This is a genomic window from Weizmannia sp. WK01, from assembly GCF_025905465.1.
Lineage (GTDB): Bacteria > Bacillota > Bacilli > Bacillales > Bacillaceae_C > Weizmannia > Weizmannia faecalis.
The window spans coordinates 2,416,124-2,473,794 of record NZ_CP109616.1; the positions used below are offsets into that span (position 1 = coordinate 2,416,124).

At 48.0% G+C, this 57,671-nt stretch carries 54 protein-coding genes and 2 other annotated features (1 of these 56 cut by a window edge); of the genes, 12 read left to right on the top strand and 42 right to left on the bottom strand.

What is annotated here, in order from left to right:
* Positions 1-645: the 5' portion of a tyrosine--tRNA ligase gene (tyrS, locus tag OF158_RS11560; protein WP_035184333.1), read on the bottom strand. Its footprint begins 615 nt before the window's first position; only the first 645 of its 1,260 coding nucleotides appear in the window; it begins with the start codon at positions 643-645; its stop codon lies off the left edge, out of view.
* 143 nt (positions 646-788) lie between these two features.
* Positions 789-987, bottom strand: a binding site (T-box leader).
* A gap of 212 nt (positions 988-1,199) precedes the next feature.
* On the bottom strand, positions 1,200-2,009 hold the full coding sequence (fdhD, locus tag OF158_RS11565) for a formate dehydrogenase accessory sulfurtransferase FdhD (RefSeq protein WP_014097714.1): 810 nt from the start codon (positions 2,007-2,009) through the stop codon (positions 1,200-1,202).
* A gap of 242 nt (positions 2,010-2,251) precedes the next feature.
* Between fdhD and fdhF the strand changes: the two genes are divergently transcribed.
* Both fdhF and OF158_RS11575 read left to right on the top strand, forming a co-directional pair.
* Positions 2,252-5,194, top strand: a complete 2,943-nt coding sequence (gene fdhF, locus OF158_RS11570; protein WP_043052488.1) for a formate dehydrogenase subunit alpha — start codon at positions 2,252-2,254, stop codon at positions 5,192-5,194.
* A 16-nt stretch (positions 5,195-5,210) separates the two neighbouring features.
* Positions 5,211-5,738, top strand: a complete 528-nt coding sequence (locus OF158_RS11575; protein ID WP_017550278.1) for a helical membrane plugin domain-containing protein — start codon at positions 5,211-5,213, stop codon at positions 5,736-5,738.
* Between the two features lie 41 nt (positions 5,739-5,779).
* Here OF158_RS11575 and OF158_RS11580 read toward each other — a convergent pair whose 3' ends face one another.
* From OF158_RS11580 to acsA, 13 genes are all read right to left on the bottom strand, one after another.
* Positions 5,780-6,781, bottom strand: coding sequence for a ThiF family adenylyltransferase (locus OF158_RS11580; RefSeq protein WP_035184323.1), 1,002 nt, complete (start codon positions 6,779-6,781; stop codon positions 5,780-5,782).
* Between the two features lie 2 nt (positions 6,782-6,783).
* The gene (gene moaC / locus OF158_RS11585) at positions 6,784-7,272 is read right to left on the bottom strand and encodes a cyclic pyranopterin monophosphate synthase MoaC (protein ID WP_035184321.1); all 489 of its coding nucleotides are present in this window, start codon (positions 7,270-7,272) and stop codon (positions 6,784-6,786) included.
* Positions 7,273-7,275: 3 nt separating this feature from the next.
* Positions 7,276-7,506 (bottom strand): molybdopterin converting factor subunit 1, encoded by a 231-nt coding sequence (moaD, locus tag OF158_RS11590; RefSeq protein WP_026104495.1) that lies wholly within the window; start codon positions 7,504-7,506, stop codon positions 7,276-7,278.
* On the bottom strand, positions 7,506-7,958 hold the full coding sequence (locus OF158_RS11595) for a molybdenum cofactor biosynthesis protein MoaE (RefSeq protein ID WP_017550277.1): 453 nt from the start codon (positions 7,956-7,958) through the stop codon (positions 7,506-7,508). Before OF158_RS11595 ends, moaD begins: the two co-directional genes overlap by 1 nt.
* A 4-nt stretch (positions 7,959-7,962) precedes the next feature.
* Entirely contained in the window at positions 7,963-8,445 is a 483-nt protein-coding gene (mobB, locus tag OF158_RS11600; protein WP_014097707.1) for a molybdopterin-guanine dinucleotide biosynthesis protein B, read from the bottom strand.
* Positions 8,405-9,703: a molybdopterin molybdotransferase MoeA gene (glp, locus tag OF158_RS11605; protein WP_164931353.1), complete on the bottom strand. Its 1,299-nt coding sequence runs from the start codon at positions 9,701-9,703 to the stop codon at positions 8,405-8,407. Before glp ends, mobB begins: the two co-directional genes overlap by 41 nt.
* Entirely contained in the window at positions 9,606-10,280 is a 675-nt protein-coding gene (locus tag OF158_RS11610; protein ID WP_014097705.1) for a molybdenum cofactor guanylyltransferase, read from the bottom strand. Before OF158_RS11610 ends, glp begins: the two co-directional genes overlap by 98 nt.
* Complete coding sequence (locus OF158_RS11615) at positions 10,277-10,777, bottom strand: MogA/MoaB family molybdenum cofactor biosynthesis protein (RefSeq protein ID WP_014097704.1); 501 nt, start codon at positions 10,775-10,777, stop codon at positions 10,277-10,279. The genes OF158_RS11610 and OF158_RS11615 overlap by 4 nt, the downstream gene beginning before the upstream one ends.
* Positions 10,778-10,781: 4 nt before the next feature.
* Positions 10,782-11,783, bottom strand: coding sequence for a GTP 3',8-cyclase MoaA (gene moaA, locus OF158_RS11620; protein WP_014097703.1), 1,002 nt, complete (start codon positions 11,781-11,783; stop codon positions 10,782-10,784).
* A 200-nt stretch (positions 11,784-11,983) separates the two neighbouring features.
* On the bottom strand, positions 11,984-12,700 hold the full coding sequence (locus tag OF158_RS11625; RefSeq protein ID WP_035184313.1) for a sulfate/molybdate ABC transporter ATP-binding protein: 717 nt from the start codon (positions 12,698-12,700) through the stop codon (positions 11,984-11,986).
* A complete protein-coding gene (modB, locus tag OF158_RS11630; protein ID WP_017550272.1) occupies positions 12,660-13,379 on the bottom strand; it encodes a molybdate ABC transporter permease subunit in 720 nt (239 codons plus the stop codon). Before modB ends, OF158_RS11625 begins: the two co-directional genes overlap by 41 nt.
* 3 nt (positions 13,380-13,382) lie before the next feature.
* Complete coding sequence (gene modA / locus OF158_RS11635; protein WP_035184310.1) at positions 13,383-14,171, bottom strand: molybdate ABC transporter substrate-binding protein; 789 nt, start codon at positions 14,169-14,171, stop codon at positions 13,383-13,385.
* 166 nt (positions 14,172-14,337) lie between these two features.
* Positions 14,338-16,056 (bottom strand): acetate--CoA ligase, encoded by a 1,719-nt coding sequence (gene acsA, locus OF158_RS11640; protein WP_035184307.1) that lies wholly within the window; start codon positions 16,054-16,056, stop codon positions 14,338-14,340.
* Between the two features lie 222 nt (positions 16,057-16,278).
* On the opposite strand from acsA, the gene OF158_RS11645 reads away from it, so the two are divergent.
* The 3 genes from OF158_RS11645 to OF158_RS11655 are packed head-to-tail and all read left to right on the top strand — an operon-like array spanning position 16,279 to position 18,738.
* Complete coding sequence (locus OF158_RS11645) at positions 16,279-16,911, top strand: GNAT family N-acetyltransferase (RefSeq protein WP_017550269.1); 633 nt, start codon at positions 16,279-16,281, stop codon at positions 16,909-16,911.
* Positions 16,912-16,939: 28 nt separating this feature from the next.
* Entirely contained in the window at positions 16,940-17,587 is a 648-nt protein-coding gene (locus OF158_RS11650; RefSeq protein ID WP_017550268.1) for an acetoin utilization AcuB family protein, read from the top strand.
* Positions 17,584-18,738: an acetoin utilization protein AcuC gene (locus OF158_RS11655; protein ID WP_014097697.1), complete on the top strand. Its 1,155-nt coding sequence runs from the start codon at positions 17,584-17,586 to the stop codon at positions 18,736-18,738. The genes OF158_RS11650 and OF158_RS11655 overlap by 4 nt, the downstream gene beginning before the upstream one ends.
* 95 nt (positions 18,739-18,833) lie before the next feature.
* Here OF158_RS11655 and ccpA read toward each other — a convergent pair whose 3' ends face one another.
* The 6 genes from ccpA to OF158_RS11685 all read right to left on the bottom strand — a co-directional run bounded on the left by ccpA (position 18,834) and on the right by OF158_RS11685 (position 27,836).
* A complete protein-coding gene (gene ccpA, locus OF158_RS11660) occupies positions 18,834-19,832 on the bottom strand; it encodes a catabolite control protein A (protein WP_035184303.1) in 999 nt (332 codons plus the stop codon).
* A gap of 658 nt (positions 19,833-20,490) precedes the next feature.
* Positions 20,491-21,567, bottom strand: a complete 1,077-nt coding sequence (locus OF158_RS11665) for a bifunctional 3-deoxy-7-phosphoheptulonate synthase/chorismate mutase (protein ID WP_014097695.1) — start codon at positions 21,565-21,567, stop codon at positions 20,491-20,493.
* Positions 21,568-21,976: 409 nt separating this feature from the next.
* Positions 21,977-22,354 carry a YtxH domain-containing protein gene (locus tag OF158_RS11670; protein WP_014097694.1) on the bottom strand — a complete coding sequence of 126 codons (378 nt, stop codon included), beginning with the start codon at positions 22,352-22,354 and terminating at the stop codon, positions 21,977-21,979.
* Positions 22,355-22,372: 18 nt separating this feature from the next.
* Complete coding sequence (locus OF158_RS11675; RefSeq protein WP_035184300.1) at positions 22,373-22,903, bottom strand: DUF948 domain-containing protein; 531 nt, start codon at positions 22,901-22,903, stop codon at positions 22,373-22,375.
* A 200-nt stretch (positions 22,904-23,103) separates the two neighbouring features.
* Positions 23,104-24,417: a UDP-N-acetylmuramate--L-alanine ligase gene (gene murC, locus OF158_RS11680; protein WP_035184298.1), complete on the bottom strand. Its 1,314-nt coding sequence runs from the start codon at positions 24,415-24,417 to the stop codon at positions 23,104-23,106.
* A 290-nt stretch (positions 24,418-24,707) separates the two neighbouring features.
* Positions 24,708-27,836 carry a DNA translocase FtsK gene (locus OF158_RS11685; RefSeq protein ID WP_035184295.1) on the bottom strand — a complete coding sequence of 1,043 codons (3,129 nt, stop codon included), beginning with the start codon at positions 27,834-27,836 and terminating at the stop codon, positions 24,708-24,710.
* A gap of 174 nt (positions 27,837-28,010) precedes the next feature.
* Here OF158_RS11685 and OF158_RS11690 point away from each other — a divergent pair, with 174 nt between their 5' ends.
* Positions 28,011-28,649, top strand: a complete 639-nt coding sequence (locus tag OF158_RS11690; RefSeq protein WP_014097690.1) for a YhcN/YlaJ family sporulation lipoprotein — start codon at positions 28,011-28,013, stop codon at positions 28,647-28,649.
* Between the two features lie 54 nt (positions 28,650-28,703).
* On the opposite strand, the gene ytpR is transcribed toward OF158_RS11690, so the two are convergent.
* The 3 genes from ytpR to OF158_RS11705 all read right to left on the bottom strand — a co-directional run bounded on the left by ytpR (position 28,704) and on the right by OF158_RS11705 (position 30,585).
* Positions 28,704-29,309: a YtpR family tRNA-binding protein gene (gene ytpR / locus OF158_RS11695; RefSeq protein WP_014097689.1), complete on the bottom strand. Its 606-nt coding sequence runs from the start codon at positions 29,307-29,309 to the stop codon at positions 28,704-28,706.
* Positions 29,310-29,327: 18 nt separating this feature from the next.
* Entirely contained in the window at positions 29,328-30,122 is a 795-nt protein-coding gene (locus OF158_RS11700; RefSeq protein ID WP_017550264.1) for a DUF1444 domain-containing protein, read from the bottom strand.
* A gap of 148 nt (positions 30,123-30,270) precedes the next feature.
* Positions 30,271-30,585, bottom strand: a complete 315-nt coding sequence (locus tag OF158_RS11705) for a thioredoxin family protein (RefSeq protein WP_014097687.1) — start codon at positions 30,583-30,585, stop codon at positions 30,271-30,273.
* Positions 30,586-30,728: 143 nt separating this feature from the next.
* On the opposite strand from OF158_RS11705, the gene OF158_RS11710 reads away from it, so the two are divergent.
* Positions 30,729-31,868, top strand: a complete 1,140-nt coding sequence (locus tag OF158_RS11710) for a SpoIIE family protein phosphatase (protein ID WP_035184275.1) — start codon at positions 30,729-30,731, stop codon at positions 31,866-31,868.
* A gap of 93 nt (positions 31,869-31,961) precedes the next feature.
* On the opposite strand, the gene OF158_RS11715 is transcribed toward OF158_RS11710, so the two are convergent.
* Positions 31,962-32,801 (bottom strand): CheR family methyltransferase, encoded by an 840-nt coding sequence (locus OF158_RS11715; RefSeq protein WP_080738174.1) that lies wholly within the window; start codon positions 32,799-32,801, stop codon positions 31,962-31,964.
* Positions 32,802-33,089: 288 nt separating this feature from the next.
* Positions 33,090-35,855, bottom strand: a complete 2,766-nt coding sequence (locus OF158_RS11720; protein WP_035184270.1) for a hybrid sensor histidine kinase/response regulator — start codon at positions 35,853-35,855, stop codon at positions 33,090-33,092.
* A gap of 183 nt (positions 35,856-36,038) precedes the next feature.
* Between OF158_RS11720 and OF158_RS11725 the strand changes: the two genes are divergently transcribed.
* The gene (locus OF158_RS11725) at positions 36,039-36,215 is read left to right on the top strand and encodes a hypothetical protein (protein WP_155375937.1); all 177 of its coding nucleotides are present in this window, start codon (positions 36,039-36,041) and stop codon (positions 36,213-36,215) included.
* Positions 36,216-36,311: 96 nt separating this feature from the next.
* On the opposite strand, the gene OF158_RS11730 is transcribed toward OF158_RS11725, so the two are convergent.
* The 4 genes from OF158_RS11730 to OF158_RS11745 all read right to left on the bottom strand — a co-directional run bounded on the left by OF158_RS11730 (position 36,312) and on the right by OF158_RS11745 (position 40,286).
* Positions 36,312-36,965 carry an MFS transporter gene (locus OF158_RS11730; protein ID WP_326244242.1) on the bottom strand — a complete coding sequence of 218 codons (654 nt, stop codon included), beginning with the start codon at positions 36,963-36,965 and terminating at the stop codon, positions 36,312-36,314.
* A gap of 68 nt (positions 36,966-37,033) precedes the next feature.
* On the bottom strand, positions 37,034-38,371 hold the full coding sequence (locus OF158_RS11735) for an IS1380 family transposase (protein ID WP_080966412.1): 1,338 nt from the start codon (positions 38,369-38,371) through the stop codon (positions 37,034-37,036).
* 255 nt (positions 38,372-38,626) lie between these two features.
* Positions 38,627-39,154, bottom strand: a complete 528-nt coding sequence (locus OF158_RS11740) for a DUF84 family protein (RefSeq protein ID WP_026683712.1) — start codon at positions 39,152-39,154, stop codon at positions 38,627-38,629.
* Between the two features lie 58 nt (positions 39,155-39,212).
* Positions 39,213-40,286, bottom strand: a complete 1,074-nt coding sequence (locus OF158_RS11745; RefSeq protein WP_035183936.1) for a M42 family metallopeptidase — start codon at positions 40,284-40,286, stop codon at positions 39,213-39,215.
* A 204-nt stretch (positions 40,287-40,490) separates the two neighbouring features.
* Between OF158_RS11745 and OF158_RS11750 the strand changes: the two genes are divergently transcribed.
* Positions 40,491-40,802, top strand: coding sequence for a PepSY domain-containing protein (locus OF158_RS11750; protein ID WP_014097678.1), 312 nt, complete (start codon positions 40,491-40,493; stop codon positions 40,800-40,802).
* 1,346 nt (positions 40,803-42,148) lie between these two features.
* On the opposite strand, the gene OF158_RS11755 is transcribed toward OF158_RS11750, so the two are convergent.
* Together OF158_RS11755 and trmB are read right to left on the bottom strand one after the other, a co-directional pair.
* A complete protein-coding gene (locus tag OF158_RS11755) occupies positions 42,149-43,003 on the bottom strand; it encodes a YtnP family quorum-quenching lactonase (RefSeq protein ID WP_035183939.1) in 855 nt (284 codons plus the stop codon).
* Between the two features lie 502 nt (positions 43,004-43,505).
* On the bottom strand, positions 43,506-44,168 hold the full coding sequence (trmB, locus tag OF158_RS11760) for a tRNA (guanosine(46)-N7)-methyltransferase TrmB (RefSeq protein ID WP_035183942.1): 663 nt from the start codon (positions 44,166-44,168) through the stop codon (positions 43,506-43,508).
* A 154-nt stretch (positions 44,169-44,322) separates the two neighbouring features.
* On the opposite strand from trmB, the gene OF158_RS11765 reads away from it, so the two are divergent.
* A complete protein-coding gene (locus OF158_RS11765; RefSeq protein WP_035183945.1) occupies positions 44,323-44,601 on the top strand; it encodes a YtzH-like family protein in 279 nt (92 codons plus the stop codon).
* A 148-nt stretch (positions 44,602-44,749) separates the two neighbouring features.
* Here OF158_RS11765 and OF158_RS11770 read toward each other — a convergent pair whose 3' ends face one another.
* The 3 genes from OF158_RS11770 to thpR form a co-directional block, all read right to left on the bottom strand.
* Positions 44,750-45,541 carry a phosphotransferase family protein gene (locus OF158_RS11770; RefSeq protein WP_014097674.1) on the bottom strand — a complete coding sequence of 264 codons (792 nt, stop codon included), beginning with the start codon at positions 45,539-45,541 and terminating at the stop codon, positions 44,750-44,752.
* A gap of 390 nt (positions 45,542-45,931) precedes the next feature.
* Positions 45,932-46,879, bottom strand: coding sequence for an NERD domain-containing protein (locus OF158_RS11775; RefSeq protein ID WP_035183948.1), 948 nt, complete (start codon positions 46,877-46,879; stop codon positions 45,932-45,934).
* Positions 46,880-46,891: 12 nt separating this feature from the next.
* Positions 46,892-47,461: an RNA 2',3'-cyclic phosphodiesterase gene (thpR, locus tag OF158_RS11780; RefSeq protein WP_014097672.1), complete on the bottom strand. Its 570-nt coding sequence runs from the start codon at positions 47,459-47,461 to the stop codon at positions 46,892-46,894.
* Positions 47,462-47,612: 151 nt separating this feature from the next.
* On the opposite strand from thpR, the gene OF158_RS11785 reads away from it, so the two are divergent.
* Complete coding sequence (locus OF158_RS11785; RefSeq protein WP_014097671.1) at positions 47,613-47,780, top strand: hypothetical protein; 168 nt, start codon at positions 47,613-47,615, stop codon at positions 47,778-47,780.
* A 50-nt stretch (positions 47,781-47,830) separates the two neighbouring features.
* Here the strand turns inward: OF158_RS11785 and dat are convergent, their stop codons facing one another.
* Both dat and pepV read right to left on the bottom strand, forming a co-directional pair.
* Entirely contained in the window at positions 47,831-48,697 is an 867-nt protein-coding gene (gene dat, locus OF158_RS11790; RefSeq protein ID WP_017550253.1) for a D-amino-acid transaminase, read from the bottom strand.
* Positions 48,698-48,789: 92 nt separating this feature from the next.
* Positions 48,790-50,214 carry a dipeptidase PepV gene (gene pepV / locus OF158_RS11795; protein WP_035183951.1) on the bottom strand — a complete coding sequence of 475 codons (1,425 nt, stop codon included), beginning with the start codon at positions 50,212-50,214 and terminating at the stop codon, positions 48,790-48,792.
* Between the two features lie 682 nt (positions 50,215-50,896).
* Between pepV and OF158_RS11800 the strand changes: the two genes are divergently transcribed.
* Positions 50,897-51,118: a DeoR family transcriptional regulator gene (locus tag OF158_RS11800; protein WP_014097668.1), complete on the top strand. Its 222-nt coding sequence runs from the start codon at positions 50,897-50,899 to the stop codon at positions 51,116-51,118.
* 632 nt (positions 51,119-51,750) lie between these two features.
* Here OF158_RS11800 and OF158_RS11805 read toward each other — a convergent pair.
* The 5 genes from OF158_RS11805 to leuS all read right to left on the bottom strand — a co-directional run bounded on the left by OF158_RS11805 (position 51,751) and on the right by leuS (position 57,352).
* Positions 51,751-53,376: a putative polysaccharide biosynthesis protein gene (locus OF158_RS11805; RefSeq protein WP_014097667.1), complete on the bottom strand. Its 1,626-nt coding sequence runs from the start codon at positions 53,374-53,376 to the stop codon at positions 51,751-51,753.
* A gap of 228 nt (positions 53,377-53,604) precedes the next feature.
* Positions 53,605-53,790 carry a sporulation protein Cse60 gene (locus OF158_RS11810; protein ID WP_017550251.1) on the bottom strand — a complete coding sequence of 62 codons (186 nt, stop codon included), beginning with the start codon at positions 53,788-53,790 and terminating at the stop codon, positions 53,605-53,607.
* A 52-nt stretch (positions 53,791-53,842) separates the two neighbouring features.
* A complete protein-coding gene (locus OF158_RS11815) occupies positions 53,843-54,346 on the bottom strand; it encodes a hypothetical protein (protein WP_017550250.1) in 504 nt (167 codons plus the stop codon).
* The gene (locus OF158_RS11820) at positions 54,327-54,812 is read right to left on the bottom strand and encodes a hypothetical protein (protein ID WP_017550249.1); all 486 of its coding nucleotides are present in this window, start codon (positions 54,810-54,812) and stop codon (positions 54,327-54,329) included. The genes OF158_RS11815 and OF158_RS11820 overlap by 20 nt, the downstream gene beginning before the upstream one ends.
* 125 nt (positions 54,813-54,937) lie before the next feature.
* A complete protein-coding gene (gene leuS, locus OF158_RS11825; protein ID WP_026683705.1) occupies positions 54,938-57,352 on the bottom strand; it encodes a leucine--tRNA ligase in 2,415 nt (804 codons plus the stop codon).
* 68 nt (positions 57,353-57,420) lie between these two features.
* Positions 57,421-57,626 (bottom strand) — a binding site (T-box leader).
* Between the last annotated feature and the right edge of the window lie 45 nt (positions 57,627-57,671).

Below are 57,671 nucleotides of genomic sequence, written 5' to 3' on the forward strand. Positions count from 1 at the left end.
AGCTTTTTCGCCTTCCGGTTCAAGCTTGCGGATCAGCTCAAGGCCGCTTGTAATATTGCCCCACTGGTCACTTCCGCCGATTTGCAGGCGGCAGTTGTATTGTTTATACAAGTTAAAGTAGTCGACGGCCTGGAGGATCGTATATGTAAATTCCGTAAACGAAATACCAGTTTCAAGCCGGGATGCGATCGTATCTTTTGCAAGCATGTAGTTGATGCCGATATGCTTTCCGTAATCACGCAGGAAAGTAACAAGGTCCATCGAGCCGTGCCAGTCATAGTTATTGACCATGATGGCGGCTGACTCGCCGTCAAAATCGAAAAATCGTTCCAGCTGTTTTCTCAATGCTTCGCCGTTTTGCTTGACCTTTTCAACCGTTAACAGCTTTCTTTCTTCCTTCTTGCCGCTCGGGTCGCCGATCATGCCGGTTGCCCCGCCGAGCACGACAATCGGCCGGTGTCCCGCCTGCTGGAAGCGACGCAGCGTGAGGTACGGGAGAAGATGCCCGATATGCATGCTGTCGCCTGTCGGGTCAATCCCGCAATACAGGGTCACTTTCCGGTTTTGAAGCAACTCCGCGAGCCCTTCTTCGTCTGTTTGCTGGTAAATGATCCCCCGCCATTTTAAATCTTCAAGTAAATCCATTTAAAATCCCACTCCTTTTTTATGTAGCCTCTGGTGCCGGCATCTTTCAGGTTCCAAGTGCCCTACTTAACGATGATGGGATCATGAAACCTGTATGCTGCCTTCTTTTTCCTGTAAACAATAAAAACGCCCCTCCGTCAAAACGAAGGGACGATTGTATCGCGTTACCACCCAACTTGAGAATTGCTTCTCCACTCATTTGGATAACGGCTGGGGGCCGTCTGCCGTATCCGGCAAAAGCTCCGGGGTGTAATTCGCCGCCTGCCTGTACCGGTTCGCACCAACCACCGGCTCTCTTGTATGCAGCAACAGGAAGCTACTTGATCCTTTCGACGCTTCATTCATCAAATTGTAAGTTATTTTACCATATACATTTTGAAATGTCAACCTTGCCAAGCAGGCTGCACCAGCGCTTTCTTCAAATCCGGTAATGCCCATTTTAACCTTTCCTCATCCGGCAAAGGCCCTGTTCCGTCCCGAAGCACGCCTTCCAGCGTGTCTTCCCGTTTTCTTCCAACCCAAACCGTGCCTTTCCGATCGTATACACCCGGCAATCACCGGGCATGGGCGGCAACACCGGCAATCCGTTCCGGGCAGGTGTAAATATTCATCGACCCGCCGCGGATAAAGCCGATCGTGGTAATGCCGAGTTCTTCGGCGGATTCCAGGGCGAGTGTGGTGGGTGCCGATTTCGATAAAATCACCTCGCAGCCGATTTTGGCTGTCTTCAATAAAATTTCCGAGGAAATGCGCCCGCTGAATGCAAGGATTTTCCCTTTTGTGGAAACCTGATTTTTCAAACAATATCCGTAAATTTTATCAAGCGCGTTATGGCGGCCGATATCCATCCGGCTGACAAGGATCCCGCCGGCATCGCACAGCGCAGCATTATGGACGCCCCCTGTTTTTTTAAACACTTCGGCATTCTCCTGCAATGCTTCCATCAGCCGGAAACAATCATCAACTGTAATCCGGACGTGCACACCGTCCATTTTTTTCGCCGCCAGAGCATCATTGACAAAAACAAACGCCTGCCTGCTCATTCCACAGCAGGAGGTGATATAACGTTTATTTTGCAGCTGTTCGTAATAAGGATTAAGATGATCGGTCCGGACATGGACGAATCCTCCTTTTTCATCCGTCCAGATGTCGCGGATATCTTCATAGCGCCGGACAACCCTTTCCGACACAAGATAACCGACCGCCATGTCCTCGATATATTCAGGTGTGCACACCATCGTCACCCATTCCTGCCCATTCACTTTTAATGTCACCGGGAATTCCGTTGCGACTGTATCCAGCGCCCGTTCGAGCCTCCCGTTCTTGAAACGGAGAATTTCCCTCTGCGTGTCCACATTTTTCATGGGTTCAACAGCCCCCTGTCTATAATGTTTTATTTTAAAGGAATCAGATTAAAAACAAAAGCCGCCCGCTCAAATAGGCAAAACACTCTGATGGTTTGTTCATTTTTGCATCAGATGCTAGAATAAAAAAAGAGAATGATAGTTTTATTTTTGCAAAGGTTTGGTATAAGTAACAGAGTTGCCGGTTTTTTGTATTCTTTTCTGAAGGCCTGCCTTCACTGTTTGCAAAAGGAGGAAAAGAAATGGAAACCAAATCGATTCACATCACGATTGATGGCCGGGATTATGAAGCCCGCCCCGGCGAGAAAATCATCGATGTGATCAACCGGAATGATATTTTTCATCCACAAATTTGCTATTACCCGGAAGTAGATCCGATCCAAACTTGCGACACGTGTATTGCGGAAGTGAACGGGGAACTGATGCGCACCTGTTCGACGGCGGCGGAGGACGGCATGGTGGTCCGCCTCAGCGATGACCAGTCGGAAGCGGCCCGGCATGACGCGATGGACAGGATTCTCGCCAACCACCTTTTATACTGTACGGTGTGCGACAATAACAACGGCAACTGCATCGTCCACAATACAACGGAAAAAATGGGCATCGAACACCAGAAATATCCGTTTACGCCAAAAACGGACGCAAGCGGGGTCGACTATTCGCACCCGTTTTACCGGTACGACCCGAACCAGTGCATCGCATGCGGGAGATGCGTGGAAGCCTGCCAAAATCTGCAGGTGAACGAAACGCTTTCCATTGACTGGGAAGCAGAACGCCCGCGCGTCATTTGGGATAACGGCGTTCCGATCAATGAATCGTCATGCGTTTCCTGCGGGCATTGCGTCACCGTCTGCCCTTGCAATGCACTGATGGAAAAATCGATGCTCGGCGAGGCAGGCTATTTAACCGGGCTTGAAGAGGATCTGCTCGACCCGATGATTGATCTTGTGAAAAAAGTCGAACCGGGTTACGGCAGCATTTTTGCCATATCCGAAATCGAAGCTTCGATGCGCGAACAGCGCACGAAAAAAACGAAAACCGTTTGCACCTTCTGCGGTGTCGGCTGCACATTTGAAGTATGGACAAAGGGCCGGAAAATTTTAAAAATCGAACCGAAGCATGAAGGCCCGGTAAACGCCATCTCCACTTGCATCAAAGGAAAATTCGGCTGGGATTTTGTCAATTCCGATAAACGGCTGACAAAACCGCTTGTCCGCAAAGACGGTAAATTTGTAGAAACATCATGGGATGAAGCGCTCAGCGTGGTGGCAAGCCGGCTGAAAGAAATCCATTCGCAATACGGAAAAGATGCGGTCGGTTTTATTTCTTCTTCAAAAGTCACCAATGAAGAAAACTATTTAATGCAAAAGCTGGCGCGCCAGGTATTTGAAACCAACAATGTCGACAACTGTTCGCGCTATTGCCAGTCGCCGGCAACGGACGGCCTGCTCAGAACCGTTGGCATGGGCGGCGACAGCGGCACGATTAAAGATATTGCCTCAGCCGGTCTTGTCATAATTGTCGGCGCGAACCCGGCGGAAGCCCACCCGGTCCTTGCAACTCGCATCAAACGGGCCCATAAACTGCACGGCCAGAAACTGATTGTTGCCGATATGCGCAAAAACGAAATGGCAGAGCGCGCTGATCTTTTTATCCATCCGAACCAGGGCACAGACCAGGTATGGCTGATGGCGGTGACGAAATATATCATCGACCAAGGCTGGCATGATGAAAACTTCATTGCGGAAAAAGTGAACTTTTTTGATGAATTTAAAGAAACGCTTGAAAAATACACGCTCGACTACGCTGAAAAGATGACCGGTATCCCGAAGGAAACGCTGATCCAAATCGCCGAAATGATCCATCAGGCAGACGGAACATGTATCCTCTGGGGCATGGGCGTCACGCAAAATACAGGTGGTTCCGATACGTCCGCTGCTATTTCCAATCTGCTTCTTGCAACCGGAAACTATACACGTCCGGGTACAGGCGCTTATCCACTGCGCGGGCATAACAACGTGCAAGGCGCATGCGATATGGGCACGCTGCCGGGATGGCTGCCGGGCTACCAGCATGTGGAGGATGATGCGGCACGCGAAAAATTTGAAAAAGCGTACGGCGTCAAAATCAGCAACAAACCGGGACTGAACAATATTGAAATGCTGCATGCGATTGCAGCCGGGCAGTTAAAAGCGATGTATATCATCGGCGAAGACATGGCGCTTGTCGACTCCGACGCCAACCATGTAAGCGAGGAACTTTCCAATCTTGACTTTCTTGTCGTCCAGGATGTCTTTTTCTCAAAAACGGCCCAATATGCGGATGTTATTTTGCCTGCAGCTCCGTCGCTTGAAAAAGAAGGCACCTTTACAAACACGGAACGCCGTGTGCAACGGCTATACCAGGCGCTCCCGGCTTTGGGCGAATCCAAACCGGACTGGTGGATTATCCAGGAAGTGGCAAAACGACTCGGCGCAGACTGGAATTACAGCCACCCGGGCGAAATATTTGCCGAAATGGCCAGCCTGACCCCGCTGTTTGCACAGGCAGACTACGACAAATTGGAAGGCTGGAACAGTTTCCTTTGGGGAAGCCTCGATGGTGCCAATACCCCGCTTCTTTACAAGGACGGCTTCCCGTTCCCGGACGGCAAAGCGCGGTTTGCCCTGACAGACTGGGTAAAACCGGCCGAATTTCCGGAACAATACGATTTGCATATTAATAACGGCCGGATGCTGGAACAGTTCCACGAAGGCAATCTGACCAATAAATCGGAAGGCATCGAATCAAAAGTCCCGGGCGTATTCGTTGAAGTGTCGCCGGAGCTTGCAAAAGAACGCAATCTCGACACCGGAGACCTTGTCCGCGTCACTTCCCCGTTCGGCTCGCTGCAACTGCATGTGCTGGTCACAGATCGCGTGCAGGGCAAAGAACTATACTTACCGATGCACTCGACGGAAAAAGAATCGGCGATCAACTTCTTAACCGGGCCGATTTACGATAAACGGCAAAGCACACCGGCGTTTAAACAAACGAAAGTGAAGATGGAACTGATCCGAAAAGGTGGGGAGTCACCACTGCCGAAATCAAACCACCGCGATAAGAAACGAAATCCTACACGCGGCGTGGAAGTCGAACGCAAATGGCAGCGCGAAGGCTATCAACCATTAACAGACGTACACTAAGAGAGGGGGAAAAAGGATGGCCGCTCCGATCACAGAGATTGCAAGACAGCAGCCGACGGAAGAAGAAGTCACCCGGCAAAAGCTCGAGGAATTGGAAAAACTGGTTGCCGATCATAAAGATGCGTTTGAAAATTTGATCCGGCTGATCGATGATTTCAATGATACTGGCGCACTGGAAGCCGCAAATGCAATGATTCTCGCAAAAAATGATATTTTAAAAATCGTCCTTGAGCAATTATCCCGGGAACAGGTCGTCAACCTGATCAACATGCTGCTCGGCACGGCCGGCGTCTTTATGAAAGCCGACCACGACCTTATTATCCACTTGATGAACGGTGTAGCATCAGGCTTTGATGAAGGCAAACAATTCATTGGCTCGGAAGAAAAAGTGACATTGTTCGGGCTGCTGAAATCGTTGAGCGACCCGGACGTCAACCGGGCAGTCGGTTTCGCCATTTCCTTTTTGAAGGGCATGGGAAAAGCGCTCCAGGAACCGGTGCCGAAAAAAGAAGACGTGGATAATGAAACATTGGCAAATATTTAACGCCATTCGAAAAGGAAGCACGGAAATGCGTGCTTCCTTTTTCATTGAAAATATTTTTGGTAGAGCGAACGGGCCTCTCTCTTATCTTTCGTACCGTGAATGAGCATCCTGCCGTCCGGAAATAAAACCGTCCGGTGACCTTCAAGCGCGGTGATCATTAAGTAGCCGTTATACTCTACGGCAGCACCGCCCGCTTTCATCTCCCGCGCCATGTTTTCAAGCTCGAACGCGCCCGGATGACGGATTTGTACTGTATCCCGCCCGCATAGCACATCAGCCGATGATTGGGATTGTAGGGCCGGATAGACCGGATGCCCCCCGCATGACGGACAGTCCTTATTTTTCATTTTTCCTGCTTTGATGAAATGATGTTCACCTTGCCAAATATCAAAAACGGCAACGGAATCGCGCGGCTTTTCCCCGGAAAGCAGTTTTAAAGCTTCCGTTGTCTCGTAAGCCGCAGTCATTTGCACAGCCGGCGCGATAATGCCTGCTGTATCGCACGTCGCGTGGTAAGCGGGGAGATGGCCAATCAGGCAGCGGAGGCAAGGCGTTTCTCCGGGAATGATCGGAAACGAAACACCACAGCTGCCGACGCAGGAGCCGTAAATCCACGGGATCCGGTATTTTTGCGCCAGGTCATTCACATAAAAGCGCGTCTCAAAATTATCGGTCCCGTCAATGATCACATCAACGCCTTCTCCCAAAATAGAAAGCAATTTCGGATCAAATGCATCGATCACATGCGCCTCGATACGGATGGTGCTGTTGATGGCTTTAAGCCGGTTTTTTGCAGCGATCGCTTTTGGCAAATGGTTGCGCGCATCTTCTTCGCAGTACAAATTTTGCCGCTGCAAATTCGTTTCATCGACATAGTCGCGGTCCACCATCGTGATTTTTCCGACCCCCGCCCGCGCCAAGCTTTCCGCAACAGCGGAGCCGAGCGCGCCGGCGCCAATTATGAGCACATGGCCTTTTGAAATGTTTTGCTGTCCGTTTTCACCGATCGGGGCAAACAGTATTTGCCGGGAATACCGTTCCATGCTCATTCCTCCTGCCTGATAAAATGCCCGCTTTTTCCGCCTGTTTTTTCGATCAGATAGGTCGGCCCGATGACCATGCCTTTGTCCAGTGCCTTGCACATATCATAGACGGTCAGCGCACATACGGACGCCGCTGTCAAAGCTTCCATTTCCACGCCCGTTTGCCCTTTCGTTTTGGCCGTTGTTTCGATGTCAAGGCGATACCCGTCTTCCCGTTTTTGCCAGCTGAACGAAATGTCAACGCCTGTCAGAGGCAACGGGTGGCACATCGGAATGACATCCGCCGTTTTTTTCGCGCCCATAATGCCGGCCACCTGCGCGACGGCAAGCACGTCCCCTTTTTTGATTTTAAAGTTTGTAATCTGTTCATAGACTTCCTTTGAAACGAGCACACTGCTTTTTGCACGCGCCGTCCTGGAGGTTTCCGGTTTTGCCGTTACATCGACCATTTTGACGCGGCCCTGTTCGTTCATATGCGTCAAGTTTCCCATTTTTCAACCTCCGCTGACCGGCGGAATGAGGGCAACGGTATCGCCGCTATGGACCATTTCCTCATCGCGGGCAAATTCTTCGTTCACGGCCACCATCACCGCGTCCTGCTGCAAAATCCCTTTTTCCGCAAGCGTCTCGCGCAGTTCGCCGACCGTCATATTTTCGCCATTGATTTCCATTTCAGAACGGCCAGCCTGTTCTTTTAAATGAGCAAATAACAATACTTTAATCATCATTCAAACGCCTCCGGTGCCCCTGATTCGTAAAAAACCGTTTCCTTTTGGTTGCCAACCCACATTTCGCCGTTTTCCCAATGTTCTTTTTTCCAGATCGGCACCATTTCTTTGATTCTTTCAATTGCGTACCGGTTTGCCCGGTAGGCCTCATCTCGGTGCGGGGCGGAAACCGCAATCGCAACCGCAATGTCGGAGATGTCGAGGCGTCCGATCCGGTGCACGATGGCCGTTTTGGCTGCCGGGAACTGCTGCCGGATTTCGGCACCGATTTGTTCCAATTTTTTCCGGGCCATTGGTTCGTATGCTTCATATTCCAGATACAATGTTTTCTTTCCTTTTGTCATTTCCCGGACAGTGCCGATAAAAGTGACAATAGCGCCCGCATTCCGGTCGGCAACCGCCTCGATCAGTTTGGAAACGTCCACCGGTTCTTTTACAATTTCAAACATACTTTCACTCCTTTAAAAACGCTTCAACCCATTCAATGCAGCTTTTCCGGTCAAAAAGTTTTATGCAGCCGGATAACGCCGGATTCAGGCTGAAGGCGGCCCGCACATTCGGCAGGCTGAGCAAATCCCTGTCTTGTTCATCACGGAGGCAGACCACTTTCGGATAGGGCGCGTATTTGTAGCCTTCAATCAGCAGCAAATCAAGCGGCAATGTCTCGTACCAGCCGATGAGCTGCTCCAGTGCGAGTCCTTGATCGACATGCACAGCGAGAACAAACAAGCCGTCCCCTTCCACCCCGGCTGCCTGGGCGCCCGCTTCAAAGTGCCGCGTGGAATCTTTGCCGGGGGCGAGCAACGGCTTCCCGCCATGGCCGTGGTGTTTTAGTGTGCCGACCCGGTATCCGTTATCCGCCAACACCCGTGTCCAAAGTTCGGCAAGGGCGGTTTTACCGCTGTCTTTGCGGCCTGCGATCTGTAATATTTTCATCCCACAGCGGCGCCCCTTCCCCGTCTTCCAGCATCAGCACATCGACCATCGTCCCTTTTGTAAAGCCGCGGGACCCGCCCGGCAGCACAATCAAAGCATCCGCCTCTATTAAAGAGGAAACAATATTCGATTTATCCCTTCTTACCGGAAGCGCGTGCAGCAGGCCTTCCTGATAAGAAAGTTTGGCGCGGACAAACCGGGTAAACGGGTTTGGTTTCGGGAAATCCTCCCCAAGTAAGGCCTGCGTTTTTTTCAAATAAACATTTCGTTCGCCAAGCATCGTTTTTAAGTACGGGCGGACAAACAGTTCAAAACCGACATAGCAGGCGGACGGATTGCCGGAGAGGCCGAAAAGAATTTTCCCGTCCAGTTCGGCTGCCGATGTCACGCTGCCGGGGCGCATCGCCACTTTATTGAATAAAAGCGTTGCCCCCAGCTTTTCGTAGACTTTCGGAATATAGTCAAAATCGCCGACTGAAACACCGCCCGTTGTCATGACGATATCCGCTTCCTTCACCGCCTGCCTGACCGCTTCATATGTTTCCTCGAAATCATCTTTCACAAGCCGGTAAAAAACCGGTTCGCCCCCGGCGCGGATGATTTGCCCCCAGAGCATATAGGCATTGCTGTTACGGATTTTCCCTTTTTCGAGCGGTTCACCGACTTCAAGCAGTTCGGATCCCGTCGCAATCACAGCAGCTTTCGGTTTTTTTGTGACCGGTACTTCTGTCATCCCGAAAGTTGCAAGGGTCGCCATTACGCCCGGATTAACGATCGTGCCTTTCGGGACAAGCACTTCGCCTTTTTTCATATCTTCGCCAATGCCGACAATGTTCTCACCGGGCCGGACTTTCCGTTTTATCTGCACAAATGTTTTCCCATTTTGCACTACTTCTTTTGTGAGTTCCACCATAATCACGGCATCCGCCCCGTCCGGGATAGCGGCGCCAGTCATGATTTTCACGGCTTGATTCGGCTTTATCCCTTCATCCCATGTAAAACCTGCCCCGATTGTGGCGACCACTTCAAGGAGAACAGGGTGATCCGCGCCCGCTTCAAGCGTAGATCCGGAAAAAATCGCATACCCGTCATATGGCGACCGTTTAAACCACGGCACGTCATGGGTTGCAGCCAAATCTTCGGAAAGCACTCGGTTAAAACTAGTCTGAATCGGCACAAGCTCCTTTTCGCCTGTAAGCGGATGGGCCATCACTTTGCGGATGGCCTCCGCCACTTTGATTGGTTTTCTCATCAACATCACCGGCTTCTTTTTGTTGTAAAATATAATCTTCTTTTGTATTGATATTGGCAAACACCATTTCCTGCGCAAAATCGATACATTTCAGGCGGCAGCGTGCAAAAAGTGCCCGCATGCTGAGGCGGTCTGTTTCCAGCTGCTCCCTTATTTTTTCTTTCACGCTGTTGTGAAAAACGGCAACGAGTGGCTGAATTCTCCCCTCTGTCCGGGCCACGATGGCGTCATATGCCGGATCGCGTTCTTGAAGCAGCCGGGCAACCGTTCTTTTTCCGATCCACGGCGTATCGCACGGCAACACAGCGTACCACCGGGCGTCCACTGCCATCATCGCCGAATAAATGCCGGCGAGCGGACCTTTTCCCCGGTATCGGGGGAGATCACAAATCACCGCAATCGGCCGGTTGCGCGGGATTTTTTCCGCAAGCTCGGGCCGCGCCACCACAACGATCGCGTCAGTTCCGGCGAGCGCATCCACGCTGCGTGCGACCATGGCTTTGCCACCGATTTTCGCAAGCGATTTTTCGCCGCCGAACCGGCTCGACTTCCCGCCGGCCAGCACAATTCCGGCTGTATTCATTGCCGGTTGAGCTCCCAGACGATATGCTTTAATTCCGGCAAAATGAGTTTTTTCATGGCGAGGGACACGGCGTTGCTGGAGCCCGGCATCGAAAATACGGCTTTTTTCCCGATTGTGCCGGCAAGCGCTTTGCTGAGCATCGAGGCGCTTCCGATTTCTTCATAACTTAAATAGCGGAACAGCTCGCCAAAACCTGGCATTTCTTTATCGAGGAGCGGCCGGACCGTTTCAACCGTCACATCCCGTTTCGTAAAGCCGGTGCCGCCGTTCAGCAAAATGGCATTGATGGTTCCTTTCGTCTGTAAAACCGCCTGTCTGATTTGTTCCGCTTCGTCTTTTACGATGCTGTATTCCGCCGCTTCCGTCCCTTCCTGTTTTAACAAATCTATGATTAGCCTGCCGCTTTTATCTGTTTCTTCCGTCCGGGTATCGGAAACGGTGATCACTTTGCACAGCACCGGAATATCGGCCAGTTGTTTATGTTCTTTCGTGCTCAACCCTTTACCCTCCAATATACGACATTTCGATTCGTTTTCCTTTCATCGTCGGGTTTTTCCCCCGTTCTTGTGAATAGCGGTCCACCCGGTTTTGCCATACGCCTGCAATGCGGGCAGCCAGCATTTCATCGCTTGCGCCTTCTCTTATTGCCCCAAGCAGGTCCGTGCCTTGTGCGGCAAACAGACAGGTGTATATTTTCCCGTCTGCCGACAGCCGCAAGCGTGTACAGTCGCCGCAAAAAGGCTGGGATACGGATGAAATGAAGCCGACTTCCGTATCTGTCCCTTTGTAACGGTACCGTTTGGCAACTTCCCCGTAATAATTTTCTTTCAACGGTTCAAGCGGCATTTCTTTTGAAATCATGTTGAGAATTTCTTTGCTGGTCACGACTTCATCCAGCTTCCATCCGTTCAGGGAGCCGACATCCATAAATTCGATAAAACGGAGGGAAATCCCTTTTTCCTTGAAATAGGCGGCCATCGGTAAAATTTGCGAATCGTTCATCCCTTTTTTGACCACCATATTCACTTTGACTTTGATGCCCTGGCGGATGGCTTCCTCTATCCCTTCCAAAATTCTTGCCGGTTTTGCCCCAACGCCGTTGATGGCTGGAAAGATTTCCGGATCGAGGGCATCCAGGCTGACATTGATGCGCGAAAGGCCGGCCTTTTTTAACGGTGCGGCATATCTTTTCAACAGAAAGCCGTTCGTTGTCACCGATAAATCTTCAAGGCCGTCGATTTGATGGAGCATGGCCACAAGCTGATCGATGTCTTTCCGCAGCAAAGGCTCCCCGCCCGTCAGCCGGATTTTCCGGACGCCAAGGGATACAAAAAGTCTCGCAAGGCGCGTGATTTCTTCAAATGTCATGAGTTCGGACCGGTTCATAAAACAATATTTCTGGCCGTTATCGGCAGGCATGCAGTACGTGCAACGGAAATTGCAGCGGTCCGTTACCGAAATTCGCAAATCCAAAAGCGGCCGGTTCAGCATATCGGTCAGCATGTTCTCCATCATCTCCGTTTTAAATTCTGTTTTCCTGTTAGAAATGGACATTTACCAAATGTTTGCAGGCGCCCGGCTGCCATTCTTAACGCCAAAGTTCCACTACCAATTGTGAGGCACACGCACTGTTCATGGTTTGTCATACATCGTGAACCCGGGCATCTGCCGGGTGGCACACCTCTTTCTTCGATCCCCGGCTTTCATATTCTGATAGCTGCAGGGTTCCGGGCATCTTGCCGGGCGACGGCGTGTTTCAGCACCTCTTTTTTCGGGTCCTGCTGTAATACTTTCCCATTTCTGTACAAAATGACATTGTCACAAAGCAGATCAGCCTCTGCCATATTGTGGGTAACCAGTAAAACGACCCCGTGAAAATGATCGTGAAGAAACGATAAAAATTCTTCCATCACAAGTTCCTTCGTGTCCGGGTCCAATGCGGAAAAAGGTTCATCCAAAAGCAGGCAGGAAGGCTCGGTGATAAGCGTCCTCGCAAGTGCCACCCGCTGCTTTTGCCCACCGGACAGTTCAGCAGGGTAGCGGTTTTCAAAACCTTCCATTTTGATTTTTTTCAGAAAAGCAGCCGTCTTCTCTTCTATTTCCTTTTTTGGCCGCCCTTTTAAACCAAATGCAAGATTTTGTTTTACCGTTAAATGCGGAAAAAGGGCGTAATGCTGGAACATATACCCCGTATGGCGGTGCCGCGTCTTGATATCCATATGCTTTTCTTTATCAAATAATATCCGGCCGTTTAGTTCAATCTTTCCTTCATCGGGCTTGTCGATCCCGGCAATGCACTCCAGCGTCAGGCTTTTGCCGCTTCCGGACGGTCCTAAAATGCCGGTGATGCCGGGACCCGCCTCAAACGCGATATCCAGCTCAAATTCCGGAAATGTTTTTTTGATGTTTACGCGAAGCATGCCTACTGCCACCCCTCCCCATCTTTTTTTCCATCCGCTTAATGCCGTACAGGACGGCCAGCGATAAAAACGTCATGATCGCAACGAGGAGCCCTGCCGTCCGTTCGTCCCCGTTCATCAGGCAATTGTAAATGGCAATGGACATCGTTTCTGTTTTTCCCGGAATACTGCCGGCCACCATTAATGTTGCCCCGAAATCGCCAAGGGCGCGCGCAAATGCGAGCATGACGCCACTTGTGAGCCCCCGCCACGACAAAGGGATCATGACGGAAAAAAAGATATTCCATTCCGTTCGCCCCAAAAGGCGTGCAGCATGAAGGAGCGATTCATCAATACCGGCAAAAGCCGTGCGCGCCGACTGGATGAAAAATGGAATGGAGACGCACATTGCCGCAATGACCGCTCCTGTCTGCGTAAACACAATCGTCACGCCGAATTGTTGTTCAAGAAACCGGCCGAGCACACTTTGCCTTCCGAGAATGACGAGTAGATAGTAGCCGAGCACGGTCGGCGGCAGTACAATCGGAAGCGTCAGCAAAGCGTCTGCTACATCCACCGCTTTTCCCTCCGACCGGCTTAATAGATAGGCTGCCAACAGTCCGGGGATAAGGGAAAAAACGGTTGAAAGCAATGCTACTTTAAAAGACAGATAAATGGGAAATAAATCGATCTGTCCCACTTGTTACTGCCCCGCAGACACTGCATAGCCGTATTTTTTCATCGTATTTTGTGCTTCTTTGCTGGCTAAGTATTGCACAAATTTCTTTGCGGCTGCCTGCTTTTTCGAGCTTTTCACAACCGCTGCCATCTGTTTTAGCGGATTGTACAGGCTGCTTGAAATGTTGGCAACATCCAGCTTTTCACCTTGCGCAAGCGAGAGGGAAACGATGCCAGCTTCTGTATTCCCCGATTTCACGTACGTCAGGGTATCTGCAATATTTTTGGCGTAAACCAATTTTGGTTTCACTTTATCCCAAATCCCCGCTTTTTGAAGCGCCTGTTTTGCCGCCAATCCGTATGGCGCAGTTTCCGGGTTGGCAATGGCGATTTTCTTCACCTCAGGGCGGGTTAAATCTTTAAGGCTGTGGATGGAAAGATGGCTGCTTTGTTTAGCAGCAATCCCGATTTTCCCGTATGCGTAGACGGTTTTCGTGCCGGGAACAAGCATGTTTTTATCCGCCAACTGGTTGACATAATCCGCGTTCGCCGCCGCAAACACATCATACGGCGCACCATTTTCAATTTGCTGCTCCAGTTCGCCCGATGCGGCAAAAACAAGTTTCACCTTGATACCGGTCTTTTTTTCAAACTGTTTGCTAATTTGCTGGAAAGATTTTGTCAAATCTGAAGCTGCCGCTACACTGATTTCTGTTTGTTTGGATTGCTTTTTGGCGGAGCCGGATGCACTCCCTTGTGCAGAACAGCCCGCAAGCAGGAAAAGGCAAAGCAATACCATACCGAACCTTTTCATATTGAACACCAACCTTACACTTTTATAAAAGGATATGTTTTTATGATAGCCGAATATTTTTTCTTTCTCAATTTTTTCACTTACCTGGGGACTTTTCCACTGTTTTCTATCACTGAAACCTTTAGACAGAAAAACCGGGCAGCACTAAAGCTGTCCGGTTGCTTACTCAATCTTCCATTGTCGAAAGGTCGCCGGTTGGCAGATCCAGTTCCCAGGCTTTCAGGACGCGGCGCATGATTTTCCCGCTCCGGGTTTTCGGCAGTTTTTCGCAAAACTCGATTTCCCGTGGCGCGGCATGGGCGGCCAGCCCTTTTTTCACAAATTGACGGATCTCTTCCTTCAGCTCATCTGACGGTTCGTATCCGTCCCTTAAAGCGATAAAGGCTTTAATGATTTCACCGCGGACCGGATCCGGCTTGCCGATGACACCGGCTTCCGCAACGGCCGGATGTTCGATCAGTTTGCTTTCCACTTCAAACGGCCCGACCCGCTCACCGGACGTCATGATAACATCGTCCACGCGGCCCTGGAACCAGAAATAGCCATCTTCATCCATATAAGCCGAGTCACCGGAAACGTACCAGCCGTTCGGGAAAAAGTAAGATTCATATTTTTGCGGGTTGTTCCAGATGGCGCGCATCATGGAAGGCCAGCCTTTTTTAATGGCGAGATTGCCCATCCGGTTCGGCGGAAGCGGGTTTCCCTGGTCATCAACAATGGCCGCTTCAATGCCAGGAAGCGGTTTTCCCATCGATCCCGGTTTGATATCCATGCAAGGATAGTTGCAGATCAGTTGTGCGCCGGTTTCCGTCATCCACCATGTATCATGGATGCGGAGTCCGAATACTTCATTGCCCCAGCGGATAACTTCCGGATTCAGCGGTTCACCGACACTTAAAATATGGCGCAAAGTCGAGAGGTCATATTGGTTAATGATTTCATTGCCGGCCCCCATCAGCATCCGGAACGAAGTCGGGGCGCTGTACCAAACAGTGACGCCGAACCGTTCAATCGTATTGTACCACGCTGCCGGGCTGAAGCGGCCGCCGACAACGACGTTTGTTGCGCCGTTTAACCATGGCGCAAACACGCCGTAAGAGGTCCCCGTTACCCATCCCGGGTCTGCTGTGCACCAGTAAATATCGTCTTCTTTTAAATCAAGCACCCATTTTCCCGTCTGGTAATGCTGGATCATGGCATTGTGGACATGGAGGACGCCTTTTGGCTTTCCGGTCGAACCGGACGTATAGTGGAGGATCAGCCCGTCTTCCCGGTCAACCCATTCGATTTCCAGTTTATCGGAAGCTGCGTTAAAATATTTCAGATAGTCTGCGTACTTTCCTTCTTCTTTGACATTTCCCCCGACAACAAAAATGGTTTCCAATGCCGGAAGTTGATCGGCCGGGACGCGTCCGACAAGGTCAGGGGTTGTCACAAGCACTTTCGCTTCACTGTCTTCAAGGCGGTCTTTTACGGCCCCTTCCATAAACGCTTCAAACAGCGGGCCGACAATGGCACCGAGCTTGATGGCGCCAAGCATGGCAAAATACAGTTCCGGCGAGCGCGGCATAAAGATGAAAACGCGGTCACCTTTTTTGACGCCTGCTTTTTCTTTTAAAACATTTGCCGCCTTATTTGTCAGCCTTTTCATTTCATAGTAAGTATATTTCTCGTTGCGTGAATCACTTAAATACATGAGCGCTACTTTATTTTTGCGGGAGCTTTCCGCGTGTTTGTCAATGGCTTCATACGCCAGGTTGACACGCCCGGTTTCATACCACGAAAAATTTTTCTCGGCGTCTTTCCAGCTGAACGTTTTACGGGCTTCTTCATAGTTTTTCAGATTGAAATCCCCTTGTACGGTTGGTAACGCTTCCAGTTGCATGTAATGTCCCCCTTTGTTTAGATTCACATATTTATTATATATGAAAACTGTTTTATTCACAATTTAAAACTTCTTTCCGCAAATGCCACCATTGTGAACAATTCTGGAATTTCCCTCTTTCCATATTGTTTTTGTTCTGTAAACATGAGATGATGAAATTGTGAAATGAACGGTCATTCATCTTACGTTTTTCTTTTGATTTGTTCAAGGGATGGTGGAAAAATGGAACATAAGAAAACATACTACTCTATCGAATTGCCCACAAAAGCAGGGCCACTTGTGATTGAAGGGCCGGTTCCCGGGAAAAGGCTTGCGGAAATGGCATTCCATGAAGACTTAAAAGCTTTCCGCCCCGCGCCGAAACAGCATGCTGCCCTGATTGAAATTGCCGACCTGCCGGAGGGAAGGATCATTCTGGCACGCAGCGGCAATACAGTCGTCGGCTATGTCACGTTTCTTTTCCCGGACCCGCTCGAACGCTGGTCAGAGGGTCATATGGATAATCTTCTCGAACTTGGCGCGATCGAAGTCATTCCGAAATACCGGGGATGCGCTGTCGGCAAGCATTTGCTGAAAGTCTCCATGATGGACGACGCGATGGAAGATTACATTATTATTACAACCGAATATTACTGGCACTGGGATATGAAAGGGACCGGCCTGAACGTGTGGGAATACCGGAAGATGATGGAAAAAATGATGGCAGCAGGTGGCTTGAAATGGTTCGCAACGGATGATCCCGAAATTTGTTCACATCCGGCAAACTGCCTAATGGTGCGGATCGGAAAAAGAGTCGATCAGGAATCGATTGAAAAATTTGACCGGATCCGCTTTAAAAACCGGTATATGTACTAAAACTTCGGCAAAAAGGGGATGGGTAAAGATGATTGTGGAAGAAATCATGCAAAAAGACGTCAAGACGCTGTCACCCCGGCATACCGTACAAGACGCGCTAAAATTGATGCAGAAGGAGCAGATCCGCCATATCCCGCTACTCGATCAAAACGGCAAACTGTGCGGCGTCGTCACCGAACGGGACATCAAGGAAGTGGCGCCCAATCCGTTTTTCCCAGGCGAGCAGCTGGAAAAACTTTCGCTGCCGCTTGAAAAAATTATGAAAACGGACCTTTTGACAGGGCATCCGCTCGATTTTATCGAAGACATTGCCGCGCTCATGAATGACAACCGGATCGGCTGCCTGCCGATTCTTGAAAACGGGCAGCTGGTCGGAATTGTGACAGGGACCGATCTGCTTCAGACTTTTGTAGATCTGACCGGCGCAGGACATCCGAGTTCGCAGATTGAAATCCGCGCCCGCAACCGGACCGGCATCCTGCGCGATATCACCGAAATCATATACGAACATCATCTGAATATTTTAAGTGTGCTGATTTACCCCGACCGTAAAAATGAGGAAAACCGTGTGCTCGTGTTCCGGGTCAGCACGATGAACCCGGTGTCCCTCATTACGCATTTGAAGGAGGCCGGCTATGAAGTACTCTGGCCAAATATGCCGGGGATGCCGCGATGAAAGATGCTGTTTTCGTCTATTCCACCGATTTGCTGGCTTATCGTTTCCGCGATGACCACCCGTTTAACCAGATGCGGCTCCAATTGGTTAAAGAACTGCTCGAAGCGATCGGGGCTTTGAGTGGGGAGGATATTGTCAAACCACGGAAAGCTACTGATGAGGAACTGTTGCTCATCCATGACCCGTCATATGTGGAAGCCGTAAAACTGGCCGGGCATGGAAAACTTGATCCGGTCAAAGCAGAGAATTACGGGCTCGGGACAGAAGACACCCCCGTTTTTCCGAATATGCACGAAGCGAGCGCTTTAATCGCCGGCGGTACATTGCAGGCAGCCGAAGAAGTGATGTCGGGGAGGGCGCGGCATGCTCTGCACCTTGGCGGCGGGCTGCATCACGGATTCCGCGGCAAAGCTTCCGGATTTTGCATCTACAACGATACGGCAATTGCCATTAAATATTTGCGCAAACAATACGGCGCGCGCGTTCTTTATGTGGACACGGATGCCCACCACGGTGACGGCGTGCAGTGGGCTTTTTACGATGATGAAAATGTTTGTACGTTTTCCATCCACGAAACGGGCCGTTACCTTTTCCCTGGCACCGGCAATGTTAACGAATGGGGAACGGGAAAAGGATATGGCTATTCTTTCAATATTCCTTTGGATGCGTTTACAGAAGACGAATCATGGCTGGAATGTTATGCAAAAGCATTGGAAGAAATCGCAGCATACTTCAAGCCGGATGTACTGGTCACGCAAAACGGGGCGGATGCCCATTATTATGACCCGCTCACCCATTTGTCCGCGACGATGAACATTTACCGCGAAATTCCGAAACTGGCCCACAAAATGGCGCACGAATATTGTGAAGGCCGGTGGATTGCAACTGGCGGGGGCGGCTATGACATTTGGCGGGTCGTGCCGCGGGCCTGGTCGCTCATTTGGCTGGAAATGGCGGAAAGGGAAGGCGGAAGCGGAGAGATCCCTACTGCATGGCTTGAAAAATGGCAAAAAATCTCCCCCTACCCCCTGCCTGAAAGATGGGACGACCCGGTAGGTTTATACCGCCCGATCCCGCGCAAACCGGAAATTGAAGAAAAAAACCGGCTTGTGCTGAACCGGTTGCTGCAATTCATTAAACAGACAAAATAAAAAGCCGGCCCTGCCAGATCATTCTGGCAGCACCGGCCTTATTCATTCTATTCGTTTCAATGGTGAGCGTTACCGTTTACGCCCATGCTGCTTTTTTATTTTGTCGAATTCCGGTATTCCACACGGTGCGGCAGGATGACCTGGTTTTCCGTTACGGTTTCTTTGTTCATGTATTTCGTCAAAAGCCGCATTGAAACAGCACCGATATCATACAACGGCTGGACAACGGAAGTCAGCTGCGGGCGCACCATTTCAGCGAGACGCGTATTATCGGAAGAAACGACTTCCAGCTGTTCCGGAATGTTAACACCGGCATCAAGGGCGCCGTGGATTACGCCGAGTGCCATTTCATCGTTTCCGACAAACACGGCAGTAGGGGTCTTGTCCAATTCCTGAAGCCGTTGCCATGCTTCTATGCCGGAATCATATGTATAGTCCCCTTCCAGAACATAATCCTCATCGAATTCGATGCCCGCATTACGGAGCGCTTCTTTGTATCCTTCCAGGCGCAATTCGCGGTTGACCGCATCATGCAGCGGCCCGATTACCAATGCAATTTCCTTATGTCCCTTTTTGACAAATTCGCTGATCACTTCAATTGTCGCTTTTTTATAATCGATATTAACGGACGGAATTTTTCCCGTAGGTTCAATCGACCCGGCGAGTACGATCGGAACAGAAGATTTTTCAAATTCCTCAATATGCTCTTCCGTAATATTCCCGCTCATAAACACAATGCCGTCCACTTGTTTGCCGAGCATCGTGTTCAAAAGGCGCAGTTCCTTTTCCTTATTCTGGTCGGAATTGCTTAGAATAATATTGTATTTGTACATCGTTGCGATATCTTCAATCCCGCGGGCAAGTTCCGCATACAGCATATTCGACACATCCGGGATAATGACGCCTACGGTTGTCGTCTTTTTGCTGGCGAGGCCGCGTGCAACCGCATTCGGGCGATAGCCGAGCCGGTCGATCACTTCGAGCACTTTCTTCCTTGTTGTCGGTTTCACATTCGGGTTTCCGTTAACAACCCGCGACACCGTTGCCATGGAAACGTTGGCTTCACGGGCAACATCATAAATCGTAATATTCATCTTTCAATCACTCTCCAATATACAAGTCCTGTTCATAGTTTTCACCATTCAGCCTGTCTTAAACATAGAAATGTAAGGTTTTTTCCTCTGGTGTATCGTACAAAAAAATGCCCAAACACGATCGCGTTCGACACTTCTATCGGTTCATTAGACTTCTCATTATACCATATATGATAAGCCAGGCAAAAACTTCCTGCAAGGTTTGACACAAAATTGCCACATTCTTCACAAAGAATTTTAGGGGTAAAGACGACGTCTGGACGTTGGCGCCGCTTCTTTCGTGCCGTATGCAGCAACATGACAGCGGAATTTTGTCCAATTTGAGCTTTTGCTGGAATATTGCCCGCTTCCTTAGCCGTGGCTGCCTGAACTTTGGATGGATTCCTTTACTTAGAGCGCGTCTACGTTAAGAAAGCAAGCTAATATGAAGACATTCCTTCACTTAGAACCCGTCTATGTTAAGAAGGCGCGAAAAACGATGGCATTCCTTTACCTAGAGACCGTCTACGTGAAGGAATTTCGCTTATTCAACAATCCCTAGTTTATCCGCCATTCGATGTTCTTGCGTTTAAAAATGATAGGACGACGCCACCACACGGCCGGAAAAATCCCCCACAAAGAAAAACCTTCTGCAAGGCAGAAGGCCGGATGCTGATCCTTATATTTTCGCCGGCAAAGCGGATTGGATTTCCTGATAAAATGCATCGAACTGTTTCAAATCCATTTGCTGAGCTGCGTCCGAAAGTGCGACTGCCGGATCCGGGTGCACTTCCGCCATGACACCGTCCGCTCCGATCGCAAACGCCGCTTTGGCAGCTGGAAGGAGCAAATCCCTTCTCCCTGTCGAATGGGTCACATCCACAAATACTGGCAAATGCGTTTCCTGTTTTAAAATCGGCACCGACGTAATATCGAGCGTATTGCGGGTCGCCCGTTCGTACGTCCGGATGCCCCGTTCGCAAAGTATAATCTGTCCGTTTCCTCTTGACATAATATATTCAGCGGCATTCATAAATTCTTCAATCGTTGCCGCGAGTCCGCGTTTTAAGAGAATCGGCTTTTGGATGGAACCTGCCGCTTTCAACAGCTCGAAATTCTGCATATTGCGCGCGCCGATTTGGATGACATCGAGGTAATCGACCGCTTTTTCGAGATCAGCAGGTGTCACGATTTCACTGATAACAGCGAGATCATATTCATCGGCAATCTGTTTTAAAATTTTCAGGCCTTCAAGTCCAAGCCCCTGAAAATCATACGGAGAGGTGCGCGGTTTGTAAGCGCCGCCGCGAAGCAGTTTCAGCCCCTTCGCTTTTACGGATGCCGCAACAGCCGCAACCTGGTCGTACGATTCAACCGAACACGGGCCGAATACAAAATACGGGTTGCCGTCGCCCACTTTTTCGCCTTTAATATCAACAATTGTATTTTCTGGCTGTTTCTTCCGCGAAACGAGCAATGCTTTCCGATGGTCATCTTCCTGCAGTTCAAGGGCCGCTTTAAAGATCTCTTTAAATAAATGTTCAATGGTAGACATTTCAAACGGGCCATCGTGATGTTCTTTAATGGCATTCAGCATTTCGCGTTCCCGGACTGGATCATAGCGGTTTACACCCTGAGCTTCTTTCAGTTTCCCGATTTCCTGGACGAGCTCACCCCGCTTGTTGATCAGCTCCAGCAGCTTTAAGTTTACTTCTTCAACTTCTTTCCGCAATTGTTCAAGCTCTCTGTTCCCCACGAACCTCTCATCCTCTCTGTCAATATCCTTATCTCATTTTGTTGCCGGCGTCTATTACCATAGAAGCTTACAAGTGATTAGCACTTATTATAATCGATTCTTTTTAAAAAGTCACGAAAAAATTCTTTATCGGATAAACGCTTTTATGTGCTAAAGCAATACCCGTCCTGTTATAGTTTTATATGTTTTTCTCGGAAAAAGGTTCCCTCTTTCTTTTCGTTTTGCCAGTCGCCATGTCCATCCTGATCGTAATTGATTATGTCGCGAAAAACTTCAATTCATATTATACCGCTCCATCTGAAAAAAACGCACAAAGAGCGGCTGTCGTTTGGCGCGTATCATCCGTCTTGTTCTGTTTTCCCGTCTGAAAAGCACAAAAAAAGCGGCTGATATGCCGCTTTTTTTGCGCTTACTCACCAACCGATGAGGAACTGCCTGAATTTGAACTTTGTTGATTCACATTTTCCATATCCGTTTGTGCTTTATCTTTTGCCTGCTGCGCGGTCTGAACGGCGCTGTCTTTCAGCTGGCTGCCTTTCTGCACGGCAAAATCGCGGACTTGTTTTGTTTTTTCAGCAGCCTGCGAAGCGAGCTGGGTCCCTTTTTCGGTCGCAAATTCGCGCCAGCCGTCTGTTTTTCCTTTAATGGTTTCCACCTGGCCGCTTAAGTCTTCCCGAAGTTCTTTCCCCGATTTCGGCGCCAGCATAAGCGCTACTGCAGCACCGACAACACCACCGACAATTGCACCAGTCAAAAAATCTTTCGTGGACATTTGTTCTTCAGACATGTAAATTCCTCCTTCAGTTTATGAATTTCTTACCCGTTGGAGCAGCCTTTCATCATTGCGGGCCGGTTCTTCAAGAAGGTGTTTCGGGACAGGGTCTTTGGCATGGACAGGATGGGTTTCATTCGTGCCTGTGCCTGTACCTTTTTTACCCGACCATCTATCTTTTATTTCCTTCAGCGCAGCGCCCCATTGCACGGCCTGTGCAATTTTGTCCTGCCTTTTGCTGACGGCCGAAGCAATCGATGTTGTGACTTTACGCAGCGCCTGACTCAGTTGCTGGGCGGAAACACCGATATCTTCCACGGCATAGACGACACTGTTCAGCCTTTCCGATTTATGCTCGATGTCTTCAACCAACACATTCGTTTTTTCCAGTAATTTTGTTGATTCCTCTGTAATGCCGTGCATCTGCCCTTCAAGGCCCTTTACCGTATCCGACAAGTTGTCCAATGTTTTGCTTAATGATTTCAATGTCCTCGTCAGGGCGATGACCAGAATAAGGAATGCAACAGCAATCAGCGCCACGCTTAAATACAGGATGATTTTCATCTTTCGTTACCACCTCCATGTACAATAAAATTACCCCAAATCGCCTTCCTTAAACTATGGGGTTGAAATCTTTGCGGGTACCATCCTTATTTTCGCATAACGGCCGCCTTGTGCCAACAAAAATGGAAACATTTTCTGCTTGACAAATCTTATAACAAAAAAAGACATTGCCCGCCTGTTTTTCGGACAATGCCTTTGCCTTACCGGCTTACATGCTTTTGCAGCAATGTTTCGTATGCCTTTTGGTACTTTTGGATGTCCCCGGCACCCATAAAGAGAATGACACTGTTTTCAATGCCAAGAAGCGGGGACATGTCCTCTTCCTTGATAATTTGAGATCCGCTGACTTTTTCCTGCAAATCGTAAATAGAAAGCTTCCCGTGGTGTTCGCGCGCCGAGCCAAAAATATCGCACAGAAAAACCCGGTCTGCAAGGTTTAAGCTTTCCGCAAACTCTGTAAGAAATGCCTGCGTGCGGCTAAAAGTATGCGGCTGGAATACGGCGACAAGCTCTCTTTCCGGATATTTTTTCCGCGCGGCATCAATGGTTGCCTTGATCTCAGTCGGATGGTGGGCATAGTCATCAATGATGATTTGCGTGCCGATTTCTTTTTCCGTAAAGCGGCGTTTGACCCCGTGAAATGTTTTTAAATGCGTTTCAACCGCTTCTTTTTCGATGCCTTCGTATTGGCAGAGGGCGATGACCCCAAGCGCATTCAGCACGTTGTGGTTCCCGAAAGAGGGAATTTCGAACGTCCCATAAAAATTATTGCGGACCACCACATCGAATTTCGTTCCTTGCGGCTCCGTCACAATATTTCTTGCCTGAAAATCGTTGCCTTCTTCAAAGCCATAAAAAACAACCGGCACTTTCGCCTGGATTTTTTGCAGCTGCTCGTCGTCCCCGTAAGCGATGATGCCTTTTTTGACTTGCAGTGCCATTTCTTGAAAGGCGGAAAAGACATCGTCAATGTTCGCATAATAATCCGGATGGTCGAAGTCAATATTGGTCATAATCGCATAATCCGGATGGTAGGAAAGAAAGTGGCGCCGGTATTCACACGCCTCAAATACAAAATATTCCGCTCCCGGAACCCCTTTTCCCGTTCCGTCCCCGATCAAATAGGAAGTGGGCTTGATCTCATGCATGACATGGGCAAGCAGCCCGGTAGTCGATGTTTTACCGTGCGCGCCTGTTACAGCAACGCTCGTAAAATTTTTCAAAAACTCACCGAGAAATTTATGGTAACGGATCACAGGAATACCGCGTTTCATCGCTTCATCAATTTCTTCGTGCGTATCGGGAAAAGCATTGCCGGCAATCACCGTCAGGCCGGGGTGAATATTTTCCCGGTTGAAAGGCAGGATCTTAATGCCAGCATCTTCTAATGCCTGCTGGGTAAAAAAGCGCTTTTCCACGTCAGACCCCTGCACTTCGTATCCGATGTCATGCAGGATCTGTGCCAGTGCGCTCATGCCCGATCCTTTAATCCCTACGAAATGGTATACAGTCATAATAGAACCTCCAACACTGTCTATATGTATGCAGTATATGATAAAAACCCGCCATGTGCGATAAGGCATGTTTCCATAGCAGCTGTACAGGCTTTATACGGCTGCCTTCATGCCCATCATAAAAAATTCATACTCCATCATTATATCATTTCCAGGCAGCCGTGAACATGAAAAAACGGAATTTTGCCCGCAGCCCGCCGGAAGCCGGAAAGGGCAGCGCACATCCGCATTCCGCATGCCCTTTTTCCTCTATCCTTGCCAAAACAGCTGCCGGCTATAAGGAAAAACGATCACTCTCTGCTTTCTGCTTCCTGCATTTGCATAAATTCGCTTTTCGTTATTAAAACATCCCGCGGCTTGCTTCCTTTCGCCCCGGAAATAATCCCCTGCTGCTCCATCATATCAATCAGACGGGCGGCCCGGTTATAGCCGATCCGAAAATTGCGCTGCAAAAGTGACGTGGACGCCCCGCCCTGGTGAATGACAAATTCGCAGGCGTCGGGAAAAAGCTCGTCTTCTTCTTCGCCCGTTTCCGTTTGTCTCAGCAATTCTTCAGGCTGGAACAAATATTCCGGCTCTGCGGTTTCCCTTACAGATGACACAACATCGTCGATTTCACGGTCGCTCACAAAAGTGCCCTGCAGCCGGACCGGTTTGGAAGTGCCGTTTTCCAAAAACAGCATGTCCCCTTTGCCTAGCAGTTTTTCCGCCCCACTCATATCAATAATGGTGCGCGAATCGACATGTGAAGAGACGGAAAAAGCAATGCGCGTCGGGATATTGGCCTTGATTAAGCCGGTAATGACATCCACGCTCGGCCGCTGTGTCGCCAGAATCAGGTGAATCCCGCAGGCGCGCGCTTTTTGTGCAATCCGGCAGATGGCATCTTCGACATCCCCCGGTGAGGTCATCATTAAATCAGCGAGCTCATCGATGACAATGACAATATACGGCAGCTTTTCGGAAAACCTGCGGGTACGGACGGCCATTTCATTATAACGGTGAATATCGCGCACACTTTCATGGGCAAACAATTCATAACGCCTTTCCATTTCTTCAACCGCCCACTTTAATGCCGCTGTTGCCATTTTGACATCTGTAATGACAGGGCTGACGAGATGCGGAATTTGATTATATGGCGCAAGCTCCACCATTTTCGGGTCGATCAGGAGCAGTTTCAAATCCTGCGGCGCCGCTTTATACAGGAGCGAAACAAGCACCGAATTGATACAGACGCTTTTTCCCGATCCGGTGGCGCCTGCAATCAGCCCGTGCGGCATTTTTTGCAGGTCGGTTACAACCGGTTTCCCCGAAATATCCAGGCCCATCGCAACCGTCAACGGAGATTTGCTGTTTTGAAATACGGGATCACCGATGATCTCACGCAAACGGACAGGGCGGCTTTTCAAGTTCGGGATTTCAATGCCGACCGTATGCTTGCCCGGAATCGGCGCTTCGATCCTGATATCTTTCGCAGCGAGGCTTAATTTTAAGTCGTCGTTCAGATTGGTGATTTTATTGACTTTTACGCCCGGTTCAGGCTGGACTTCAAACCGGGTGACGGAAGGCCCCTGGCTTGCGTTTACCACTTTCGCGCGGACATTGAAATTTTCAAGTGCCTCATCCAGCGTATAGCTTTGTTCTTTGATCCACTCCTCATCCCGGGTCTGCTTCACCGGCGGCTCCAGCAACGAAAGCGGCGGGAAAGAAAACGGTTTTTCACCGCTGTTTTCGGCCGGATTTTCTTGTTCCGGCCGGGGACCCGGGGCCTCTTTCTTTTCTGTGATCCTCCGGCGGTCCTGTTTCAGCATCAGCACGTTAAACGGCAGATGCTTTCGCGGGCGTCTTTCCGTTTTTGTTGCTTCGCCGGATGACGGAGAAGTGCCCGCCATCTCCGTATGCCGCTGTTCCGGTTCATTTCCTGCATTTTTTTCGGTTTTTTCCGAAGCATATGCCGAAGGGGTTTCCGGCTCATTTGCAAGGTCCGCCATGCTTGCCTCTTGAGAAACGGCGGCATCCTCTTTTGACAATTCACTTGCCGGATTGAATCCCAGTGTTCCTGCGTTTTGCTGGTCTGGTTCATTTACCAGGATGGCTTCGGTTTTTTCCGAAGCATATGCCGAGGAAGCTTTTTCCGGTTCACTTGCAATGGCCGCCGTACTTGCTTCCGGAGAAACAGCCGCTGCATCCTCTTTTGGCAGCACACTTGCCGAATCGGATCCCGGCGTTTTCGCTTTTAGCTGTTCCGATTCATCTGCCGGGTTTGTGCCGGGTTCTTCCGGAGAAATGGCCGTGGCATTCCCTTTTTCCGGTTCGTTTGCCGGATCGGTTTCGGCTTTTTCCGGTTCACTTGCCGAAGCAGCTTTCTCTGTTTCCGGCTCATCTGCCAGGCTTATGCCGGATTTCTCCAGCATGCCTGCTGCTAAAGATTCCGGCGTGCCCATGCTATGTTGTTCTGGCTCCATGTTCTCCAAAGCGGATGCCGGAGTCTCTTCCGATTTTGCCGGGTCACTTGCCGGGTCGGATCCCAGTGTTCCTGCGTTTTGCTGGTCTGGTTCGTTTACCTGGATGGCTTCGGCTTTTTCCGAAGTATATGACGAAGAGGTTTCCGGTTCATTTGCAAGGCCCGCCGTACTTGCTTCCAGAGAAATGGCCGCCGCATCCTCTTTTGGCAGTTCACTTACCGGGCCAGATTCCGGCATTTCCGCTTTCGGCTGTTCCGATTCATCAGACGGAATTGTGCCGGTTTTCTCAAGCTTGTATGTCGCTTCGGCTTCATCTGCCGCACCTGGTGAATCTTCGCCATGCCCTGTTTCCGTTTGGACAGGTTCGCCCTTTTCCGCCTGATCCGCTGTTGCGCGCCCGGCTTGATCTGCCGGTAAATCCATTTTTTTCTCTTCGAACAATTGATCCGCCATGCCGTGTTCAGGTGTTGTCAGGTTCCGTTCGCCGTCCGTGCCCGGATTTTCTGCAAAATCAAGCAATTGCTGCAGTTTCGCCATATCCAAGAGACGGATATCCTTTTTGTAATGATCTTCCAGCTCGTATTCCAACACTGTTGTTTCTTCCTGCGCAGAATCATTTGTCGGCCGTTTAAATCCAAAGACCGGGGACGGGATATCCGTCGGCCGGAAAGGATGGCCTTTTTGCACTTTTTCGCTCCGTTCAGACTGTGGCTCGGGACGATGTTTTTTTGCCCGTGGCCGCTGCTTTTCCGGTTTTTCAGCCGTCTTCCGGCGCGCCCCTTCCTGATCCGGAATTACAGGAAAACGAAACTGTTTTTTCGGATAATGATAAGCCACACGGGTATCTATTTTGTCCGGGCGTGCCTGGTAAAGCCCGGGTTGTTCCGGGGCCTCTTCGTGCACGTTTTCATCCTTAAAATATTTTGCCATTTTTTTAATCCAGCTCAAATTCATCACTCTTTCCTTTGCTCATGCGTCCGAAGAGCCTTTCAAAAATTCTTCTCACCTTCCATTATACAAAGGAAACACATGTTTTTCGAGGGATTTTTTAACACAGGCATGCCGGCATAAAAAAATCGGGGTTAGGCACATTATGAGTGATACTATTTTTTTGAAGGAGGGAATGGATTGAAGATCGCAAAAGCATTGCTCGGCATCGGGCTTGCATCCGGGCTGTTGATGGGATGCGGAAACAATAACGGTGCTGGCGACAATAATGGCAACCGCAACAATGCACGGCCTGTACGCTATAACGACACAGCCGACAATAATGATGTGCGTTACAATAATGTCCGTTACAATACAGGAAGAACAAACGGCAATAATGGCGCTGATTTGACAAATAATACACGGGGTACACAAGGGATCAACAACGCCAATTTGACGAACAATAACGGCAACGGCAACAACAACAATAATAACAACAATAACGTCCGGGTGGCCAACCGTATTGCGCGCAGCATTGAGAATTTAAAAGAGGTAGCACAAGCGCGTGTCATCGCCACGAATGACAATGCTTATGTGGCTGTCTTACTGGAAAGGAACCAAAACAACGACAAACTTGACAAAAAACTGAAAAACAAAATTTCGAAAGTTGTCAAGCAAACCGATCCATCGATCAATGATGTGTACATTTCCGAAAATCCGGATTTCTTTGACCAGATGAGTGATTACGTCAATGACATCCGAAACGGCCGCCCGATTTCAGGATTTTTTAACCAGTTTAACGATATCATTCAGCGTGTCTTTCCGAACGGATCAAGATAAGCGAAAAAGGGCCGCATCCCGCGTGATGCAGCCCTTTTTTTGGCATCCGGCTTTTTATTCCGGCAGCGGAAATTCGCTTCCGACTTCGTATTGCCCGTCCAGCACAAGGATGCCTTTTTTCTGCGGTGCATTCGGGAGCCCGAGTTCACGCGCCGAGCAGATCATGCCGCTTGAAGCCACGCCGCGCAGCACGGCATCTTTGATGATCATCCCGTTCGGCATAACAGCGCCTGTTTTTGCAACCACAACTTTTTGCCCGGCTTCCACATTCGGCGCGCCGCAGACAATTTGCAATGTCTCAGCACCGGTGTCAACCTGGCAGATGCTTAAATGATCAGAATCCGGGTGCTTTTCCTTTTCTTTTACATACCCGACAACGAATTTCGGGGACAAGTCGGCGTCCAGTTTTTCATCGAACCCGTTTTCGGCGAGTATTCCGTTCAGCTTGTCGAGTAAAGCTTCCGTCAGTTTCACGGGGCCGCTTCCTTCAAACGCGCCGTACCGGGATGCTTCAAAAATATTGAACCCGGCTGTTTCTTTTGTCTTTTCATCATAAATGCGGGCAACCGTGCCTCTCTTTTCATAAGCGGCATGCTCCGCGTCTTTGATCATAACAATCAATGTATCGCCGATGCCTTCGCGGTTGTAAAAAACATTCATAAACGAAACGTACTCCTTTCAAGACTTCCGGTTTTTGCCCAAAATAAAGACCGGCTCCAATTCGCCGTCCTGATATAAAAATGAGAGGGCAGTAATCGGCACATGGCCGTTTGCAAAAAAATTCATCGCCATTTGCGCGATTATATCATAACCTGTTTCATTGCGGATGTCACCTATAATTAAAACATCCTGATGGGGAACAGCAAGAACCATTTCCCCTTCCGTTTTCTCGGACATTTCCTGCAATAACTTTTCATTTAAAATCCGGCTTGCATCATAGCCATCATTCGTGTTCAAGAAATAAAAATCATTCCCTGCGACAGTGTCTTTTTTCATTTTCGTGGAAAGCGACCGTAAATTAAACCGCGCCGTTTCCCGAATTTGTTCCGGGCTCCACTCTTCCCGCTCCAGCATTTGAAGATCGATCAACCGGTACGTATTCCCCAGATCAAGCGCGTAATAAATGCGCGTCTCGGCCGTGTGCGCATCGGTTAAAAACGGGATGCCTCCTGGAGCTTCTTCTGGAAAAGAAGTGGACCGGATCACAGGAAAAATACTTTTTTCCCGGCCATTAAGCGAATGGTTTTTCCCCATTACACCGAGCGCTGCTTCCGCATAATAGACAACTTCTTTAATCGCTTCTTCTTTTTGGGTAGCCCATTTGGCGGCAATCTCCGGCAGGGAAATATTGAGTCCCTGGTGTGTGTCTTCATTTTCGACCCGAAGTACATCTTTTTCACGGTCATAGGAAAAAATCCGTCCTTTTTTCTCCAGCCTTTTTTCCAGCTCCCGTCTTAATTGTTTCGTATCCATTTTCCGGTTGGCACCTCCTTTATCCCCCAGCTTAGGAAAAATCCCCCGTCCGCAAAGAGGGGGATTTCGGCCTGCTTTTTGTCTTTCCTGAAAATATGCGTATGCATTCGGATGGTGCCGCGTTCAATGCGGCTTGATCATCTATGATTCAGGCAAGGCTTTCGATAAATTTTTCGACTTCTTCTTTTGTTTTCCGGTCTTTGCTGACGAAACGGCCGATTTCCTTGCCGTCCCGGAATGCGACAAAACTCGGGATCCCGTATACATCAAGATCCGCACATAAATCCAAAAATTTATCGCGGTCAACATGGACAAAAGTATAATCGCTGTATTCTTTTTCAATTTCCGGCATAAACGGGTCTAAGAAGCGGCAGTCCGGGCACCAGTCCGCTGAGAACAAAAAAATATGTGTCCCGTTTTCTTTCAAGTTTTTAAAATCTTCCATTGATTGCAATTCCTGCATGGTTAAACCCTCCAGTTTCTGTGTCTTCTTTTTATTATACCGTAACGGCAGAGCTGTTTCATTTTTCATCACCCGGCTTTCCCGGTATAATGAAAATTAAGCAGTTTGCGGGAAATGGACTTTTTACATAAGGGGTAGACTTCATGACCATTTTAATTGTAGATGACCATAAAGTAAATTTATTTGTCATAGAAAAAACTTTAAAAAATGCCGGATATAATCAGTATGTATCTTTCACTTCGGCGAAAGCATTATTCGCTTATTTGCATCTAAATGAGGAACACGCGCCAAAACCGCCTGCCGACTGCATTTTGATGGATATTATGATGCCCGAAATCGATGGTATTGAAGCGTGCCGGATGCTGCAGCAGTCACAGCTTTTTCGTGATATTCCCGTCATTTTCCTGACTGCGCTTGATGATGCCCGGAAGCTGGCGGAAGCACTGAACGCCGGGGGAATCGATTATATTACTAAGCCGATCAACAAAGTCGAGCTGATCGCCCGCCTTAAAGTAGCACTGCGCCTGAAAGAAGAGAAAGAATGGCATGCGGAACAGGAAAGGCATTTAAAAGACGAGCTCGATCTTGCAATGCAGGTTCAGCGCACACTTTTGAGCGAACCGATAAAAGAAAACTGTCTTTCCATTACATCTTCGTACAAACCGGCTCATCAACTGGCCGGTGATCTTTATTACTGGTATAAAATGGATGATCACCGTTACAGCCTCATGCTGCTCGATGTGATGGGGCACGGGATTTCGGCATCGCTCGTCTGCATGTTTATTTCTTCCAAATTAAGGGATTTAATGCAAAGCAAGGCAGACCCTGAAACGGTGATGCAGAAATTAAACGAACTGATGCTTTACCTGAATAAAAATGGCGGGTTGCAGGATTATTTTACAGCCATCTACCTTGTGCTCGACTGTGCCAGCAAAACGATCGAATATGTGAATGCCGGCCACCCGCCCGCTTTTGCCCTCGTGGATGAAAAGGAAGTCGTGTCGCTTTCGGAAGGCGGATGTGCTGTCGGCTTCTTCCCGCAATTGAAAGTGGAAAAGCAGGTGCTCCGTTACCATGAGAGCCTGCAACTCCTTTTATTTACAGATGGCGTAATGGAAGCACTCGATTCGGACAGCCACGACGGCTTGAAAATCCTGCAGCAGCTCGCTTCATCCACTTGGTCTCCAGAAAAGGCCGCTTCCCCCTTGGATACCGTCCTTGCCAAAGAACTGCAGGAACAACAGCCGGATGATATGTGTGTTGTGCTCGTGCAGGCAAAATAAGTGCTAGGGCTTACTAAGCGGGATATAGGGGTTGTCCGGCGAAAATACAGTAAAAAACGGCGAGATCGCAGTGTCTCGCCGTTTTTTAAATGGTTATGCTTTTTTTCGGTAAATTTTTTCTTCTCTGTCAAAAACCTCATACTTTCCTTCCGTATCAATTGTCCGCACGGTTTCTTTATGGCCGAGCCCTAAAAATCCCCGGTTCGTTAAACTTTCATCAAATAATCGCAAAACTTTTTTCTGAAGGTTTTGGTCAAAATAGATCATAACGTTCCGGCAAATAATCGCATGGAACTCATTAAACGAACCGTCCGTGACAAGATTGTGCTGGGCAAATACGATATTTTCCGCAAGGCTCTTATTGAAATAGGCATGCTGGGCATCGGCCGTGTAATAATAGGAAAATTCGCGTTTCCCACCTGCTTGGAAATAATTTTTCGTATACGTCTGCATTTTATGAAGCGAAAAGGCGCCGCTTTCCGCCTGGCGCAACACTCGTTCATTCATATCAGTTGCATAAATTCTCGTTTTTTCGCGCAGCCCCTCTTCGTCCAATAGAATGGCCATCGAATAGGCTTCTTCACCCGAGGAGCAGCCTGCATGCCAGATCCGGATTTCCGGGTACTGCCTTAATTCCGGGACGACTTTTTCGCGAAAGGCGACAAAAAAGTCCGGATCCCGGAACATTTCTGTCACTTGAATGGACAAATCATTTAACAGCACTTCAAGGAATTCGGGTTCATGGATCACCCTTTCGATTAGCGCGCTGATGCTCGGCAGGTTTTCGAGCCGCATCCGGTGCGTAACCCGCCTTTCAATGGAAGAACGGGCATACTGGCGGAAGTCGTAGCCAGATATCCGGTAAATGGCAAATAGCAGCATATCCAGTTCGAGCTTTTTGATGTCCTCATCCGTTAGTTGGTTTTTTTTCACGCTTTTTGCACTCCATCATTCTAAAGTTTGGGCTTGTTGAAATTGCGGAAATGGCATTCATTTCGCAACGGCCGCTAAAAAGCAACAAAATTTCCCGTGCTTCCTTTACTTGAAGCATGCCTATGTGAAGATAGCGGGCTAAATTTGCGGCCTTTTTTACAAAGAAATTCCTGTAACGAATTTTTTTCGGACTTCCCTGCGTGAAGAAAGCAAGCAAAATGTACAGCCTTCCTTCACCCCGTACCCCTCTCTCCGCTTTTTCACGGGCTTCCTTCCCTCAGCCTGCCTTTATTCTAGCGGCAGCCATACCCGCATGACAGATAACAGCTGGTCCATCTTCAGCGGTTTGCTGATGTAATCTGTTGCGCCGGCGCCCAGACACTTTTGCCGGTCGCCTTTCATCGCTTTTGCTGTCAGAGCGATAATGGGCAAATCCGCAAATGCATCGTTCTTCCGAATTCTTTGCATCGTTTCATAACCGTCCATGCCCGGCATCATAATATCCATGAGGACGATGTCGACCTCTTTGTGAAGGTCCAGCATATCCAGGCATTCGAAACCGTTTTGCGACACAAGCACTTTCATGCCTTCTTTCGACAGCGCCTTTTTCAGTGCATAAATGTTCCGGTTGTCATCGTCACAAATCAGCACCGTTTTATTTCGGAGCGCCTGATCGGCTGATGCTTCTTCGCCCGGCTGCTGATCTTCTTCATGCAGCAATGCCGGCGCTACTTCGCTTTCCGGCGCGGACACTTCTTCCGTAGCGGTCATCCCGTTCGGCAAGCTTGGAATATACAAAATGAAGGTGCTCCCTTTTCCGACAGTGCTGTCGAGACAGATTGTGCCGCCGAGCAAACGGGCAAACTCGCGGCAAATGGACAAACCGAGTCCCGTACCGCCGTATTTGCGGCCGGTTGCACCGTCCCCTTGCTGGAAGGCTTCGAAAATGAGATCCTGTTTCTTTTCCGGAATCCCGATCCCCGTGTCTTGCACAGCCACTTCCAGCCAAAAATCTGCGTCTTCCGTTTTCACGTATTTTCCGGCTGTTTCTGCGCTCACTTTGCGCATCCGGAACGTCACCGAACCATTTTCCGTAAATTTGACGGCATTTGAAAGCAGGTTCTTCACGATCTGTTGGAAACGCCGCTGGTCGGTATAAATCAAATCCGGCACATTCTCATCGACATCAATCTTCAGTTCAAGCCCTTTTTGTTCTGCCAAATAAGCAAACTGGTTGCCGACATACACTGGCAATTCACGGGTGTTCGTCTCTTCAATGACAATTTCCATCTTGCCGGCTTCTACTTTGGACAAGTCAAGTATATCGTTAATTAAATTGAGCAAGTCACTGCCGGATGAATGGATCACACGGGCGAATTCTTTTTGTTCTTCGGTCAGATTGCCCTCTTCCGATTCATCCGCCAGCATTTCGGAAAGAAGCAGAATGCTGTTGAGCGGCGTCCGCAGTTCATGCGACATATTTGCAAGAAATTCAGATTTATACTGCGAGCTCTGGATAAGCTGCTCTGCTTTTTCTTCCAACTGATGCTTTGTTTTTTCCAGTTCCTGCGCTCTTTTTTCCGCTTCTTTCGTCCGTTCCTCAAGCTGTTCATTGATCATGCGCAATTCTTCAGACTGCGACTGCAATTCCTCCGACTGGGCTTGCAGTTCTTCCGATTGCGATTGCAACTCCTCCGACTGGGCCTGCAACTCTTCCGTCATCATTTGCGATTCTTTCAAAAGCCGCTCAACCTCCATTCTGCTCAGGACACTGTTGATTGCCATCCCGAGTGTATGGTTGATTTGCTTGATGAGCTCAAGCCGCGCCGGCGTGAACTCCTCCAGGCTTGCCAGTTCCAAAACCGCCAGTACTTCCTCTTCATAAATGACAGGCGCAATCAGAATGCTACGCGGTTTCGCTTCATCCAAACCGGTCGAAATTAGCGAATAATTTTCGGGAACATCGGTAATGATCCGGCTCTCTTTTTCTAACGCACACTGGCCGGCCAGCCCCTCCCCGTATGAAAATTTTTCGCGGCCCGGATTCCCGCGGTCTTCCGCATAAGCAGCAATTTTGACAAACTCGGCTTTTGTTTTTTCTCCTCTTTTCAAATAAAAGGCACCCATCGAGGCTGCCATAACCGGTACGGCTTTTTGAATAAACCGTTCCGCCAGCGTGTTGATATGGGTGATATTCTGATACATCGTCGCCATTTCGGCAAGCGTCGTCTGCATCCAGTTTCTTTCCGATATTTGTTCAATATAATTTTTTTCTTTCTGGCTTGCCTGCTCAAGCGATGCGGCCATCCGGTTAAAAGCTGCACCGATTTCCCCGATTTCATCCTCTGTCTTCACATCCACCCGCGGCAGTGACGTAAGGTCATCGTAATTGATATGCGTCATTACTTTGGAAATGTTGTTTAAGCTTTTCGCCGTTCCCGATACAATCCAGTAAGCAATAAACAGCATCACGGCAATCATCAGCCCGGAAGAAACCACAATCATCTGCAGCAAGTTTTTTTCCAGCTGGCTGGCATTTTTCATTGCTTTCGACATTAAGTTTTCCTGGAAATTTTTAAAATCGGTAATATATCCCGTTAAGTGGCTCCGTTTCGTTTGATAGTCGGAAATCACTCCGGACGGCACCGTTTTATTGTGCCTGGCGTCATTGATAATCGTTTCTTCCGTTTCCGTGTAGGAAGCAAATTCATTTTGGAGCTTTGCCAAAATATCCTTTGCCTGGTTATGGTTTAATATATTGTCTAGCTGGTTCAGCCTTGATTCGATTTTTGCACGGTTATCCGTAATATTTTGAATAGCGGTTTCCGTGCCGCTTGCTTTTTCATCATTAATAATGGCCAAAAGTTCCCGGTCGGACTGCGAAAACAGCAGCTGGATCTCCGTTGCCATTTTTACTTTCACATAGCGGTCCTGCACGATTTCAGACATGTTTTTTTTCATATGATTCATGGAAACGAGCATGACCACAGCCGTAACAAGCATAAAAGCGAGGATCACGCCGAACCCTGCATATTGTTTTTTCTTAAAGCCCATGCTTTCTTCCCCCTGTTTTTCCATCTGCCGGATATATCGATACTTCTAAGACAAGTGATAAAGCCATTGAAGCTTATACTTTATTCCCGATTTTTCAACATATTATACCATCAATCTGTGACAAATTTGTTACATTTCGTAGCAGGAATCAAGTTTTTTTACAAGGCTAAAGGGGGGGAGAGGATGATGATGCGTATTTACCATCAAACCGCCCCGTTTTTACTTTTCCTAAAATCAAAAAAGGCCTTGCAACCGCAGGACGATGTATCCCTTGGTAACAGGCTCCCCAATCAAGCAATCGAGTTGAGACGAATGAATTTTATGAATTTAAATGATAGATTTTCTATAGGTTTAGATTAATATTAAGACTCCTTATCTTGTAAATTGAGGTGATACATAATATTACGGTTGAAAGAAAAAATCCCGCTGCAAAAATAAATAACGACATTTTCAAACCTAAATACGAGCCAAGAACGCCTCCAATGACGCCCCCAGTGGCATCGCTCCCCTTGTTATAAACCGATTACTTGCATTTACGCTACCTAAAATTTTTAATGGCGTAATAGCCTGTCTTAAACTGACCTGGCTTACAAAATAGAGCATGTTTCCAAATCCGGATAGCATCTGTCCTAAAGTAAGTAAGATTAAAGCGATGGTTTTAGAGTGAAAGTAGGGTGTAAAAACAATGATTCCCCCAACTCCGATTAAAACGGTAGCACCAATGATCGATATCCCAATACCCATCTTTTTTGAAATAAATTCAGAAAAGTAAGCCCCTATTATCCCTCCAATACTTCCTAACCCATAGATTAATCCAATTTGCGATGCGTGCATTCCAACATTCCTTACTATGTATAGTATGTAAATGGTTTCAAAAGCAGTTCTGCAAAAATTTAAAATAGCCGTAGATATGGAGATAGATAAAAGAATTCGGCTATTTATTAATACCTGAATCCGTGACGAAAATCTAACAAACGTCGGTAATAGGCAGTTTTCCCAAGAGGGGATATCTAGATGTATCTCAATACTCAATAAATATACTTTTGTAGTTTTAGTAGGTAAATATTTCCCTATTTCATTTATTTTAGGGCATGACAAATAAACCTGCAAATTTCCATTTTTTGCAAGTTTTCTGGTTTGTTTCGGCTTTTCTTCTTATCGCTTATTACCCTGGTTGTCTAGTAAAAGGCATCGTATAAGCGAGCAAAAGTCGGCAACCATTTGTTGGTCGCCGTCACTTTTAATTTCCATTGCCGACCTTGGTAAACAAGCTTTGAAGCCAGTGTAATCATATTCTGGATGACAGTTCGGATTCTTCTTCGTGTTGCTTTCTTTTTCAATGGTGCATCTTGTTTTTTCAAGCTTTCTTGTCCGATCAAACGAAGTAAATTATACGCAAATACACCAAAATGGAGCACAAGGCCATTCGTTTCATATTTGCCCGATGGCAACCGTTCCAGATCCAGTTCTGATTTAATTTCACTGTGAAACTGTTCGCATGTGCCATGGTCATGATAGAGAGAGATCACCACATGAGGCGGCACTTCAAGATCTGTCCAGTAGGTTTCAAATTCATATTCGGGAATCAAAAAAATCTGGCCGTCTCTTGAGATGGTTCTTTCGATCACTTTAAAGACTTTTCGGATGGTTCGTATCTGGTCTTTTAATTGAATGGTTTCGGGGATGGATCCAAGGTAAACCTTCTTTCCTTCCCGTTCTTCACAGCAGATCCCATATTTTTGGGCAATATGAAGCCAGTCTTCTGCTTTTTCCTTACGAGGATTGCGTTTGATAACAAAGCTTGCATGTTCTTCCAAGAAAATGATGAGATTATCCCGGCTGTCATTTCCGGAATCAAGCCTGAAAAGCAATGGCTGATCCGTTAATCTCCTGGCAGATTGGATGGTTTCCTTGATAAAATTCGGCGTACCTTTTTGGCAGTGGTTATTTCCCTTTCGCATCTCAACATGCAGGCAGTAGCCTTCCTGCCCAATGTAACCGAACATAGGTGCATAACCGTCGCAGCCTTTATAGGTTCTTTCCACTCCTTCTTTTTTTGTTTTGGAGTTATCAAAAGGGGAGACATCCAGATCAACCGGGATATACGGCTTGTCTTTGGCGTAAACTGGGCTAATTTCCGCATTTGTATTGCGGATCAGATTCAGCGATTCTTCATGCAAGATCGCTTTCCATTTTTCCGTCAAGGCAGCTTGGTCCAGTCGCTGCCTTAAAGTCGGGCTGGAAGGAACCCTTTGGATATCCAAAGCCAGTGCAAAAAAGGCATCTTCGCGGAAGGTTTCAATATTGTCATAATCACTTTTTCCTTGGCAAAGCAGGCCAATATAGGATTTGGCTACATCAGCATTGGAACAGACGGGATTTCGGGAAATATCAGGGAGTCGATAGGCATTTAACCTGGAAGCTAAATTCGTTAGATTTAGTAAATTTCCTACTATCGCTAAACCGCTTTGGGCAACAATTCGTTCTTTCGTGGCTTCTATCACTAACTTTTTCATTATATCACCTGAATGTGGAATGAGTTAAATTTAATAGATATGCGTATTATACTAGATTTCATGCGAATGGGTTAACGTTAAGTGAAAATTTCGTCACGGATTCAGGTCTAATTTATAACGCATCAAAGTTAGCCGCAGACCGCATAAATGCCATGATAAAACAAACACAACAAGCTGCATAAGCATTAAAAATTTTTACAAGTTGAGAATTCTGCGGGTCTCCGTCTTTTTAAAAAGAGCAATTATGAAATTGATTCATTTTTCAACTCTTTTCTGATACAGAAACTGTCCCAAAAGCATCTTTGTAATATGGGTGAACATGTCGCCGCGCGTGACGAGTTCATTGGTGAAGACACCGATTGCGCCTTCTTTTTTGCGGACGTTTTCTTTTTTTGCATAGTTTTCCATTACAGGTCCGAGTTCTTCGCCTGCCCGCAAACGAACCGCGATTTCTTCCGGAAGCGGAATCCTTGCTCCGCCGGCGATGAAGGGTTCTTCTCCTTCCACGACAAGTGCACCCCAGTTGCAGAGAAACAAGCCATGCGGGGTTTCCACCACGCCACCTTCAAGACCAATACCAATATCCGCATTTTTTGCTGCCAGGACCGCCCTCGAGCGGTTAATGGCCCCTTGCAGCGTTTCTTCGTCGGAAAAAGGCTGTTCTTTTACGCCGGATGGCACACCTGCAGCCACAAATTCCATTTTCTGCCCGTCAAGCACTTCAAAGGCTTTCCGGACAGCCGACACTTTTGCCGGATTGGTCGAACCAATTGCAATTATCAAATTCTTTCACCTCTGTATTTCGGGCATTTTTGCCTCAGGAAAATCGAATATTTCTTTATTATTTACTGCGGATCGCATCAACGGTTGAACGGTCACAGGCCTGTACCAATTTCACGATCAAGGCCTTGGCTGCCGCATAGTCATCGACATGAAGGATCGCGGCATGCGTATGGATATAGCGGGCGCAAACCCCAATCACAGCACTCGGGATCCCTTCATTGGTAGTATGAACGCGGCCGGCATCTGTCCCGCCATTCGGGGCTACGAAATACTGGTAGCGGATATCATTGCTCTCGGCTGTGTCGAGAACAAACTCGCGCATGCCTTTATGCGTCACCATCGTCCGGTCGTAAATCCGCAGCAATGCGCCTTTTCCAAGCTGCCCGAATTGTTCTTTATCGCCGGACGCATCATTGGCGGGACTAGCATCCAGGGCAAAGAAAATATCCGGCTTAATCATATTGGCTGCTGTCTGTGCACCGCGCGTCCCGACTTCCTCCATAACCGTAGCGCCTGAATAAAGCGTGTTCGGAAGTTTTACACCCTGCAGTTCTTTTAACAATTCGATGGAGAGGCCGCAGCCGTAGCGGTTATCCCAAGCTTTAGCAAGAATTTTCTTTTGATTGGCCATTGGGGTGAACGGGCAAACCGGTAAGATGGGCTGGCCCGGGCGAATCCCGATTTTTTCAGCATCTTCACGGTCATCTGCGCCGATATCAATCAGCATATTTTTAATGTCCATTGGTTTGGATTTCTGATTTTCATCCAATAAATGTGGCGGAATTGAACCAACAACACCGATGACAGGTCCGTTATCCGTATAAATTTGTACGCGTTGAGCCAGCAGCACCTGGCTCCACCAGCCCCCTAGTGTTTGAAAGCGGATCATGCCATTTTCAGTGATGGATGTAACCATAAATCCAACTTCATCCATATGCCCTGCCACCATCACGGTTGGCCCGTCTTCCTGATCACGTCTTACGCCAAAGACGCTGCCGAGATGATCTTGTATGAGTTCATCTGAATATTTTTGAAGCTCCTGCTTCATAAACGCGCGGACGGCCGACTCGTTACCCGGTGCGCCTGGCAGTTCAGTCAGCGTTTTAAATAAATCGAGCGTTTCTTGTTCCATGCTTTTTACTCCTCGTTTCTGTATTTTTTTATCATACCGTATGTACAAGGTTTATTTTACATAATGGGTGGTTTTCTTGCCAGATTTTCACTTCATTTTGTACTTTTGTAATTGAATTCATTTTCGGTTACCGCCTTGAAAGTATATAATGAGGGGGAGCACCGATTTATTCTGATTAATTGCAGAGGAAAGGATAGGAGAAAGATGAATTGGAAAACTTTTATCGCCGGTATCGCTGTGGGTGCAGCCGCCGGGTATGCCGTCAATGAAACATTGCACCGTACTGTTAGCGTATCCGCCGAAACCGTTCTTGCAAAAGTTAAGAAAGCGTTTAAAGAAAACGGTCCGATTGATGGTTCCTGGATTCAAATGACAGAGGAAGATTATGAAAAGTACCCGTTTAAAACGAGGGTCTATAAGGGCGGGGTTTCGCTTACAAAAGACGGAGAGAAGAAGCAGTATGAGTTTATTGCCGACGCCAAAACCGGAACCGTCCTTGATGTCTATCCGATTTAACAGAAAAGCAGATCCGTTTTAAACCGGCTTGTGCCGGATGGTTGGAATCCTTTAAGGCTGGCTTCTCATGCCAGCTCTATCAGGATTTTGCTGAATGGTAACCGGCCCTGTTCCGGAGATCCCGGCTTAGAGCTGGCTTTTCTTGCCGGCTCTATGCGGGAAAGCAGGATAAGCTACTGCTATTTTTAAACTGGCACCGTTCGGAATATTTTATTGGAAAGCAGACGTGCCCTATGTGAAGGAAGGCCTTCATTTTTCAACGTTTTCTTAACATAGACAGGCTCTATGTGAAGGAAGGCCGTCAATTTTTCGCGTTTCCTTAACGTAGACGGGTTCTATGTTAAGGAAGGCCGTCTTTTTTCCGCGCTTTCTTAACGTAGACGCACTCTAGGTTAAGGAAGACCCTCAATTTTCCGCGCTTCCTTAACGTAGACGGGCTCTATGTGAAGAAAGACCTTCGTTTTTCCGTGCTTCCTTAACGTAGACGGGCTCTAGATTAAGAAAGCGCCTTGTTTTTGCTTGCTTTCTTAATGTAGACAGGATCTATGTAAAGAAAGGCCATCTTTTTTCCATGCTTCCTTAACGTAGACGCCCTCTATGTGAAGAAAGACCTTCGTTTTTCCGCGCTTCCTTAACATAGACGGGTTCTATGTTAAGAAAGGCCTTCGTTTTTCCATCCTTCCTTAATGTAGACGCACTCTATGTAAAGCAAGAGCCTCGTTTTTGCTTGCTTCCTTAACGTAAACGCCCTCTATGTAAAGAAAGGCCGTCTTTTTTCCGCGCTTCCTTAACGTAGACGCGCCCTATGTGAAGAAAGGCCATCTTTTTTCCGTGCTTCCTTAACGTAGACGGGCTCTAGATTAAGAAAGCGCCTTGTTTTTTCTTGCTTTCTTAATGTAGACAGGATCTATGTAAAGAAAGGCCATCTTTTTTCCGTGCTTCCTTAACGTAGACGCACTCTATGTAAAGCAAGAGCCTCGTTTTTGCTTGCTTCCTTAACGTAGACGCACTCTATGTAAAGAAAGGCCGTCTTTTTTCCGCGCTTCCTTAACGTAGACGCGCCCTATGTGAAGAAAGGCCATCTTTTTTCCGTGCTTCCTTAACGTAGACGCACTCCATGTAAATCTCGCGCTTCCTCACATTTTTAAGCCGGCTCTTTGCCGGAGGGTTGTTCATTTAACAGGACAGAGGTCCGTTTCAGTCTGAAATTTCAAAACGGCACCGCGCTTGATTTCGGTCGGTTTAGCAAGCCGCAGGGGTTTATGCCATGCAAAAATCGGCACGGATCTTTTCCCATACGCGGCAGTAAAAAACGGTGGACCTTTTGTTCACCGTTTTTTACCACTTTATACGGGCATTTTTTCACGTTCCACTTTTTCTATCATATTCCCGTCCGTATCCCACTTCAGCGCCCGGTAGACAGCGTCGTGGTAAAATACAAACCAGGCATTGTCCCGGATCGCCTCTTCAATCCATTTCTGTTTTTGAAAAATGGAAGTCATCGGGTAATCATCATAAGCCATCACCCAAAGCGGGTTGCGATGCGCGTGCGTCGGCAAAAGATCTGCCATATGGATCCATTTTTCGCCGCCGGACTCCGCCATGATAATCGCATGCCCGTCACTGTGCCCGCCTGTATGTACCATCCGGACTTTGCCTTCAATGGTAACCTCTTCTTTAAACGTTTGCACCTGATGCTGGATTGCTTCCCAGTTTTCCTTCCAATATGTGCTTTTTGAACGGATATTCGGGTGGCGCATTTCGTCCCATTCCGTTTCAGATACATAGATGGCCGCATTTGGGAATGAAGGGACATATCCATTTGTATCATCCGGCATGGTCAGGCCGCATGCATGGTCAAAATGCAAATGTGTCATCAGCACAATATCGATATCCTCACGTGTCAGCCCGAATACGCTTAATGAACGGTCGATCCGTGACTCCTCTGTGACGCCGTAATTCCGCTTCTGCTTGTCTGTCAGTTTTCCGTTGCCAATCCCGGACTCAATGAGAATGTTTTTCCCGTACAGCTGAAAAAAGATCGGGTCTGTCCGAAGTTCAATCTGGTTTTTTTCATTATATGGATATTTCCGCGACCAGAGCGGTTTCGGGACAACGCCAAACATGGCACCGCCATCCAGATGCGTGACGCCACCATCGAGCCAGTAAAGCGTCATTTCACCGACTGTTACATGTTCCATCATTTTCCCTCCTGTAATCGGTTTCACTTAATATTATTCGCCACCATTTCCCATTTTCCTGCCTGTGCCGCAATACAAAAAGGCGATCCTGCCTGTCCGCTTTGCCCTGTGGTTTTTCCCCCGCCAGTTCCGTAATGCAAAAAACTGAAAATGCTGTTCCTGTTTTTCCCAGCCTGTTCCGCTTTGCAAAAATTGAAAATGCCGACCCCTTTTTTCCCCAGCTGTTCCGACTTGAAAAAAAGGAAAATGCCACTCCCATTTTCCCTGCCTGCTTCGCTTTGCAAAAAACGAAAATATCGGTCCTGTTTCCCCAGCCTGTTCCGCGTTGCAAAAAAATTGAAAATGCCGGTTCCCGTTTTTTCCTGTCTGTACCACAATGCAAAAAACTGAAAATGCCGTTCCCATTTTTTCCTGTCTGTTCCGCGTTGCAAAAAATCAAAATACCGTTCCTGTTTTTCCTGTCTATGCCACGTTGCAAAAAAAAGCGCCCGGCGCACTGCCATTATCCTTGCAGTGCGCCGGGCGCGTTAAGATATTTTGCCTCACAGCGGTAAATGCGCTGTCCTTGTGCGGAAAACTTTTCTTCATATTCCGTCATGACATTGCCGGAAAAATCACTGCGATGCAAATCAAGACTGATATTTTTTAACAGCAGGCCATATTCCGAAAAACTTTGCAGCGAGTATTCAAACAGGCCTTGGTTGTCCGTTTTTAAATGAATTTCCCCGCCATCCGCCAAAATGTCTTCATACAGCTGCAAAAAAGTACGGTATGTAAGCCGCCGTTTTTCATGGCGTTTTTTTGGCCACGGGTCGGAAAAATTCAAATAAATCCGTTCGACATCGCCTTTTGCAAAAAATTCCCGCAGCTTTGCACCGTCTGCATTTAACAATTTTACATTCGGGCGGTTCTTTTCAATCAGCTTATCGAGCGCAGACACGATCACGCTCGGCTGTTTTTCGATCCCGAGAAAATTGATTTCGGGATGCTGTTCCGCCATTTCGGAAATAAACCGGCCTTTCCCTGTTCCGATTTCAATATGGAGCGGGTTGCTGTTTCCAAACAGTGCCTGCCAATGGCCGCGCCATTTTTCCGGGTCCGGTACGACGAATTGCGGGTACTTTTTTAATTTTTCTTCCGCCCATGGCTTATTCCGTAATCTCATAAAAACACCCCAACTTATATTTTTTGGCAAAAGCCTGGCCTATCTGCATAAAAAAAGAGGCAGGTTAAACAATAGAGTATGTATGGAGGTACCGGCGCAAGACCTTCATGCACATGTCAACAGCTGCATATCTCTAGTGAAGGATGTGTTCCACTTGGCACTCAGCCATCGCGACCAGTTAACCTTATTAACGGATATTTTGTACGATCATCAAACAGACTGCTGCGGATCTGTTTCAGAATGTGAACAATTGGAAAGGCTGGTCAAATCATTGCTCGTCAATCCGGCTGTCGCAAATGATATGAAACAAACGCTGACAGATGTGTACAACTACAGCCAGGCGGGAAAATATGCCCAGCATTTGGACGACCATATTGAAGCCCACCAAAACAAGCTCGGGGAATGGGTTGACCAGCTGAACACCTATTTTTAAAGAATGAAGAGCGGCAAAAAGAAGAGGAACCATCACCCGGTTTCTCTTCTTTTTCGTTCGAAACCGGAACACTTTTTTCGCTACAAGCCCGCAACTGGCAGTTTCTCTAAAAAAGAAGGCCCGGGCAAACGCGGGATGCAGCCTTCTCTTATTTTTTCACGCCGCCATGCACGTTCTGCAAAAAATCAAGCCAGCGTTGCATTTCTTCGTACCGGCCTTTTTCTTTATGCCAGCAAATCATCACAATCGCTTGGTAAATGGTGTGCCATTTCATCCGGAGCGAAAGGCTTGCGGTCATTTTCGTACCGTATTGCAGCAACCACCTTTCCCAATTTTCGGGCGGAATGTAGGCGTACAGGAGCATGCCGATGTCCATCGCCGGATCGCCGATCAGCGGGCCGTCCCAATCGATCAGAAACAATTCATTTTCGTTTGATAAAAGCCAGTTGTTATGATTGATATCGCCGTGGCAGACGACACAATCCCCGTATGCAACGTTCGGCTGTTCGCGTTCGAGAAATTCAAGGGCATCCAGAACACCTGGTGCATCGGGCCATTCCCCTTTTGCGCCGGATTTGAGATCATGCAGCATGTTTTCAGGCTTCATCGATTCCAGCCCGAGCCTTTGCAGCATCGTTAAAAGCGGTTTTGAATCGTGAATTTTTTTCAGCATCTTGGCAACGCGTTCTTCTTCCATTTCGTAAGGCTTTAGTTCCCTGCCCTCCACCCACTGCTGGGCCGTGATGGTGTCGCCGTTTTCTAGCCTTTTCGTCCAGACAAGCTTCGGGACAATGCCTTCAGCGGATAACACGGCCAGAAACGGCGATGAATTCCGTTTTAAAAAGAGGGATTGTTCCTGGTATTTGGCATAGAAGGCTTCTCCTGTCGCCCCCCCTGCCGGCATGATCTCCCAGCCTTTTCCTAATATATCTTCCAACATGTTCACCTTCAAATTCAGTAAGTCAACCTCACACCGATGAAAAAACAGCGATATCCCTGTTATAAAGCCAGGAAAAGTAGGATTTGTAAAAAAGTAAAAATGCCATTCCATTTTACACAAAACATTGGCGCGGATTCTTCCTGTTTGCTGAAAAATCCGCAGCTGCCGGTTTTTTCACTCGGCAAACGGAGACAAAAACAAAAAAAGACAGCTATTGGCAAGTATCATTCACAATAGCCACCTTTCAATAAATTTTATCGCTTTTTGACTTTTTTCGTCAAGCGTAATTTTGGTTTGCCGCGGGGCCGGTTTTCCCCGAAATATTGAAATACCGGGAAGGCAGCTGTTTGTCCCAAAAATTTTCCAATGTTTGCAAGAAAAATCTCCGCTCTATTCCCCGCCGCCGTGACGAGCAGCCTCGTTCGTTCCGGCACTTTTTTTGTCCAGGCATTCGTTAAGCAGCACTTGGGCCGACTTCAGTTGCATATATTTAAACGGTGAGCGCAAATTTCGCTGTTGCCGGAACCATTCGACATGCGGGCGTTTGTCAAGAATATGGAGGCCATCCGGCGCATCCGGCCATTGAATAAACCCGTTCCGGCAAATGAGCGCCCTTTCGACCGGAAAGGTGATATCATGCCGTTTCAGAATGCTGCGCACGATTTTTTCCGTCCGCGCGAGGGCAATGGCCGGATTTAAAATATTTTCTTCGTTCCTGGCTGTCCGCTTCTTCCAGAAACGGCCGTTCGACCCGAAAAAGACGGCATCCTTTTCTTTTTCCACAAAGGCAATACACCATACCGCCATTGGCGAAATCAAAAGATGTTCCATTTCCAAAACGGCTTTTTTGAATGAAAAAACCGGCCGGTACATCAATAAAAATGTATCCGGAAATCTTTGCAAAAAATATTTTAAGTCCGGGTCAAAATAAAGGACGGCTGGGATTTCGGACTGTTGCAGCAAAGTGGAACTGGCCCATTTCAGCTGGAACCGGAACAGCTGGTCGAGAAATAATTTTTTTAACTGGTCTTCCGTCTCCGGCAAAAAGGCAAGCTGCGGGGCAAAATCCAATTCCCCGGGTGGCGCGTGGAAAACCGGCGCGTCCGGCTCCTCTATTTCGGCCGTATCTTTTCTTTTTAACCAGTGTTTCATGCGGGAAAGGACCTGGCGCGATTCTTCCTGCGCAGGCGCTTCCTCTTCTTCCTCCGGCCCGTTTTCCCAGTTTTCCCGGAATTTTTCCCACTGTTGTTTTTTCAGCCGGATAAACTGGTTGGTGTAGCGGATTAAGTCTGTTTCATAACGTGATACAAAGTCTTGCATTTTTAATAACTGTCCCATTTTCCTTTTCCCTTACTTCAAATTCTGTGCATCAGCTAGCCTGAAAGACTGCACGATTTCGTATTTTGGCGTTTGATGGAGATTCGTCCGGTAGAGCACGATCCGGTCTGCCGAAAAAGGCACCGGTTCAGGCGAAAACGCATCCAGCATGCCGTCAGCAAATGGTCTGTCACCGTCCCATTTCCGCGCCAGCGTCATATGCGGGTGAAACGGTCTTCGATCAAGTGAAAAACCTGCTTCAAGGCAGCAGCCGGCCACCATTGTCTCAAGATCAGAAAGCGGCGGTGATTCCTGTATGCCTGCAAAGAGTACACGCGGTTCGTCTTTTTTCCCAAAAGTACCGAAGTGGTCGAACACAAGCGGCAGCACGTGGAATGCACCGATTTGATCTGCAATCAGCCGGTTCGCTTTTTCCAATTGCGCCTCTTCTGCCGCTCCCAAAAAGGCAAGGGTAATATGAAGATCATCGCGGTGCACCCATCGCTTAAACGGCAGGCTCCCTTTCAAGCCGGCCGTTGCCTGCTGCAATTTTTGTTTGAACGCTTCCGGCAGCAAGACGGCATAAAAATAATGGTTTGCCATCGCTTTTTTCGCCCCTGTCCATCGTGGTTTTGTGTTTATTTTAACAAAAACTGCCCTGCAGGTATACTGTGCAAAATCTGGTTTCCGGCATTTCCGATGTTTTCATTTTTCCGAATAGGGTATATAAATATGTTAAGGGGGGAGAGCTGGAGTGAAGATTGGCGACCATGTCATGTACAAAGGTGAGAATTGTGAAATCGTATTTATTTACAAAAGCGGGTATTGTGAACTGAAGAAGCCATTTCTTCATCAAATTGTGCTTGCCCACATGTCGGAGCTTGAACCGGCAGGAGAAGAAGAAGCCAGGCTCCAAAAATAGCAAGGGGCATTCCTTTAACCGTTCCTCCGGCTAAAGGAATGCCCCTTCTTTTATTTTGGCGCGCCCGGCACCGCTGCCGAAAGAGCATGAATCTCCCTGTCAAAAGCTTGCTGCAGTTTTAACGTTATTGCGCCTGGTGTGCCGTCTGCAACGGGTTTACCGTCAATGTCCACAATCGGCATGATTTCGGATGTCGTGCTTGTCATCAAGACTTCATCCGCCGCGCGCAAATCCGCTACCGTAAACGGCTCTTCCCGGAAAGGAATGCCTTCTTTCCCGCAAATGCCAAAGACCACTTGTCTTGTAATCCCGTTTAAAATGAGGTTCGTTGCCGGATGTGTCAAGAGCACGCCGTCTTTTACGATAAATACATTCGACGACGAGCCTTCTGTCACTGTTTCGCCGCGGTGCTGGATTGCCTCATAAGCGCCGTTTTCCACAGCTTTTTGTTTGGCGAGCACATTGCCGAGCAGGTTCAGGCTTTTGATGTCGCAGCGCAGCCAGCGGATGTCTTCCGCAAGCACCGCTTTTACGCCTTTTCTCATTTTTTCAAGCGGCCGTTCCATTTCACTCGTGTATGCAACAAACGTCGTTTCGCTTGTTTCCGGAAAATGGTGTTTCCGCTTGGCAACGCCGCGCGTAAATTGCAAATAGACAATGCCTGTATCGAGGCGGTTTGCTGCAACCAGTGCTTCCAGTTGTGCCGTGAGCTGCTCCATTGTATACGGAATGTGGAGCGAAAGTTTTTCCGCGCTTTGATAGAGCCGCTTTAAATGCATTTCGCTTGTAAAAAGCCTGCCCCCGTATACGCGGACCACTTCGTAAATGCCATCCCCGAACTGATAACCACGGTCTTCAATATCAACGCTTGCTTCTCCCCTGTCGATCAGGGTGCCGTTTAAAACCAGTTTCTCCATGATGCAACCCCTTTGCCTTTTTTCATTTTATTGCGGCTTTCCCGCTCGTTCTTCTGCTTGCTTGCGGCCCGCCGGCATTGACGCAGCTAAAGTCACGCGTGCTTCCCGGCCAGTTCATAAATGGACTGTGCATAAATAGCCGTTGCTTTAAGCAAATCTTCCACATACATGTACTCATCTTTCTGGTGCATGACATCTTCGCGGCCCGGGAAAAGCGCCCCAAATGCCACACCTTTTTTAAGGGTACGTGCATATGTACCGCCGCCGATTGCCAACAGCTTCGCTTCCTCTCCGGTCTGCTCCTCATACACTTTCGCAAGCGTCGTAATCAGCGGGTCATTTTTGTCAACATAATGCGGTTTCTGATCGGAAAAATGATCAAAACGCAAGCCGTCTTCTTTTAATTTCGACACAATTTTTGTTTTTCCTGCTTCGAGATCGAAAGTAACGGGATAACGCATATTTAATCCTATGCGGCCGCCTTTTTCCTGATGATAGGACATGATCCCGATATTGATCGTCAATTCCCCTGAAACTTCATCTTTGTACCCGATGCCGAAATATTCACCGCGTGAACGGCCGAAGAACTGGTTGAGCGTTTTGATAAATTTTGCCCCGGCACGGTCAAGCGCCACATTATTTAAAAATTTTGCCAAATAAAGCCCCGCGCTTTTTCCGTTTTCCGGTTCCGCACCATGGGCCGAAACGCCTTCAAGCTTTAAAATCAAAACGCCGTCGTCCACGACATCCTGCCCGCGAAGCCCGGTTTCCTTTTGAAAATCCTGGAATTTTTGCAAAAGTTCCGTCTGCTCGCCGTGCGTGACAATGCGTGCCTCCGCATAATCCGGCACCATATTGTAGCGGCGCCCCGATTCAAAAGAAAGCAGTTCCGCCTGCCCCTGCCCCGTATTTTCCGTTTTTTCCGGATCCTGGATAATGTCAAAATCGGCAATTCCTTTTTCCGCATAAATGATCGGGAAGTCGGCATCCGGCGAAAACCCGATGGCCGGCATTTCCTCGTTTGCAAAATAGGCGTCCATGCATCTCCAGTTGCTTTCTTCATCTGTGCCGACAATGAGGCGCACCCTTTTTTCAAGTGGCACCCCGAGTTCGTTTACAATTTTCATGCCGTAATAAGCTGCCATTGTCGGGCCTTTGTCGTCGCTTGAGCCGCGCGCATAAATTTTCCCGTCTTTGACTGTGCCGCTGTACGGATCAACTGTCCAGCCGTCCCCCTCCGGCACCACATCGACATGCCCGAGGATCCCGAGAATGTCTTCTCCTTCCCCCATTTCAAGGTGCCCGGCGAGATTTTGCACATTTTTCGTTTTGAACCCGTCTTTTTCACCGAGATCGAGCATATATTGGAGCGCCTCCCTGACGCCTTGCCCGAGTGGTGCTTCTTCCGTTGTATTTGCTTCATCGAGGACACTTCTGATCTGCAAAATCCCTTGAAGATCGCGGATCAAATCCTCTTTCCTTTTTAATACTTCTTCCATCCAGTGGATATCGGCCATTTTTGTCGCTCCTTTATGTTGTCATTCATTCTTTATTTTACTTCTTTTTCCATTGATTATAAAATGAATTGATATTTTTTGCCGGCCGGGGGATGAAAGACAGAACGGGAAACAGCATATTGTCTTTCAACAGAGGGATGAAGGACAAAACACGGGCCGGCAAACGGCGAATTGTCCTTTATAGGCGGGATGAAAGACAAATCACGGGTCAGCAAACGGCGTTTTGTCCTTCATCAGCGGGATGAAAGACAAAACATGGGTTGGCAAACGGTGAATTGTCCTTCATAACTATGATGAAGGACAAAACGGATGCCGGGAAACAGCTAAATGTTCTTCATCAGGGTGATGAAAGACAGAACGTGGTGCTGGGACCGTTGAAATGTCCTCCATCGGGCTGGTAAAGGCATACCCAGTCGGATAGCGGCAACCTAGGAAAAAGCCGGTAAAAAGAAATCGCTACCAATAGTGGTTATAAACTTAACGGGCACAACATATGGTGTAAACAAGAGCTGATATATTTGTCAATTCAGGCAAAAAGATGTACAATATAATTGTCTGACATCTTAGAAAAAAATTTTAGAAAAAGGAGTTGTCCGAACGGCACGCATATTCCTGTAAGCTAAACATGTTGTAAAGCTGTTTGTCGTCTTTGTCTTTGGAAAAAAGATGAGGGAGTGGTATTTTGAAACCATCAACAGACCGTATGCTTACTCGTATTAAGTCGATTTATGTATTTATTAAAGAGAAAGGGACTGTGACAACCCAGGAACTGGTAGATGAGTTCGGCATCACTCCTCGCACCATTCAAAGAGATTTGAATGTGCTGGCATACAACGACTTGGTCAAAAGCACACACAGGGGGATTTGGACAACAACAAGCAAAAAAGTTAAGATGTCATCTTAGAGAAAGAAACAAATTGTTTTTTTGGAAAGCGGCAGCGGAGACATGCAGTGCCGCTTTTGGCATGTTTAAGGGCCGTTTATCCCTGCCATTTACAACCTATTCCCGCAGGTTCAATACTCCTCACCTGCTCATCAGTTTCGCTTACCCTGCACCCAAATAGGCAACCCCTCCTTCAGGTGTTGACAACTAACCCGGAAAGTTTATCCACTAAAATGGAGTGCAGCCTTTTTCTCCCGCTTGCAATCTCTGCTCATACACGTTGAAATCTGACATAAAAAAACTATCCGGTTAAAGTGGTTCAACTTTTTACCCACGATTTCAATCCCTGCTTTCACGCGTTAAACCCTGATACAGGTCAACTATCCGCTGCTTAAGAGGGTTCAGCTTTTACTCTCGCTCACAATGCCGCTTTCACGCGTTGAACCCCACCGCCGGAAAACTATCCGCTAAAATGGGATCCAGCTTTTTTCTCCTGCTTACAACCCATGGCTAAACGGCTGAACAACCGAAAACGCCAGGAAGTTCAGCGTTTTACCGCCACTTGCAATCCCGTCAGCCATACACAACTTTATCCCGCATCTTGCCCGCAAGCCTTACATTGCGCTTCCTGTTACACAAATCATCCCGTCTGCTTACCGCATATGCAACCTTGCCTTCACGCGTTGAATCCTTACGCCGAACAGCTTGTCCGCAAGTTTCGATTTCAGGCCAAGGTAGGCATAAACAACCGCACCGGCCGCGGCGCAAATCACAACAATCAGCAATGCCTGCCACCTCGAAGAAGGAGAAAGCACAAGTGTGAGCCCTTTATAAACAGCACCGACCACCGCCAGCATGACAGCATTAAAAATCAAAATCAGGATCGTGCGCCGGATCACCGTCCGATACGGATAGGCAGCGAAAATTTTGATCACAATAAAGCTGATCAGAATCGACGCTGTATACCCGATTGCCGTGGCGTAGACCGCGCCGAGAATCCCAAACATTTTGATCAGCGGGATATTCAGGCTTAATTTTAACAATAGCCCGACGAGCAAGCTTAAAATCGTCCAGCGCTGCTCATTGACCCCCTGCATGATCGCCGCTGTCACGGAATAAAGCGAGAACAAAATGGCAACCGGTGCATAATGCATCAGCACGCTGACCGAGACGGCGTTATCCGTATTATAAAAAATCGCAAAAATAGGCTTGGCCAAAAGCGACATCCCAAGCGCAGCCGGCACCGTAATAAAAAGCAGCACCTGCAATGTCTGGTCAACAGATCGGACGAGCATATCGCGCTCCCTTTTCGCGAAAGCTTCCGTAATCATTGGAACAAGCGTCATGGAGAAGGCGGTCGCTAGGGAGACCGGAATAATGACAAGCTTGTGCGACTGGAAATTCAATATCCCGAGCTGCGTCTGCCACATTTTCCCGAGCCCGACCGCTTCCATACCGCGCTTCACTGTCAGCTGGTCAACCATCTGGTAAAGCGAATTGGCGATCCCAACAAATACAAACGGCAAAGCAGAAAGGATGATTTCTTTATACAACGTGGGAATCGAAACATGCATTGTGCCTTTATCCTGTTCAAGCAGCCGGTCAAGATGCGGTTTTCGTTTGAACCAGTACCAAATGAGCACAAACAGGCTCGCCATCCCACCGACAAATGCGGCAAATGTCGCCGCGCTGATGGCGGACACGATGCTGCCGTGGAGCATATGTAAAATCACGTAAGCACCGATCAGCATAAATAAAATCCGGACAACCTGCTCCACAACCTGGGAAACAGCAGAAGGCCCCATTGACTGGTGCCCCTGGAAAAAACCGCGAATCAGGCTCATCACCGGAATGATGATCAGCGCAAAACTGACCGCCCGGATCACCACTGTCACGTCGGCTTTTGAGAAAACCTGGGCTTCCTGCTTGCCGGCCATCGCCAAATCCGTAAAATACGGGGCAAAAACATACATCACAAGAAAGCCGGCAATACCTGTCCCAATCATTAAATACATGCTCGACCTGAACAGCTTCCGGCTGACCGCATATTCTTCCAGCGCATTATATTTTGCCACATATTTTGCGACAGCAAGCGGGACGCCTGCCGTGGAAATGCTAATAAAAATATTGTAAGGGACATACCCGAACTGGTAGAGTGCCTCCGGTCCTGATCCGCCGATAATCGCATCAAACGGAATCACATAGAACACCCCGAGAATTTTCGAGATGATCGTCCCAAGTGTTAAAATAAACGTGCCGCGCAATAATTTTGAAGACATAAAATCCCTTCCCGCCCGAAATGATCTTCCGGCCGCCCCTGATGCGGACGGGCCTTTTTTCACACACTATAATGTAGTGTACCGCGAACATACCCGCTTGACAATTTTTTTATGAAGAATTTTTTTCGCGGATAGACGGCGGGATGGATGGCAGTTGAGGCTGCAGCTACCCTGGATCATCTTTTACAATCGTGTGGACAGAAAAAGTCGGGCCGGGCAACCCCCGCTTTATTTATGGTACAAAATCATCGCCGAAAAACAGTAAATCTGGTCATCTTCCTCGGGCTCCACCATGGCGGCAATATTATATTTGATATCAATGAGTTGGTCCTCTCCGATTTTTTCCAAAAACGTATTCATGCTTTCCTCAAGATCCTTTTCATGTTCACAATCAAAAAGTTTGACCTGTACCATTTGTAACCCTCCCCGTTTTATTTATTTCTATTATCTCCAATTTCAGAACATTTTAATCAGACGCATCAATTTTTAAAATCCAATTGGCATAAGTATAAAATATCGGGAAAAGGACGCAATAGGCAACAAGCGAATGGAGATTGTCCCATCCTTCCAAATAGTGGAACACCCTGAACTTAACAGCCATCATTTCCATCAGAGACGTGAATGCGATCCAGATGAGTAAATAAAAAAGCACGTGGCGTACAGAGCGGATCCGCGCCCAGGATAAACGCTGCACCGTAATAAACAAATAGCCATACAAGGTAAAGACAGGTATATAAATAATGAAGTCAAAAAGCTCGAGATCAGGCGAATCAAACGTGTTGTATAAGTTTAAAGGGTGCATCGCGCTAAGCACTTCATCCGCAAAGCAGGCCATTGCTGTAAAAAACAGCCCGTTCGCAAGCCCTGCTTTCCATGAAACAGCTTTTGGCAGGAGATACAGCGCCAGTATCAACCCTGCCAAAGCGGCAAGGGTAAAGATTTCATTCTCGTCAAATTTTTTCGGAAGCATGCCGGTGTACCTCCTTTTTCCTGTCCAACCATCTATAGAGCGCATCGCCTACGTGTAAAACCGCAAGATCAGTGAAGAAGAAAGCAAGGACATACCGCCATGACCATCCGTAGGTATACAAAATTTGCAAAAAATGGAGGATGGCGACATAACCTGTAAAAACAAGGAAAAAGCACACTGCAGCCAATGTTTTCCAGCCCGACGTCCGTGACAGGTGAAACACGTGCAAATACAGCAGAAACAAAAGGGGCACCTCAAACAACACAAGCTGTCTGGAAATATAAAAAATCGGGGTATGGTGATCATGAACAAAGTGCAGGTTCATTTCCAGTATCCTTAAAAAATTGATTGTCCAGTAGTATAGCCATAAGTAAAGCAGCAATGATTTCATTTTTTCTGCCTCAAACAGCGCGCGGGACAAATAGGCCAGCCCTGCCCCTGCCAAAAGTGAAAATAAAAGAACCATCTTTTTTCCCCTTTTTTGTGGTTGATAGTCCTAGTTTGCCATTTCACAAACAAATTATGAATTTCACGCATAAAAAACGGGGCTTACGGCCATTTCACCGTAAAACCCCGTTTTCCGGAAATCCATCAGTTTGCCACAATGTTGACGAGTTTGCCCGGTACGGCAATGATTTTGCGAATCGTTTTTCCTTCCGTAAATTCCTTGATTTTTTCATCCGCAAGCGCGAGTTTTTCCATGTCCTCGCGGCTCATATTGCGGTCGATCTTTACTTTGTTGCGCACTTTGCCATTTACCTGAAGGACAATTTCCACTTCATTTTCGATGAGTTTTGAAGCATCAAAAGCAGGCCATGCTTCATATGTGATCGTCCCGCTGTGGCCAAGTTTTTCCCACAGTTCTTCGGCAATATGCGGGCAAAACGGCGACAGCAGTTTGACGAAGCCTTCCACATACGTTTTCGGTATCACTTCCACTTTATAGGCATCGTTGATAAACACCATTAATTGCGAAATGGCCGTGTTAAAATGAAGGGCATCGATATCTTCTGTCACTTTTTTGACCGTCAGATGATACGTTTTTTCCAGTGCCGGATTGGCCTTGTCCTGGATTTTTTCTGACAGGCTGCCGTCTTCATTCACAAACAGGCGCCAAATCCGGTCAAGGAAGCGGCGGGAACCGTCAAGGCCGTTCGTCGACCACGGGATCGATGCATCCAAAGGGCCCATGAACATTTCGTACAGCCGGAGCGTATCGGCCCCGTGTGACTCAAGAATGTCATCCGGATTAACGACATTGCCGCGCGATTTGCTCATCTTTTCATGGTTCGCGCCCAGGATCATGCCTTGGTTGAACAATCTTTGGAATGGTTCTTTCGTTGACACCACCCCGATATCGTACAAAAATTTATGCCAGAAACGGGCATACAGCAAGTGCAGCACCGCATGCTCGGTTCCGCCGATGTACAGGTCAACCGGCAGCCATTTTTTCAGCTTTTCCGGATCGGCAATCGCTTTATGATTTTTCGGATCGATGAAACGGAGGAAGTACCAGCAGCTTCCCGCCCATTGCGGCATTGTGTTTGTTTCGCGCCGGCCTTTTTTCCCTGTTTTCGGATCGACAACATTGACCCAGTCTTCCACATTCGCAAGCGGTGATTCACCTGTTCCGCTCGGTTTGATTTCCTTCATTTTCGGAAGCATGAGTGGCAGCTCTTCTTCCGGCACGGCCGTTATGGTCCCGTCTTCCCAGTGGATAACCGGGATCGGCTCGCCCCAGTAACGTTGGCGGCTGAACAGCCAGTCACGCAGGCGGTATGTCACTTTCTTCTGTCCGATCCCTTTTTCTTCGAGCCACTCGATCATGCGTTTAATCGCTGCCTGTTTATCCAGCCCGTTTAAAAATCCGGAATGGACGTGTTCGCCGTCACCGGTATAGGCTTCTTTTTCAACGTTGCCGCCTGCGACGACTTCTTTAATCGGCAAATCGAATTTGCGGGCAAATTCATAGTCGCGTTCGTCATGGGCCGGCACCGCCATGATTGCGCCTGTCCCGTAGCTCATTAATACATAATCGGCAATCCAGATTGGCATTTTTTCGCCGTTCGCCGGGTTCACGGCATACGCCCCCGTAAATACGCCGGTTTTGTCTTTCGCAAGGTCCGTCCGTTCAAGGTCGCTTTTTAATTGCACCTCGGCAATGTAAGCCTGAACTGCATCGGCCTGCTCATCTGTTTTGATTTTATCCACAAGCGGGTGTTCCGGCGCAAGCACGGCATAGGTCGCCCCGAACAGCGTATCCGGGCGGGTCGTGAAAACGGTAAACGTTTCATTTGTGCCTTCAACCTGGAATGTCACTTCCGCCCCTTCCGAACGGCCAATCCAGTTGCGCTGCATATCCTTAATGTTTTCCGGCCAATCCAGCTCCTCAAGGTCTTCAAGAAGGCGGTCTGCATAGGCGGTAATTTTCAACATCCACTGGCGCATCGGTTTGCGGATGACCGGATGCCCGCCGCGTTCGCTCTTGCCGTCAATGACTTCTTCGTTTGCCAGCACGGTTCCGAGCGCAGGGCACCAGTTGACTGGCACTTCATCAATATAAGCCAGTCCCTTTTTCCACAGCTGCAGAAAAATCCACTGCGTCCATTTATAATATTCCGGATCAGATGTGTTGATTTCCCTATCCCAATCATAAGAAAACCCGATCGATTTCATCTGGCGGCGGAACGTATTGATATTTTGAATTGTGAAAACAGCCGGATCATTGCCGGTATCAATCGCATACTGCTCAGCTGGAAGCCCGAATGCATCCCACCCCATCGGATGGAGGACATTATATCCTTGCATCCGTTTCGTCCGCGACACGATGTCGGTCGCCGTATAGCCTTCCGGGTGCCCGACGTGAAGGCCTGCCCCCGACGGATACGGAAACATATCCAGGCAATAAAATTTCGGTTTATTTTCGTCTTCACCGGTACGGAACGTGTGATGCTCTTCCCAGTACTGCTGCCATTTCTTTTCGATTTTCCGGTGGTCAAAACTCATGACAGACTCCTCCTTTTTTATGTATCGACATTGACAATATAGGACGCAAAAAACCTCCCATCCCAAGAAAAAGGGACGAGAGGGTTCTCCCGCGGTACCACCCAAATTAGTGCAAGCACTCACTTTAAGTCCTTAACGCGGAATACGGCAAATACTAAAACGGGTCATATTTGCAACTCAAAGGCGAGTTCACGGGGTTCTCTGATTGGCTTGCACCTTCCGCCAATTCTCTTGTTTCAGCGCCGCCGTTACTACTCCTTGTCAACGTTCTTCTATCATTTATTCAATTTATAACCTATTTTACAGAAATTCATTCTCG

Excerpts from the sequence above, each read along its gene's own strand:
- fdhD (WP_014097714.1), bottom strand. The coding sequence starts at position 2,009 with ATGAAAAATGTGGACACGCAGAGGGAAATTCTCCGTTTCAAGAACGGG.
- fdhF (WP_043052488.1), top strand. The coding sequence starts at position 2,252 with ATGGAAACCAAATCGATTCACATCACGATTGATGGCCGGGATTATGAA.
- OF158_RS11575 (WP_017550278.1), top strand. The coding sequence starts at position 5,211 with ATGGCCGCTCCGATCACAGAGATTGCAAGACAGCAGCCGACGGAAGAA.
- OF158_RS11580 (WP_035184323.1), bottom strand. The coding sequence starts at position 6,781 with ATGGAACGGTATTCCCGGCAAATACTGTTTGCCCCGATCGGTGAAAAC.
- moaC (WP_035184321.1), bottom strand. The coding sequence starts at position 7,272 with ATGGGAAACTTGACGCATATGAACGAACAGGGCCGCGTCAAAATGGTC.
- moaD (WP_026104495.1), bottom strand. The coding sequence starts at position 7,506 with ATGATTAAAGTATTGTTATTTGCTCATTTAAAAGAACAGGCTGGCCGT.
- OF158_RS11595 (WP_017550277.1), bottom strand. The coding sequence starts at position 7,958 with ATGTTTGAAATTGTAAAAGAACCGGTGGACGTTTCCAAACTGATCGAG.
- mobB (WP_014097707.1), bottom strand. The coding sequence starts at position 8,445 with ATGAAAATATTACAGATCGCAGGCCGCAAAGACAGCGGTAAAACCGCC.
- glp (WP_164931353.1), bottom strand. The coding sequence starts at position 9,703 with ATGTTGATGAGAAAACCAATCAAAGTGGCGGAGGCCATCCGCAAAGTG.
- OF158_RS11610 (WP_014097705.1), bottom strand. The coding sequence starts at position 10,280 with ATGAATACAGCCGGAATTGTGCTGGCCGGCGGGAAGTCGAGCCGGTTC.
- moaA (WP_014097703.1), bottom strand. The coding sequence starts at position 11,783 with ATGCTGACCGATATGCTGAACCGGCCGCTTTTGGATTTGCGAATTTCG.
- OF158_RS11625 (WP_035184313.1), bottom strand. The coding sequence starts at position 12,700 with ATGCTTCGCGTAAACATCAAAAAAACATTTCCGGAATTTGAGCTGGAT.
- modA (WP_035184310.1), bottom strand. The coding sequence starts at position 14,171 with ATGAAAAGGTTCGGTATGGTATTGCTTTGCCTTTTCCTGCTTGCGGGC.
- acsA (WP_035184307.1), bottom strand. The coding sequence starts at position 16,056 with ATGCAACTGGAAGCGTTACCAACCGTACAAGGGGATTTCAATCTGAAA.
- OF158_RS11645 (WP_017550269.1), top strand. The coding sequence starts at position 16,279 with ATGGAACATAAGAAAACATACTACTCTATCGAATTGCCCACAAAAGCA.
- OF158_RS11650 (WP_017550268.1), top strand. The coding sequence starts at position 16,940 with ATGATTGTGGAAGAAATCATGCAAAAAGACGTCAAGACGCTGTCACCC.
- OF158_RS11655 (WP_014097697.1), top strand. The coding sequence starts at position 17,584 with ATGAAAGATGCTGTTTTCGTCTATTCCACCGATTTGCTGGCTTATCGT.
- ccpA (WP_035184303.1), bottom strand. The coding sequence starts at position 19,832 with ATGAATATTACGATTTATGATGTTGCCCGTGAAGCCAACGTTTCCATG.
- OF158_RS11670 (WP_014097694.1), bottom strand. The coding sequence starts at position 22,354 with ATGTCTGAAGAACAAATGTCCACGAAAGATTTTTTGACTGGTGCAATT.
- OF158_RS11675 (WP_035184300.1), bottom strand. The coding sequence starts at position 22,903 with ATGAAAATCATCCTGTATTTAAGCGTGGCGCTGATTGCTGTTGCATTC.
- murC (WP_035184298.1), bottom strand. The coding sequence starts at position 24,417 with ATGACTGTATACCATTTCGTAGGGATTAAAGGATCGGGCATGAGCGCA.
- OF158_RS11685 (WP_035184295.1), bottom strand. The coding sequence starts at position 27,836 with ATGAATTTGAGCTGGATTAAAAAAATGGCAAAATATTTTAAGGATGAA.
- ytpR (WP_014097689.1), bottom strand. The coding sequence starts at position 29,309 with ATGAATGTTTTTTACAACCGCGAAGGCATCGGCGATACATTGATTGTT.
- OF158_RS11700 (WP_017550264.1), bottom strand. The coding sequence starts at position 30,122 with ATGGATACGAAACAATTAAGACGGGAGCTGGAAAAAAGGCTGGAGAAA.
- OF158_RS11705 (WP_014097687.1), bottom strand. The coding sequence starts at position 30,585 with ATGCAGGAATTGCAATCAATGGAAGATTTTAAAAACTTGAAAGAAAAC.
- OF158_RS11710 (WP_035184275.1), top strand. The coding sequence starts at position 30,729 with ATGACCATTTTAATTGTAGATGACCATAAAGTAAATTTATTTGTCATA.
- OF158_RS11720 (WP_035184270.1), bottom strand. The coding sequence starts at position 35,855 with ATGGGCTTTAAGAAAAAACAATATGCAGGGTTCGGCGTGATCCTCGCT.
- OF158_RS11725 (WP_155375937.1), top strand. The coding sequence starts at position 36,039 with ATGATGATGCGTATTTACCATCAAACCGCCCCGTTTTTACTTTTCCTA.
- OF158_RS11735 (WP_080966412.1), bottom strand. The coding sequence starts at position 38,371 with ATGAAAAAGTTAGTGATAGAAGCCACGAAAGAACGAATTGTTGCCCAA.
- OF158_RS11745 (WP_035183936.1), bottom strand. The coding sequence starts at position 40,286 with ATGGAACAAGAAACGCTCGATTTATTTAAAACGCTGACTGAACTGCCA.
- OF158_RS11750 (WP_014097678.1), top strand. The coding sequence starts at position 40,491 with ATGAATTGGAAAACTTTTATCGCCGGTATCGCTGTGGGTGCAGCCGCC.
- OF158_RS11755 (WP_035183939.1), bottom strand. The coding sequence starts at position 43,003 with ATGGAACATGTAACAGTCGGTGAAATGACGCTTTACTGGCTCGATGGT.
- trmB (WP_035183942.1), bottom strand. The coding sequence starts at position 44,168 with ATGAGATTACGGAATAAGCCATGGGCGGAAGAAAAATTAAAAAAGTAC.
- OF158_RS11770 (WP_014097674.1), bottom strand. The coding sequence starts at position 45,541 with ATGTTGGAAGATATATTAGGAAAAGGCTGGGAGATCATGCCGGCAGGG.
- OF158_RS11775 (WP_035183948.1), bottom strand. The coding sequence starts at position 46,879 with ATGGGACAGTTATTAAAAATGCAAGACTTTGTATCACGTTATGAAACA.
- thpR (WP_014097672.1), bottom strand. The coding sequence starts at position 47,461 with ATGGCAAACCATTATTTTTATGCCGTCTTGCTGCCGGAAGCGTTCAAA.
- dat (WP_017550253.1), bottom strand. The coding sequence starts at position 48,697 with ATGGAGAAACTGGTTTTAAACGGCACCCTGATCGACAGGGGAGAAGCA.
- pepV (WP_035183951.1), bottom strand. The coding sequence starts at position 50,214 with ATGGCCGATATCCACTGGATGGAAGAAGTATTAAAAAGGAAAGAGGAT.
- OF158_RS11805 (WP_014097667.1), bottom strand. The coding sequence starts at position 53,376 with ATGTCTTCAAAATTATTGCGCGGCACGTTTATTTTAACACTTGGGACG.
- OF158_RS11810 (WP_017550251.1), bottom strand. The coding sequence starts at position 53,790 with ATGGTACAGGTCAAACTTTTTGATTGTGAACATGAAAAGGATCTTGAG.
- OF158_RS11815 (WP_017550250.1), bottom strand. The coding sequence starts at position 54,346 with ATGCTTCCGAAAAAATTTGACGAGAATGAAATCTTTACCCTTGCCGCT.
- OF158_RS11820 (WP_017550249.1), bottom strand. The coding sequence starts at position 54,812 with ATGGTTCTTTTATTTTCACTTTTGGCAGGGGCAGGGCTGGCCTATTTG.
- leuS (WP_026683705.1), bottom strand. The coding sequence starts at position 57,352 with ATGAGTTTTGACCACCGGAAAATCGAAAAGAAATGGCAGCAGTACTGG.